58 protein-coding genes and 2 tRNA genes (1 of these 60 only partly in view) are annotated in these 55260 nt (G+C 66.0%); 31 read left to right on the plus strand and 29 right to left on the minus strand.

Annotated elements, in window-relative coordinates; all coding sequences use genetic code 11:
• Positions 1 to 113: 113 nt before the first annotated feature.
• From ACTJKY_RS17045 to ACTJKY_RS17080, 8 genes are all read left to right on the plus strand, one after another.
• Positions 114 to 482, plus strand: coding sequence for a response regulator (locus ACTJKY_RS17045; protein WP_440845190.1), 369 nt, complete (start codon positions 114 to 116; stop codon positions 480 to 482).
• Complete coding sequence (locus ACTJKY_RS17050; protein ID WP_440845191.1) at positions 479 to 2440, plus strand: chemotaxis protein CheA; 1962 nt, start codon at positions 479 to 481, stop codon at positions 2438 to 2440. The genes ACTJKY_RS17045 and ACTJKY_RS17050 overlap by 4 nt, the downstream gene beginning before the upstream one ends.
• Positions 2441 to 2444: 4 nt before the next feature.
• Positions 2445 to 2954: a chemotaxis protein CheW gene (locus ACTJKY_RS17055; protein ID WP_440847470.1), complete on the plus strand. Its 510-nt coding sequence runs from the start codon at positions 2445 to 2447 to the stop codon at positions 2952 to 2954.
• A gap of 154 nt (positions 2955 to 3108) precedes the next feature.
• Entirely contained in the window at positions 3109 to 5148 is a 2040-nt protein-coding gene (locus ACTJKY_RS17060) for a methyl-accepting chemotaxis protein (RefSeq protein WP_440847303.1), read from the plus strand.
• A complete protein-coding gene (locus tag ACTJKY_RS17065) occupies positions 5145 to 5627 on the plus strand; it encodes a chemotaxis protein CheW (protein WP_440847304.1) in 483 nt (160 codons plus the stop codon). Before ACTJKY_RS17060 ends, ACTJKY_RS17065 begins: the two co-directional genes overlap by 4 nt.
• 22 nt (positions 5628 to 5649) lie before the next feature.
• Complete coding sequence (locus tag ACTJKY_RS17070; RefSeq protein WP_440847305.1) at positions 5650 to 6510, plus strand: CheR family methyltransferase; 861 nt, start codon at positions 5650 to 5652, stop codon at positions 6508 to 6510.
• Positions 6507 to 7592, plus strand: coding sequence for a protein-glutamate methylesterase/protein-glutamine glutaminase (locus ACTJKY_RS17075; RefSeq protein WP_440847306.1), 1086 nt, complete (start codon positions 6507 to 6509; stop codon positions 7590 to 7592). Before ACTJKY_RS17070 ends, ACTJKY_RS17075 begins: the two co-directional genes overlap by 4 nt.
• Before the next feature lie 163 nt (positions 7593 to 7755).
• Positions 7756 to 7920: a hypothetical protein gene (locus tag ACTJKY_RS17080; protein WP_440847307.1), complete on the plus strand. Its 165-nt coding sequence runs from the start codon at positions 7756 to 7758 to the stop codon at positions 7918 to 7920.
• Positions 7921 to 8152: 232 nt separating this feature from the next.
• Here ACTJKY_RS17080 and ACTJKY_RS17085 read toward each other — a convergent pair whose 3' ends face one another.
• Positions 8153 to 9490: an MFS transporter gene (locus ACTJKY_RS17085; protein ID WP_440847308.1), complete on the minus strand. Its 1338-nt coding sequence runs from the start codon at positions 9488 to 9490 to the stop codon at positions 8153 to 8155.
• An 11-nt stretch (positions 9491 to 9501) separates the two neighbouring features.
• Positions 9502 to 10032: a hypothetical protein gene (locus ACTJKY_RS17090; protein WP_440847309.1), complete on the minus strand. Its 531-nt coding sequence runs from the start codon at positions 10030 to 10032 to the stop codon at positions 9502 to 9504.
• A gap of 131 nt (positions 10033 to 10163) precedes the next feature.
• On the opposite strand from ACTJKY_RS17090, the gene ACTJKY_RS17095 reads away from it, so the two are divergent.
• The 5 genes from ACTJKY_RS17095 (at position 10164) to ACTJKY_RS17115 (ending at position 16256) form a co-directional block, all read left to right on the plus strand.
• Entirely contained in the window at positions 10164 to 11078 is a 915-nt protein-coding gene (locus ACTJKY_RS17095; protein ID WP_440847311.1) for a LysR family transcriptional regulator, read from the plus strand.
• Positions 11079 to 11478: 400 nt separating this feature from the next.
• Positions 11479 to 12963: an ATPase domain-containing protein gene (locus ACTJKY_RS17100; RefSeq protein ID WP_440847312.1), complete on the plus strand. Its 1485-nt coding sequence runs from the start codon at positions 11479 to 11481 to the stop codon at positions 12961 to 12963.
• On the plus strand, positions 12960 to 14963 hold the full coding sequence (locus ACTJKY_RS17105) for a response regulator (protein WP_440847313.1): 2004 nt from the start codon (positions 12960 to 12962) through the stop codon (positions 14961 to 14963). Before ACTJKY_RS17100 ends, ACTJKY_RS17105 begins: the two co-directional genes overlap by 4 nt.
• 491 nt (positions 14964 to 15454) lie before the next feature.
• A complete protein-coding gene (locus ACTJKY_RS17110; protein ID WP_440847314.1) occupies positions 15455 to 15769 on the plus strand; it encodes a DUF2274 domain-containing protein in 315 nt (104 codons plus the stop codon).
• A 160-nt stretch (positions 15770 to 15929) separates the two neighbouring features.
• Complete coding sequence (locus ACTJKY_RS17115; RefSeq protein ID WP_440847315.1) at positions 15930 to 16256, plus strand: hypothetical protein; 327 nt, start codon at positions 15930 to 15932, stop codon at positions 16254 to 16256.
• A gap of 46 nt (positions 16257 to 16302) precedes the next feature.
• Here ACTJKY_RS17115 and ACTJKY_RS17120 read toward each other — a convergent pair whose 3' ends face one another.
• Complete coding sequence (locus tag ACTJKY_RS17120; protein ID WP_440847316.1) at positions 16303 to 16488, minus strand: hypothetical protein; 186 nt, start codon at positions 16486 to 16488, stop codon at positions 16303 to 16305.
• A gap of 145 nt (positions 16489 to 16633) precedes the next feature.
• Here ACTJKY_RS17120 and ACTJKY_RS17125 point away from each other — a divergent pair, with 145 nt between their 5' ends.
• A complete protein-coding gene (locus tag ACTJKY_RS17125; protein WP_440847317.1) occupies positions 16634 to 17329 on the plus strand; it encodes a hypothetical protein in 696 nt (231 codons plus the stop codon).
• A 21-nt stretch (positions 17330 to 17350) separates the two neighbouring features.
• On the opposite strand, the gene ACTJKY_RS17130 is transcribed toward ACTJKY_RS17125, so the two are convergent.
• Both ACTJKY_RS17130 and ACTJKY_RS17135 read right to left on the minus strand, forming a co-directional pair.
• Entirely contained in the window at positions 17351 to 17659 is a 309-nt protein-coding gene (locus ACTJKY_RS17130; RefSeq protein ID WP_440847318.1) for an endonuclease NucS domain-containing protein, read from the minus strand.
• A 148-nt stretch (positions 17660 to 17807) separates the two neighbouring features.
• Positions 17808 to 18077: a hypothetical protein gene (locus tag ACTJKY_RS17135; protein WP_440847319.1), complete on the minus strand. Its 270-nt coding sequence runs from the start codon at positions 18075 to 18077 to the stop codon at positions 17808 to 17810.
• Between the two features lie 483 nt (positions 18078 to 18560).
• Here ACTJKY_RS17135 and ACTJKY_RS17140 point away from each other — a divergent pair, with 483 nt between their 5' ends.
• Positions 18561 to 19367 (plus strand): GNAT family N-acetyltransferase, encoded by an 807-nt coding sequence (locus ACTJKY_RS17140; protein WP_440847320.1) that lies wholly within the window; start codon positions 18561 to 18563, stop codon positions 19365 to 19367.
• A 346-nt stretch (positions 19368 to 19713) separates the two neighbouring features.
• On the opposite strand, the gene ACTJKY_RS17145 is transcribed toward ACTJKY_RS17140, so the two are convergent.
• Positions 19714 to 20946 (minus strand): tyrosine-type recombinase/integrase, encoded by a 1233-nt coding sequence (locus ACTJKY_RS17145; protein ID WP_440847321.1) that lies wholly within the window; start codon positions 20944 to 20946, stop codon positions 19714 to 19716.
• 197 nt (positions 20947 to 21143) lie between these two features.
• Positions 21144 to 21217: transfer RNA gene (locus tag ACTJKY_RS17150), tRNA-Gly, on the minus strand.
• A 284-nt stretch (positions 21218 to 21501) separates the two neighbouring features.
• On the opposite strand from ACTJKY_RS17150, the gene ACTJKY_RS17155 reads away from it, so the two are divergent.
• Genes ACTJKY_RS17155 through ACTJKY_RS17165 form a run of 3 tightly spaced genes read left to right on the plus strand, consistent with a single transcriptional unit; the run spans position 21502 to position 23901 of the window.
• On the plus strand, positions 21502 to 22275 hold the full coding sequence (locus ACTJKY_RS17155; protein WP_440847322.1) for an enoyl-CoA hydratase-related protein: 774 nt from the start codon (positions 21502 to 21504) through the stop codon (positions 22273 to 22275).
• A gap of 40 nt (positions 22276 to 22315) precedes the next feature.
• On the plus strand, positions 22316 to 23158 hold the full coding sequence (locus ACTJKY_RS17160; protein WP_440847323.1) for a diacylglycerol/lipid kinase family protein: 843 nt from the start codon (positions 22316 to 22318) through the stop codon (positions 23156 to 23158).
• Positions 23155 to 23901, plus strand: coding sequence for a metallophosphoesterase family protein (locus ACTJKY_RS17165; protein ID WP_440847325.1), 747 nt, complete (start codon positions 23155 to 23157; stop codon positions 23899 to 23901). Before ACTJKY_RS17160 ends, ACTJKY_RS17165 begins: the two co-directional genes overlap by 4 nt.
• Here ACTJKY_RS17165 and ACTJKY_RS17170 read toward each other — a convergent pair.
• The 12 genes from ACTJKY_RS17170 to ACTJKY_RS17225 all read right to left on the minus strand — a co-directional run bounded on the left by ACTJKY_RS17170 (position 23898) and on the right by ACTJKY_RS17225 (position 34517).
• The gene (locus ACTJKY_RS17170) at positions 23898 to 25253 is read right to left on the minus strand and encodes a DUF1501 domain-containing protein (protein ID WP_440847326.1); all 1356 of its coding nucleotides are present in this window, start codon (positions 25251 to 25253) and stop codon (positions 23898 to 23900) included. The two genes, ACTJKY_RS17165 and ACTJKY_RS17170, sit on opposite strands and share 4 nt — an antisense overlap.
• A 12-nt stretch (positions 25254 to 25265) precedes the next feature.
• A complete protein-coding gene (locus ACTJKY_RS17175; RefSeq protein WP_440847328.1) occupies positions 25266 to 26954 on the minus strand; it encodes a DUF1800 domain-containing protein in 1689 nt (562 codons plus the stop codon).
• Positions 26955 to 27370: 416 nt separating this feature from the next.
• Entirely contained in the window at positions 27371 to 27937 is a 567-nt protein-coding gene (rpsI, locus tag ACTJKY_RS17180; protein WP_440847329.1) for a 30S ribosomal protein S9, read from the minus strand.
• Positions 27937 to 28416, minus strand: coding sequence for a 50S ribosomal protein L13 (gene rplM / locus ACTJKY_RS17185; protein WP_084253420.1), 480 nt, complete (start codon positions 28414 to 28416; stop codon positions 27937 to 27939). The genes rpsI and rplM overlap by 1 nt, the downstream gene beginning before the upstream one ends.
• 136 nt (positions 28417 to 28552) lie before the next feature.
• Positions 28553 to 28867: a divalent-cation tolerance protein CutA gene (cutA, locus tag ACTJKY_RS17190; RefSeq protein WP_440847330.1), complete on the minus strand. Its 315-nt coding sequence runs from the start codon at positions 28865 to 28867 to the stop codon at positions 28553 to 28555.
• Positions 28864 to 29892, minus strand: a complete 1029-nt coding sequence (locus tag ACTJKY_RS17195) for a COX15/CtaA family protein (RefSeq protein ID WP_440847331.1) — start codon at positions 29890 to 29892, stop codon at positions 28864 to 28866. The genes cutA and ACTJKY_RS17195 overlap by 4 nt, the downstream gene beginning before the upstream one ends.
• Before the next feature lie 42 nt (positions 29893 to 29934).
• The gene (locus ACTJKY_RS17200) at positions 29935 to 30159 is read right to left on the minus strand and encodes a hypothetical protein (protein WP_141986209.1); all 225 of its coding nucleotides are present in this window, start codon (positions 30157 to 30159) and stop codon (positions 29935 to 29937) included.
• Complete coding sequence (locus tag ACTJKY_RS17205; RefSeq protein ID WP_440847332.1) at positions 30156 to 30527, minus strand: plasmid mobilization protein; 372 nt, start codon at positions 30525 to 30527, stop codon at positions 30156 to 30158. Before ACTJKY_RS17205 ends, ACTJKY_RS17200 begins: the two co-directional genes overlap by 4 nt.
• Before the next feature lie 86 nt (positions 30528 to 30613).
• The gene (dxs, locus tag ACTJKY_RS17210) at positions 30614 to 32539 is read right to left on the minus strand and encodes a 1-deoxy-D-xylulose-5-phosphate synthase (RefSeq protein ID WP_440847334.1); all 1926 of its coding nucleotides are present in this window, start codon (positions 32537 to 32539) and stop codon (positions 30614 to 30616) included.
• 51 nt (positions 32540 to 32590) lie between these two features.
• On the minus strand, positions 32591 to 33049 hold the full coding sequence (locus tag ACTJKY_RS17215) for a Fur family transcriptional regulator (protein ID WP_440847335.1): 459 nt from the start codon (positions 33047 to 33049) through the stop codon (positions 32591 to 32593).
• A gap of 53 nt (positions 33050 to 33102) precedes the next feature.
• Positions 33103 to 33498, minus strand: coding sequence for a MerC domain-containing protein (locus tag ACTJKY_RS17220; protein WP_440847336.1), 396 nt, complete (start codon positions 33496 to 33498; stop codon positions 33103 to 33105).
• A gap of 296 nt (positions 33499 to 33794) precedes the next feature.
• On the minus strand, positions 33795 to 34517 hold the full coding sequence (locus ACTJKY_RS17225; protein WP_440847338.1) for an RBBP9/YdeN family alpha/beta hydrolase: 723 nt from the start codon (positions 34515 to 34517) through the stop codon (positions 33795 to 33797).
• Between the two features lie 136 nt (positions 34518 to 34653).
• On the opposite strand from ACTJKY_RS17225, the gene ACTJKY_RS17230 reads away from it, so the two are divergent.
• The 7 genes from ACTJKY_RS17230 to ACTJKY_RS17260 all read left to right on the plus strand — a co-directional run bounded on the left by ACTJKY_RS17230 (position 34654) and on the right by ACTJKY_RS17260 (position 39699).
• The gene (locus ACTJKY_RS17230; protein WP_440847339.1) at positions 34654 to 35403 is read left to right on the plus strand and encodes a TlyA family RNA methyltransferase; all 750 of its coding nucleotides are present in this window, start codon (positions 34654 to 34656) and stop codon (positions 35401 to 35403) included.
• 1041 nt (positions 35404 to 36444) lie between these two features.
• Positions 36445 to 36582 (plus strand): hypothetical protein, encoded by a 138-nt coding sequence (locus ACTJKY_RS17235; protein WP_440847340.1) that lies wholly within the window; start codon positions 36445 to 36447, stop codon positions 36580 to 36582.
• A 160-nt stretch (positions 36583 to 36742) separates the two neighbouring features.
• Positions 36743 to 37306: a TspO/MBR family protein gene (locus ACTJKY_RS17240; protein ID WP_440847341.1), complete on the plus strand. Its 564-nt coding sequence runs from the start codon at positions 36743 to 36745 to the stop codon at positions 37304 to 37306.
• A gap of 15 nt (positions 37307 to 37321) precedes the next feature.
• A complete protein-coding gene (locus ACTJKY_RS17245; protein WP_440847342.1) occupies positions 37322 to 37582 on the plus strand; it encodes an accessory factor UbiK family protein in 261 nt (86 codons plus the stop codon).
• A gap of 112 nt (positions 37583 to 37694) precedes the next feature.
• The gene (locus ACTJKY_RS17250) at positions 37695 to 38204 is read left to right on the plus strand and encodes a YbjN domain-containing protein (RefSeq protein ID WP_064310045.1); all 510 of its coding nucleotides are present in this window, start codon (positions 37695 to 37697) and stop codon (positions 38202 to 38204) included.
• A 1-nt stretch (position 38205) separates the two neighbouring features.
• A complete protein-coding gene (gene proC, locus ACTJKY_RS17255; RefSeq protein WP_440847343.1) occupies positions 38206 to 39012 on the plus strand; it encodes a pyrroline-5-carboxylate reductase in 807 nt (268 codons plus the stop codon).
• A 72-nt stretch (positions 39013 to 39084) separates the two neighbouring features.
• Complete coding sequence (locus ACTJKY_RS17260; protein WP_121075255.1) at positions 39085 to 39699, plus strand: hemerythrin domain-containing protein; 615 nt, start codon at positions 39085 to 39087, stop codon at positions 39697 to 39699.
• A 24-nt stretch (positions 39700 to 39723) separates the two neighbouring features.
• On the opposite strand, the gene ACTJKY_RS17265 is transcribed toward ACTJKY_RS17260, so the two are convergent.
• Positions 39724 to 40209: a MarR family transcriptional regulator gene (locus tag ACTJKY_RS17265; protein ID WP_440847344.1), complete on the minus strand. Its 486-nt coding sequence runs from the start codon at positions 40207 to 40209 to the stop codon at positions 39724 to 39726.
• Positions 40210 to 40278: 69 nt separating this feature from the next.
• Between ACTJKY_RS17265 and ACTJKY_RS17270 the strand changes: the two genes are divergently transcribed.
• A complete protein-coding gene (locus tag ACTJKY_RS17270; RefSeq protein ID WP_440847345.1) occupies positions 40279 to 41376 on the plus strand; it encodes a branched-chain amino acid aminotransferase in 1098 nt (365 codons plus the stop codon).
• 23 nt (positions 41377 to 41399) lie between these two features.
• A tRNA-Gln gene (locus tag ACTJKY_RS17275) sits at positions 41400 to 41474 on the plus strand.
• Between the two features lie 143 nt (positions 41475 to 41617).
• Here the strand turns inward: ACTJKY_RS17275 and ACTJKY_RS17280 are convergent.
• The 9 genes from ACTJKY_RS17280 to ACTJKY_RS17320 form a co-directional block, all read right to left on the minus strand.
• Positions 41618 to 42574 (minus strand): hypothetical protein, encoded by a 957-nt coding sequence (locus ACTJKY_RS17280; protein ID WP_440847346.1) that lies wholly within the window; start codon positions 42572 to 42574, stop codon positions 41618 to 41620.
• A gap of 411 nt (positions 42575 to 42985) precedes the next feature.
• Positions 42986 to 44659, minus strand: a complete 1674-nt coding sequence (locus ACTJKY_RS17285) for a GMC family oxidoreductase (RefSeq protein WP_440847347.1) — start codon at positions 44657 to 44659, stop codon at positions 42986 to 42988.
• Between the two features lie 32 nt (positions 44660 to 44691).
• Complete coding sequence (locus ACTJKY_RS17290) at positions 44692 to 45537, minus strand: sugar phosphate isomerase/epimerase family protein (protein ID WP_440847348.1); 846 nt, start codon at positions 45535 to 45537, stop codon at positions 44692 to 44694.
• The gene (locus ACTJKY_RS17295) at positions 45534 to 46097 is read right to left on the minus strand and encodes a gluconate 2-dehydrogenase subunit 3 family protein (protein WP_440847349.1); all 564 of its coding nucleotides are present in this window, start codon (positions 46095 to 46097) and stop codon (positions 45534 to 45536) included. The genes ACTJKY_RS17290 and ACTJKY_RS17295 overlap by 4 nt, the downstream gene beginning before the upstream one ends.
• A complete protein-coding gene (locus ACTJKY_RS17300) occupies positions 46094 to 46924 on the minus strand; it encodes a 3-keto-disaccharide hydrolase (protein WP_440847350.1) in 831 nt (276 codons plus the stop codon). The genes ACTJKY_RS17295 and ACTJKY_RS17300 overlap by 4 nt, the downstream gene beginning before the upstream one ends.
• 145 nt (positions 46925 to 47069) lie before the next feature.
• A complete protein-coding gene (locus ACTJKY_RS17305) occupies positions 47070 to 47432 on the minus strand; it encodes a c-type cytochrome (protein ID WP_440847351.1) in 363 nt (120 codons plus the stop codon).
• A complete protein-coding gene (locus tag ACTJKY_RS17310) occupies positions 47429 to 48574 on the minus strand; it encodes a Gfo/Idh/MocA family protein (RefSeq protein ID WP_440847352.1) in 1146 nt (381 codons plus the stop codon). Before ACTJKY_RS17310 ends, ACTJKY_RS17305 begins: the two co-directional genes overlap by 4 nt.
• Positions 48571 to 49635: a sugar phosphate isomerase/epimerase family protein gene (locus tag ACTJKY_RS17315; RefSeq protein ID WP_440847353.1), complete on the minus strand. Its 1065-nt coding sequence runs from the start codon at positions 49633 to 49635 to the stop codon at positions 48571 to 48573. Before ACTJKY_RS17315 ends, ACTJKY_RS17310 begins: the two co-directional genes overlap by 4 nt.
• A complete protein-coding gene (locus ACTJKY_RS17320) occupies positions 49632 to 50855 on the minus strand; it encodes an MFS transporter (protein WP_440847355.1) in 1224 nt (407 codons plus the stop codon). Before ACTJKY_RS17320 ends, ACTJKY_RS17315 begins: the two co-directional genes overlap by 4 nt.
• 150 nt (positions 50856 to 51005) lie before the next feature.
• Between ACTJKY_RS17320 and ACTJKY_RS17325 the strand changes: the two genes are divergently transcribed.
• The 4 genes from ACTJKY_RS17325 to ACTJKY_RS17340 all read left to right on the plus strand — a co-directional run.
• Positions 51006 to 52013, plus strand: coding sequence for a LacI family DNA-binding transcriptional regulator (locus ACTJKY_RS17325; protein ID WP_440847356.1), 1008 nt, complete (start codon positions 51006 to 51008; stop codon positions 52011 to 52013).
• A 67-nt stretch (positions 52014 to 52080) separates the two neighbouring features.
• A complete protein-coding gene (locus ACTJKY_RS17330; protein WP_440847357.1) occupies positions 52081 to 53007 on the plus strand; it encodes a VOC family protein in 927 nt (308 codons plus the stop codon).
• A gap of 70 nt (positions 53008 to 53077) precedes the next feature.
• Positions 53078 to 54157, plus strand: a complete 1080-nt coding sequence (locus ACTJKY_RS17335; protein WP_440847358.1) for a helix-turn-helix domain-containing protein — start codon at positions 53078 to 53080, stop codon at positions 54155 to 54157.
• 167 nt (positions 54158 to 54324) lie between these two features.
• Positions 54325 to 55260, plus strand: the 5' portion of a protein-coding gene (locus ACTJKY_RS17340) for a carbohydrate porin (RefSeq protein ID WP_440847359.1). Its footprint extends 522 nt past the window's final position; 936 of the gene's 1458 nt are visible here — the first part of the coding sequence; it begins with the start codon at positions 54325 to 54327; the stop codon falls past the right edge of the window.

Below are 55260 nucleotides of genomic sequence, written 5' to 3' on the forward strand. Positions count from 1 at the left end.
CGGCTGCGCAGTCCTGCGCCAGCGCCGGTTGCGGCGCTGCTCGAGCGTGCGGGCTTTCTGGCCGCGCCGAGCGCCCAAGATCTCGACTTCTGGTTTCACGGAGAACGTGCCCAATGACCGCCTCGATCCTCACCGTCGATGATTCGCCCAGCTTGCGCATGGCGATCAAGATCGCGCTGACCGGCGCGGGCTATGCCGTCACGGAGGCCGGGGACGGCGTGGAGGGCCTGAGCAAGGCCAAGGGCGCGAAGTTCGACCTGATCATCACCGACCTGAACATGCCCAACATGGACGGGCTGACGATGATCCGCGAGCTGCGCAAGGATCCCGCCCAGTGCGGGACGCCGATCCTGTTCCTCACCACCGAGAGCGACGATGCGATGAAGCAGCAGGCCAAGGCCGCCGGTGCCACCGGCTGGCTGGTTAAGCCCTTCGTCCCCGAACAGCTGCTCAAGGTGTCGCGCAAGGTGCTCGGCCGGTGAGCGGCAGCGATCCGATCGCGGCCTTCCGGGTCGAGGCGGGCGACCTGCTCGACCAGGTCGAACAGGGCCTGCTCGACCTGATCCACCGGCTCGACGATCGCGACCTGATCGACGCGGTGTTCCGGGGCTTGCACACGCTCAAGGGCTCGGGCGCGATGTTCGGCTTCGACGCGCTGGCCAGCTTCACCCATCACTGCGAGACCGCCTTCGACCGCGTGCGCAAGGGCCTGGCCCCCGCCACGCAGGGGCTGGTCGCGGTGATCCTGTCCGCCAAGGACCATATGCGCGCGCTGGTCGACGGCGACGGCACCGGGCTCGAAGCCACGGGCGCCGCGATCCTCGCCGAACTGCAGCGCGAGGTCGATGCCGCCGCCGGCGCGCCGCCCGCGGCACCTGCCGCACCCGTCCGCAAGGGCTGGCGCCTGACCTTCTATCTGCCGCCGGAATCGATGGCGAACGGCACCAACCCGCTGATGCTGCTCGACGAGCTGCGCGAGCTGGGCGAATGCACCATCGCCGCGCGCACCGACCGGCTGCCGCCGTTCGCCGAGCTCAACCCGGTCGAATGCCATATCGGGTGGGACGTCACGCTGTTCGGCGACGTGTCGCGCGACGATATCGACGACGTGTTCCTGTTCGTGATGGACGACATGGACCTGACGATTGAGGAACTGGGCGGCGAGGCCGAAGCCCCTGCCGAGATCGTCGAGGCGCCGGTCGCAACCGCAACCGCCGTCGCCACGCCCGAAGCCACCGGTCCGGCCAAAGCCGCGACCAAAACCGGCGAGAGCGTCCGCGTCCCCGCCGAGCGGCTCGACGAGCTGATGGACCGGGTGGGCGAGCTGGTCATCGTCCATAGCCGCTTGTCGCAGCTCGCCAACGGCCAGGGCGGCGACATGGTGCTGCGCTCGATCTCCGAGGAAATCGAGCGGCTGGTCAGCGAGCTGCGCGACACGATGATGGTGCTGCGCATGGTGCCGGTCGCCACGCTGTTCGGCCGCTTCCGCCGCCTGATCCACGATCTCGCCCGCGAAACCGGCAAGGCGATCGAGCTCTCCACCGAAGGCGAGGCGACCGAAGTCGACAAGACCGTGATCGAGCGATTGGCCGATCCGATGGTCCACCTGATCCGCAATGCCTGCGACCATGGCCTCGAGCCCGAGGACGAGCGCGTGGCCGCAGGCAAGCCCGCCACCGGCCATGTCCGCTTGTCCGCCCACCAGGCCGGCGGCGAAGTGCTGATCACCATCCAGGACGACGGCCGCGGCATCAACCGCGAGCGCGTCCGCGCCAAGGCGGAATCGCAGGGGCTGATCCAGCCTGGGCAGGTGTTCAGCGACAGCGAGCTGCTCCACCTGATCTTCCACCCCGGCTTCTCGACCGCGGCGGCGGTGACCAACCTGTCCGGCCGCGGCGTCGGCATGGACGTGGTCAAGCGCACGATCGAGAGCCTGCGCGGCGCGATCGACATCACCTCCAATCCCGGTGAGGGATCGAAGGTGGTGCTGCGCATCCCGCTGACCCTCGCGATCATCGACGGGCTGCTCGTCCGCGTCGGCGAGGGCCGCTACGTCATCCCGCTGGCGGCGGTGGAAGAGTGCCTCGAGCTGAGTCTGGAGGAGGATCTGCGCTCGCGCGGCCGCAGCTTCATCACGCTGCGCGACCGGCTGGTGCCGTTCCTGCGCCTGCGCGAGATGTTCGAGACCGGCACGCGGCCCGATCCGCACCAGAAGATCGTCGTCATCGCCACCGGCGCCGAGCGCGTCGGGCTGGTCGTCGACCAGATCATCGGCAGCCACCAGACCGTGATCAAGTCGATGTCGCCCTTGCACCAGGACGTCGCCGCCTTTGCCGGCGCGACGATCCTGGGTGACGGCGGCGTCGCGCTGATCCTCGACGTCGTCCAGCTCGTGCTGGCCGGCCAGCAGCAGGAGGAGCGGCTGCGTGCCGCCGGTTGAGCCCATGCAGGAAGCCCATATCCAAACCGTCCCCTGGGACGAGACCGGCCATCTCGAGGTCCTCACCTTCGATCTCGGCGACGAGACCTTCGCGCTGGAGGCCGTGCTGGTCCGCGAGATCCTCGACCTGCTGCCCGAAACCCGGGTGCCGGGCGCGGCACCCTTGGTCCACAGCGTGGTCAATTTCCGCGGCAAGATCATCCCGATCGCCGATCTGCGCCAGGCCTTCTCGATGGCGCCGGCAGAAAGCGCGACGCTCGACAGCCGCATCGTCGTGATCGAGATCGCGCTCGGCGACGAGCCGCTCCAGATCGGCATCCGCACCGACAAGGTCCACGAGGTGGCGACGCTTGCCGAGACGGCGAGCGAGGAGCCCCCCGCGGTCGGCATGCGCTGGCGCCGCCAGTTCGTCCGCACCCTGGTGCGCCGCGACGACGGTGTCGTCGTCCTGCCGGACCTCCACGCCATCTTTGCCGAGCTGATCGGAAAAGCGTCCGTCGGGGCCGGCGCATGAACCGTCGCCGCGCTCCGCGCCCAAGGCGGTTGCCAATCTACGGCGTCGACGCGGTGGCAAGCGCGGCCGCGCGTCTGAGAATCCACGCCGAAGCCGGATAATTCTCCGAAAATATCCGGAATGACCTTCGAACAGCAGTGACGAGAGGATGTTTATGTCGATCAATATTCTGGGCGGCGTGGCGGGCAGTACCGTTCTGGCGGAGCTCGCGCGGGTGGAAAGGGCGATGGCACGCGGTGACATCGGCGAGCGGGCCGACGCAACGCTTGCGAAAGGGCAGACGCGCGAAATCCTTCTCGCGATCAACAGCCTGCTGGACAAGGCCGCGCGCCCGGTAAGTGCGTTCAACGAGCGCGTTGCCGAAATGCAGGCCGAACACGACCGCGGCGATATCGACGCGGTGCTGCCGGTTGACGAATTCCATGGCAGCTTGGCCACCGTCGCCAAGCGCGTGAATGCGTTGGTTGCCAGTCACATCGCCGTGAAGAAGAAGGCGATGGCGTGCATCGAGGCGTTCGGGGAGGGCGACTTCGAGGCGAAGATGGAGCAGCTGCCCGGCAAGAAGGCGTTCATCAACGATACCATCGAAACGCTGCGGACCAACCTCAAGGGCATCCTCAGCGAGATGCGCCAGATGTACTCGGAGCATGAGAAGGGCGATATCGACGTCTTCCTTGCCGTGAACAAGTTCCCGGGCGACTTCGCCGTCATGGCCAAGGGCGTCAACGAGATGGTTGCCGCCCATATCGCCGTGAAGAAGAAGGCGATGGCGTGCATCAAGCAGTTCGGCGAGGGCAATTTCGACGCGCCGCTCGAGCAGTTTCCGGGCAAGAAGGCGTTCATCAACGACACGATCGAGACGCTGCGCAAGAATCTGCGTGACATCATCGAGGAAGTGCAGCGGTTGATCGCCGCCTCTACCGCCGGGCAGCTGAACGAGCGCGGCAACGAGAAGCGCTTCGTCGGCGATTTCGCGGCGCTGATCTCCGGCATCAACGGCATGCTGGACGCGATCATGGTGCCGATCACCGAAGGCAACCGCGTTCTGAGTCTGGTCAGCGCGGGCGATCTGCGCGAGCGGGTCGAGCTGGCCTGCGAGGGCGATCACCGCCGCATGCGCGACGCGGTCAATCTGCTGATCGACAATCTCCGCGTCACCGCCGATCTGGCCAACAAGATCGCCGAGGGCAACCTGACGGTCACGCACAAGCCCATGTCCGACAACGACACGTTGGGTACGGCGCTCGTCCGCATGGTCGATCGGCTGCGCGTGATCATCGCCGATACCCGCGGCTCGGCCGAACAGGTCGCCTCGGGCAGCCAGGAACTCTCGGCCAGCTCCGAGCAGCTGTCGCAGGGCGCAACCGAACAGGCCGCCGCGACCGAGGAAGTCTCCGCCTCGATGGAGGAAATGGCGGCCAATGTCCGCCAGAATACCGAAAATGCCGTGCAGACCGAGAAAATGGCGCGCCAGTCCGCCCAGGACGCTGAGAGCAGCGGCGTCGCGGTCGATCGTGCGGTGGGTGCGATGCGGACGATCGCCGAGAAGATCGGCATCGTCCAGGAAATCGCCCGCCAGACCGACCTGCTCGCGCTCAACGCTGCCGTCGAGGCAGCACGCGCCGGCGAGCATGGCCGCGGCTTCGCGGTAGTCGCCTCCGAAGTGCGCAAGCTCGCCGAGCGCAGCCAGGGTGCGGCCGCCGAGATCAGCTCGGTATCGTCGGAGACGGTCAAGGCTGCCGTCGAGGCCGGCGAAATGCTGCGCAAGCTGGTGCCGGACATCCGCCGTACCGCCGAACTGGTCAGCGAAATCAGCGCCGCCTGCCGCGAGCAGGACATCGGCGCGGTACAGATCAACAAGGCGATCCAGCAGCTCGACCAGGTGACCCAGCAGAATGCCGGCGCCTCCGAAGAGATCTCGGCAACCTCGGTCGAACTCGCTGCCCAGGCCGAGGAGCTCCAGGCCAGTATCGACTATTTCCAGCTACAGGGCGGCCAGCGCGACCTGCCCAAGGGCACGCGCACCCGCGGCGCGGAGGCATCGCGCAGCCGGCAGCCTGCGAAGGCGGCGCGGCCCGCGTCGCGCGGCCCGTCGGTCGCCGAGCAGCAGGCGCGCGCGCATGGCTTCGCGCTCGATCTCCACAGCGGCGGCCCCGATGCCGACGATGTCGATTTCGGAGTGCATGCGGCGTGAGCGGCGCGGCCGAGCTGCAGATCGTCACCTTCGGCCTGGGTGCGGAAGTGTTCGCGGTGCCGGTCTCGCTCGTCCGCGAGATCCTCGATTATCGCGAGACCTTCCGGCTGCCCAACGGCCCCGACTATCTGCTGGGCCTCACCGACATGCGGGGGCAGGGGGTGACGACCGTGGACCTGCGCCTCCGGCTCGGCCTGCCCGCCACCGCGCCGACGCCGAGCACGCGGATCCTCGTCGTCGACGTGCCGGTCGGCGGTCGGCTGCTGATGCTGGGGCTGGTGGTCGATCGCGTGCTCGAAGTGTGCAGCGTCGCCGCCGCGCAGCTTGAGGCGGCGCCCGATATCGGAGTCCGCTGGCCCTCCGACTATATCGGCGGCGTCTTCCGGCGCGCCGAGGGCTTCGTGGTGCTGGTCGAGATGGGCCGGATCTTCTCGCCCGGGGAGGTCGGCGCGCTCGACCGCCCCGCCGCGGCAGCCTGATCTCGCCCCCGGTGCTTGCCCCATGACCGCCGCCCAGGCCCTTGCCGCGACCCGTGCCGACACGCTGAGCGCGCGCAACTTCGCGCGGCTGGCCAGCTATGTCTACGAGGCTGCCGGGATCAAGCTGCCCGACCCCAAGAAGATGATGGTGGAGGGCCGGCTGCGGCGGCGGCTGCAGGCGGTGGGGATCGATACGCTCGACGCCTATTGCGACGCCCTGTTCGCGGGAACGCTCGCTGCAGCGGAAATCCCGCTGCTGATCAACGCCGTCACCACCAACAAGACCGACTTCTTCCGCGAGCCCGGCCATTTCGATTTTATGGTCGAGACGGCGCTGCCGGCCTTGATCGGGCAGGGCGCGCGCACGCTGCGGGTATGGAGCGCCGCCTGCTCGACCGGCCCCGAGCCCTATACGCTGGCGATGGTGCTGGACGATCATGCCGCGCGCCGTGGCGGCTTCACCTTCGGCATCCTGGCGACGGACATCGACACCGACGTGCTCGCCACCGCCCGCAAGGGCATCTATCCGGCCGAGATGCTGGCACCAGTGCCGGCGGCGCTGCACCGGGCCTATGTCCGCCTGCCCACGGATCCTTGTCGCCGCGAGGTGCGGATCGCCCCGGCGCTGCGCAGCACGATCGACTTCGCCCGCCTGAACCTGATGGACGACAGCTATCCGGTCGGCGCGCCGATGCACCTGATCTTCTGTCGCAACGTATTGATCTACTTCGACAAGCCAACGCAGCGCGCCGTCCTGACCCGGCTGCTCGATTGCCTGGCGCCGAACGGATACCTGTTCCTCGGCCATTCGGAATCAATCCACGGCATGGGCCTGCCGCTCAGGCCGGTGGGCAACACCGTGTTTCAGAGGAGCGAAGCATGACCGGCGGCAAGATCCGCGTGCTGATTGTCGACGATTCGGCCAGCGTACGTCAGACCATGGCCTCGATCCTGGGCGAGGACCCGGAGATCGAGGTGATCGGCACCGCTGCCGATCCGTTCAGCGCGGCGCGGCGCATTCAGGAAAGGGTGCCCGACGTCATCACCCTCGACGTCGAAATGCCGCGGATGGACGGCATCACCTTCCTCAAGAAGCTGATGTCGCAATGCCCCGTCCCGGTGGTGATGTGCTCGTCGCTGACCGAAGACGGGTCGGACACGCTGCTCCAGGCGATGGAGGCGGGTGCGGTCGATGTGATTCTCAAGCCGCGCTATGGCGTCGCCGATCATCTCGCCGAGCATCACCTCCAGATCCGCGACGTGGTGAAGGCCGCGGCGCGTGCCAAGGTGCGCGGCCGCGCCACAGCGCCGGCCTTCCGCAGCGAGGGGCCGCCCAAGAAGCTCACCGCCGACGTCATGCTGCCGCCCCCCGACGGCAAGCCGATGAGCCGCACGACCGAGATGGTGGTCTGTTTGGGCGCGTCGACCGGCGGCACCGAGGCGCTGCGCGAAGTGCTGGAGGCGCTTCCTGCCAATGCGCCCGGCATCGTCATCGTCCAGCACATGCCGGAACATTTCACCCGCGCCTTCTCCCAGCGGCTGGACACCCTGTGCGAGGTAGACGTCAAGGAGGCCGCGGACGGCGATCCGGTGTTGCGCGGCCAGGTGCTGATCGCGCCCGGCGGCAAGCATCTGATGCTCGAGCGGCAGGGCGCACGCTACTATGTCTCGGTCCGTGACGGGCCGCTGGTGTCGCGCCACCGCCCCTCGGTGGACGTGCTGTTTCGATCGGCAGCGCGTGCGGCGGGATCGAACGCGGTCGGCATCATCATGACCGGCATGGGCGACGACGGCGCCCGCGGGCTGCTGGAAATGCGCCAGGCGGGCGCCCGCACCTTCGCGCAGGATGAAGCCACCTCGGTCGTGTTCGGGATGCCCAAGGAAGCGATCACCCGCGATGCCGCGGAACGGGTGATCCCGCTCGGCAATATCGCCAGCGAACTCCTGGCCGCCGCCCATCGGTGAGGGCAGGGGCGGGTGCGTCGGCGAAGCCCCGGGGCCGATGGGGTCGATCCCCGCTTCGTCGCGGCGGGCGAGGCGGCGGCCTCGGTGCACGTCATCGTCGAGCTGTTGGTAGGGGCAGCTTGATAGCGTGGTCAACCCACTGGGACGCGACACCGCAGAGGCCGTGATCGGGAACATGCAGGCCACCGGCGACCGGCTGGCGCGGCTGCTGCAGGCACAAGTGGGGCGACTCGACAGGCCGGGGCAAACCGGTCTGCCGCCAGCGCGTGACGCCGTGATCGTCTGCAACGTCGAGCCGATCGTCTTGTCGCTGGCGACGATCGCGTAGCAGGTCGAGCCGGCCTTAAGGCGTGCACCATACATTTTCGGGGTCGCCGCGCCGGTGGCGGCGACAACCGCAACCGTGACCAACGCTTTGATCAAACCTCCTCGAAGTAAGGTGTATTGGACGCGCCTTCTGCCACGTTGCCGGTCTTGGTAGAATGGCCGGCTCTATCGCCATCGCTGCGAACCATATCGCGCTGCGGCCAGCGTTCAGGGTAACGGTGCTGCCTTCCATTCTACCGGTTCATTCCGCTGACCGCTGCAGACGCGATAGCAGCGACGGCGGCGATCCCGAAGGCGAGCGATCCGCCTGTTCCAACGCTCGGCACAGCGAGCAAGATCGACGCGATTAGCGCCCCCGTCACCTGCCCCGTCAGCCGCGCTGTCCCCTGTATGCCGCCGACCGAAGCGGCACGATTGATCGGTGCAGCCAGGAACATCGTGCGATTGTTCGGGGTCTGGAAAAGTCCAAATCCGATTCCACAAAGGATGACACCGACTACGTGCACCGGCACACCCGCGATCTGCGAACCGAGAGCCAACAGCACCAAGCCGAACGCCAAAAGGGTGCCCCCGATCGAGCATAGCCGTTGGGGAAGATGATGATCCAGGAGGCGTGCGGTAACGGGTGTGGTGAGGAGCACGGCGAGCGGCCACGGCGTCATCATCAGCGCGACCTCCGGCGGGGAGAGACCCAAGCGACCCTGCAAGGCGAAGGGTAATATGATCAGCGCCATGCTGATCGCAGTGAAGCAGGCGATCGATGCCAAAACCGACCGCCTGAAATCTGGTGCGCGAAGGAGCGATAGCGGAAGAAAGGGAGAAGCCCGCCGAAGATCACGCTGGAGGAGCAATAGAAGGCTGGCCACACCCCCCGCCACGAGCAGGCCGCTGAGGGAGGCCCAAATGCGAGCCAGCCCAACCGCGACGACGAATGCAGGCGCGATCGAGAGATAAAGCAACAGGCCGACGGGATCGAGTGCCCTGCGCTCGCCGCCTTGGGACGGAAGCAAGCGACTTGCCACCAGCGCCATGGCAGCCAGAGCGCCGCTCCCCAGGAAAACGAACCGCCAACTTCCCAGGCCAAGCAGTACCGCGCCGATGGCTGGCCCTGCGGCCGACATGAGCGCCACGGTCATCGCGTGCCAGCCGATCGCCTTGCCAAGTTCATCCTCCGCCACGGTTTGGCGGAGAAGCGCCACCCCCAATGCCATGATAGCAGCAGCACCAACGCCTTGCAGGGCGCGGAAGGCGACCAGCGTTGCAAACCCGGAAGCCGATCCGGAAGCCGCAGCGCAGAACCCGAACAGGGCGGTGCCGACGACAAAGGTACGACGGTAACCGAAGCGCTCGCCGATCACGGCGAGCGGCAACAGGCTCGCAACCAGCGTGCCCTGGTACGCGATTACCAGCCAGGCAGCGATCGAAGGACGGACATGGAGCGCCCCGGCGATCGAAGGAAGCGCCATGTTGACGCTAGATGCGTCGAGCACCGCTGCCGCCATCGCGGCGAGCACGCTGGCGATGGCGGCACGGCGCGGCGCACCTTGAGGCAGGGCGAAGGCTGCCGGCACAGCGACCGCCTTCACGATGCCGGGAGCCACACACCGCCCGCATCGGAGTACCGAACCATTGTCGTCTCACGTCGGAGATCGCGAGACGTAAAGCGAAACTGGATGGCTGGTCCGTCTATGCAGAGGGTGTCGTGGATGTCACCCGGGAGATAAGCCTGCACGTGCCCGGGCCGAACGATCATCGATCCGCGCTTGACGAGGCGTGGGCCTTCGCCCGCGTTATCGACGCGTGCGTAGCTGCCCATCTCCATCTCGCCTTGCAGAACGCCATAGAGAACCCAGCTCGTTCCATGGTCGTGCGGCGCCCGATATCTGCCTTCGGCCTCGGTATGGGCGAGCAGCACGAAGCCATGGACAGGATCGCGATAGAGTTCACGGCTCTCCGGACGTTCCCGGCAGAGCGCCGCGAGCCAGTCCTCGTTTCGGGGCGCCTGAATCAACGCCGCAAGCTGCGCGCTGCAATCGGCAAGCAGCGCTGGCGTTAACGTCCCCCAGCCGGCGCTGACGCGCCGGGCGAAGCGGTCGAGTGCTGTTTCGGTCATGCCAAGCTCCTGTCTCCATGATTTCATCACGGAGATAAGCCATAGGTTGGATGCCGGAAGACGCAGCATTTGCATGCTATCATTGCGTCTGACGCTATACGTCTCAAACGCCCTATGATACAGGTTCGCGGATGAGCGGGCCTGATCTCAATCTACTGGTTACCCTCGACGCCCTCCTCCAACAGGGCAGCGTCGCCGGCGCAGGACGCAAGCTGGGGCTCAGCCCGTCGGCGATGAGCCGGGCCCTCGCGCGCCTTCGGACGGTGACCGGCGACCCTCTTCTCGTGCGTGCGGGTCGCGGCCTTGTTGCCACGCGCCGTGCCGATGCACTGCGCGAGGAGGTCCACCGGCTTCTTGAGGACGCCCGTGCCATCCTGCGGCCGGCCGAAACCGTTGATCTCTACTGCCTCGACCGTACTTTCGTGCTGCGGACGAGCGACGGGTTCGCCGAAACGATCGGTCCCGCCCTCATCCAGCGGGTCGCCGAAGAGGCGCCACATGTCCGCATTCGCTTCATCCGAAAGCTTGATAAGGACAGCGCCGGGCTGCGCGCCGGAGACATAGATTTGGAGACAGGTGTCGTCGGAGGCACGATTAGTCCTGAGGTCCGCGCCCAGGCGCTGTTCGAAGATCGATATGTCGGCGTCGTGCGGCCGGATCACCCGCTCTCGAAAGGGGCGCTAACCGCCGCGCGCTATGCAGACGGCCGTCATGTGCTGGTGACGCGCCAGGGTCTTGGCCTGGGGACGATCGACGAGACGTTGAAGGCGCTCGGCCTCACTCGGGCGATCGTGACCACCGTCGACGGGTTCGCCGCCGCACTCGCGCTCACTAGAGGATCTGACCTGATATCCACGGTCCCGGAACGGCATACGCTCGGTCTGCGCGACGGGTTCGTCACGTTCGCGCTGCCTGTTCATACGGAAGCGTTCACGGTTTCCTTGCTCTGGCATCCGAGAATGGAGGGCGACCCCGCGCACCGCTGGCTGCGCACCCTTGTCCGACACACGTGCGATACCGTCCTCCGTGAGGCCCTCCGTGTGTAGCTATCGACGCGACGCACCCGCATCTTCCAAGCCGGGCGGAACGCTGTGCGACGAGGCACGACGACTTCCTCGGGCCTTCGGTGCACAACCGATCTGCTATTCTCTATCCGAACCGCCTCGATAACCATGCGTACGACCACTCGTTGAACCATCCACGCCCAGCCCGGCGGTTGCCGACCAAAATTCGCCATTCCGATCGCCACCAACGGTCATCGGGTCTAGCCAAAGGCGGCCGTTGCGACGGAGAGGACCTCGTCGAGAGACATTCGAGCTGTCGGGGGCTATCACGATCGCCATCTACTTGCTAACGACCCGGAACAAAACGCAATTTCGCGGTTGTAGGGTCAGAGTTGGGCTCGCCTGCAAGGCACCCGGTACCGGACGCTAGGCAGGAGACCATATGCCCGTAGCCAACCCGCAAGCGACCATGGGAATTGTTGGTCTCGACGACGTGCTGAACGGCGGCCTCGAACGGGGGCGCGTTTTTCTGCTCGAAGGCAGTCCCGGGACGGGCAAGACGACGATCGCGCTGCAGTTCCTGCGGTCAGGCGCCGCATCGGACGAGCGTTGCCTGTACATTACCCTTTCCGAGACCGAGGAAGAGTTGCGCGCCACCGCCACGGCGCATGGCTGGGACCTGCAGGGACTCGAGCTGTTCGAACTGGTGCCGCCGGAAAACCTGCTCGACGAGGAGCAGCAGCAGAGCCTGCTCTACTCCTCGGACCTGGAACTCGGCGAGACCACCCGGCGCATCTTCGACGTTTTCGAGCGCGTCCGACCCGATCGCGTGGTGCTGGACAGCCTGTCCGAAATCCGGTTGCTCGCGCAAAGCTCGCTCCGCTATCGCCGCCAGATCCTGGCGCTGAAGCATTATTTCGCGCGGCAGAACGCCACCGTGCTGATGCTCGACGATCTGACCACCGAAGCGAACGACAAGACCGTCCACTCGGTCGCGCACGGCGTCGTTCGGCTGGAGGAACTCGCGCCCGAATATGGGCCGGAGCGCCGGCGGCTGCGGGTGATCAAATATCGCGGTCGACGGTTCCGGGGCGGCTTCCACGATTTCGCGATCGAGACCGGCGGCGTGCGCGTCTTTCCCCGGCTTGTATCGGCCGAACACAAGCGGCCCGTCGATCGCACCGTGCTGGGCACGGGCATGCCCGAGTTCGATGCGCTGCTGGGTGGCGGCGTCGAGCGCGGCTCGAGTGTGCTGGTGCTGGGCCCCGCAGGCACCGGCAAGTCGATCATGACGCTCACCTTCGTGCGCAATGCCATCGCGCGGGGCGAGCGGGCGGCAATGTTCGTGTTCGACGAGGAACGCGGGCTGCTGATCGAGCGGGCCAAGGGCTTGGGTATCGACCTGCAGGCGATGATCGACGCCGAGGCGCTGGTGCTGGAACAGGTGGACGCCGCCGAGCTCACGCCCGGCGAGTTCTCCGAACGGGTGCGCGTCTGCGTCGAGACGCACGGCGCGCGCACCGTCGTGCTGGACAGCCTCAACGGCTATCAGGCGGCGATGCCGGGGGAGAATGCGCTGGTGCTCCATGTGCACGAGCTGCTCCAGTATCTGAACCGCCGCGGCGCCACGACCTTCCTCACGGTGGCGCAGCATGGCCTGGTCGGCGACATGAAGTCGCCGGTGGACGTCACCTATCTGGCCGATACCGTCATCCTGCTGCGCTATTTCGAGGCGCTGGGCCGGGTGCGGCGCGCGGTTTCCGTCGTCAAGAAGCGCACGGGTCCGCACGAGGATACGATCCGCGAATACCGTATTGGCGAGCGCGGGCTCACCCTCGGGCCGCCCCTGGCCAATTTCCAGGGTGTGCTCCGCGGGGTGCCGGTCATGGTCGGCGAGACGACCGTGCTCGACGATCCCGAAACGTGAAGCACAGCACCTTTTCGGAACGGGCATTGGTGCTCGCCCCGCGCGGCCGGGACGCCACGATCGCCGCGGCGATGCTCAACGAAGGCGGTATCGAAGCGACCGCCTGCGCGTCGCTGCTCGCGCTGATCACGGAACTGAATGCCGGTGCGGCCTTCGTGCTGGTGACCGAGGAGGCGATCACCAGCGCCGACCTCCATCCGCTCGCCGACTGGCTGTCGCACCAGGAGGAATGGTCGGACCTGCCCTTCGTACTGCTCACCACCCGGGGCGGTGGTCTCGAGCGCAATCCGGCTGCGGTGCGCTATCTGGAGGTCCTCGGCAACGTCACCTTTCTCGAGCGCCCCTTCCATCCGACGACGCTGATCAGCCTCGCGCGGTCGGCGCTGCGGGCGCGCAAGCGGCAATATGAGGCGCGCAGCCGCCTCACCGAACTGCGCGAAGGCGAGGCTCGCTACCGCACGCTGTTCGACACGATGGACGAGGGCTTCGCGGTCATCGAATTCCTCGACGGCCCCGATGGCCCGCTTTTCGACTATGTCCATGTCCAGGCCAACGCTGCGTATGAGCGGCACACCGGCATCGCCAACGTCATCGGTCAGAAGGTGCGAGAGATGGTGCCCGATGAGGCCGAAGGCTGGGTTGCCCTGTATCGTCAGGTGCTCGTCTCCGGAGAACCGATCCGGTTCGAGCGCGAACTGGTCGCCACCCGGCGTCAGTTGGAACTCTCCGCATTCCGCATCGAACCCTCCAGCCGCAAGGCCGTTGCGGTCATCTTCCAGGACGTGACCGAGCGGAAGCGCGCCGAGCAGGAGTTGCGCGAGCTGAACGAGGGGCTGGAAGCCCGCGTCACCGCGACCGTCGCCGAGCGCGAGACGGTCATCGCCCAGCTGCACGAGGCGCAGAAGCTGGAGACGATCGGCCAGCTGACCGGGGGCGTCGCCCACGATATCAACAATCTGCTGACCCCGATCACGGGCGCGCTCGATCTGCTGAACCGGCGCTACGGTGCCGACGATCCCCGGTCGGCGCGCTTGCTGGACGGCGCGCTGCAATCGGCGGAACGCGCAAAAATCCTGGTCAGCCGCCTGCTGGGCTTCGCCCGGCGGCAGGCGCTGGAAACCCGCGCGGTCGACATCGCCCAGCTCTTCGAGGGGATGCGTGACCTCATCGCCAGTTCGATCGGCCCGGCCATCGAGCTGCGCATGCTTGCCGTGCATGATCTTCCCGCGGGCATCGCCGATCCAAACCAGCTTGAACTCGCCATCCTCAATCTGTGCGTCAATGCCCGAGATGCGATGGAGGGCGGCGGCGTGCTGACCATCGCCGCGGATCGCGTGGTGCTTGGCCCCGACAGGGCGAGCAAGCTCAACCCCGGCGCCTATATCCGCATCTCGGTGATCGATACCGGTGCCGGGATGGACGACGTCACGCTCGGCAAGGCGGTCGAGCCGTTCTTTTCGACCAAGGATGTCGGCAAAGGGACCGGCCTCGGTCTGTCGATGGTGCACGGGCTGGCGGCGCAGCTCGGCGGCGCGTTCGAGTTGCAGAGCAATGTCGGCCAGGGCACCCGTGCGGACCTGTATCTGCCCGTCGCCACGGGAGGGACCGCTCTTGCGGTGGCGCGGCTCCCCATCGCCAGCAAGCCGGTGCGCCCGCTACGGCTCCTCCTGATCGACGACGAGGAGTTGGTCCGCCGCGGCACGGCGGAGATGCTGCGCGAACTGGGCCATGCGGTGCACGAGGCCGCCGGAGGTGCGCAAGCGCTGGCGAAGCTGCGGACCGGCATCCAGATCGATGCGGTGGTATCCGACTATATGATGCCGCGGATGAACGGCATCGAAGTGGCGGAGCGTATCCGCGAAACGCACCCGCGCATGCCGATCCTCATCGTCACGGGCTACGCTGGCGGAGACCTCGACCTGCCGCTCCCGCAACTCGCCAAGCCGTTCCGGCAAGTCGATATTGCAAGGGCCATCGATCAACTGATCGCCACGCCCTAAACCGGCATCTTCCGGCGTCCGCATCGTCGTCGAGCGTGTTCGTCGTACAGGCTGTTGGGGCATCTGCGGCGGCACCACCCAGCATTCCAGACCGGGCGCTTGGTGGCGGTGAGCTCGGTCTCAGACATCTCCATGGCGTTCTCCTCTGGCCACATTGGCCACCTACAGAATGCTCGCCGACGGGGTCGCGGACGAATGGCTTTAGGGCTTACGCCGACCAAGAAGCGCCGTTTGGCTCATCGCTAGGAACCGTCCGAAGCCGCCATTGTTGGAGACTCTCGATCAGGCGCGCGATCGGACTTCCAGACACTTGAACGGATCCGATTGGAACAATCGCCTCAACCGTCGTCACCACCGAGATTATCGCGCGCTTTATGCAGTCTGCGTAATGCCGGTTAGTGCCTGCACGAGCGCGTCGAAGGTGAACCTGTAGCGACTGCCGTTGCTCAGATCCTCATGCATGACGATCCACACCGGTAGTCGCAGATCGAATGCATCTGCCAGGACGCGGCAAAGATCCGGGTCGCGCCTGGCGACGGCGGTCTGGCAGATACCGATGCCGAAGCCCGCACGGATCGCTTCGAACTGGGGAACTGAAACTCGCCAAGCTGCCGGATCGAAAGCTCGTCAAGCTCGCGATCCTCATCACGCCCGCCCTGCGCCAGCGGCTGCAGGACTATGCTGCGCTATATGCTGAAACCTATGGACAGAAAGAGTCGGTGACCGATCTGATCCCGGCGATGCTGACATCCTTCCTTGAGAGCGATTGGGGGGGGGGCGTGCGGGGGCGGGGAGCCAGCCGGTGACATCCGGTCCAGCCAGTGGGCGGCTCGCGGCTGGCACCTTGCGATTTTCGGCGCTGCCCGAAGCAGAGCCGATTTCGCGAAAGCGTCCGGTCACATTAGAATGTTCGGCGAAAGGAGCGGAGGGGCGCGTATGGGCGCCCCCGTCCGCTTCGAGCGGCCTATGACTGCCAGCTTGGCGGCTCCGTACGGGTTCGCCGTCATCGCCGCCACCGCCCTGCCGTGCGGCGTCTCCGGCGGTCCCCGCGCTTATCGGGTCCGGGTCCCCATCATCCCGCTACTCCGCGGCCTCGGCTACGGTAGCGATCGTCTCGATTTCCGCGATCGTTTGCCCCAGGGCAATCACCTCGTGTCGCTGGTAAGGCACTCCGATCAGGTGCTTGGCGCCATTCTAACGGCGGCCGGTCGAGGAGATCTGCGGATTTCGCTGGAGTTGAACTTGGTGCGGACCAAGCTTCTGGAACTTGCCGCGCTGCTTGAATGCGCTTGAAACAGCGTCGGTTCCTTTGGTCAGGAAGTCGAGGATCAAATGCGTATCAGGCAACGGAAAGTAAGAGAATGGTTCGGCGGGCGAGGTGTACCTCCGGACGCACCACGGCTTCGGACACGCTGGGATCGCTCATTGTCGGCGGGTGTCCCTGCAGGAGGTGAGCGGCGGTTCCCTGGTGTTCCTGTGCGCGGAGAAGGGCCACGATGGAGTCGTACGCCAGCACATTGATCATGCCATTGTGTGACGGACGCAAGACGCGGTGCCGAGATCCTATTCCTTACCTTCCGTTAACGCGATCGGCGGCAGGGGAGCTGTGATCAAGACGGCATCTCGGGAATCGTATGAAACAGCGTCAGTTCGTTGCTATTGCTTGTGGAATGCTCCTTGCCTTGGCTGCAGCGCGTGCCGAGGCTCAGGTAAAGCAGGCTGCGATCGACGCGGATGGGCGTTCCAAACTTGCGGGTTGGCCTTTGACGAAGGGCGTGCCGTCCAGCTTCGATGTGGGCGGCGTCAAGCTCGGCATGACGCCATCGGAAGCGGTGGAGGTTGCCCGAGCGCGGGGCCTGAAGATCGAGGGGCATCGGACTGACAACCCTTCCTTCGAAGAACGGGTCGTCCAGCAGATGGACCTGCTCCGGGGGAAGACCGTGCCCATGGCCCCATCTTATACGCACACACGTGGCCTGTATTTTGCTGACAACAGCGGTAGCACGTGGTCGATTGAATTCGAGCCTACGCCAACTGGCCAGGAGGCGGTGCAGATAAAATATCGTAGCCCGCTGGCTGGTCGCACCTCGCAGCAGATCGTGGACGCCTTGGAAGCAAAGTTTGGGCTGGCCTCGAACAAGAGCAAGGTCGAGCCGGCTTTCTTTTCCTTCAGCTGGTGCAAAGACGCCCGTGGAGTGGATTGCAGCCTATACGCACCGGAAACGACGCTGACGGCCATGGGTGAGGCCAATCAGATCGTGTTGATCCTCAAACGAGGCGCACCTGAGGTGCGGAAGTTCGAAAGCCTCGCACGCACGACGGCCGAAAAGCGAATGGCAGCGTCACCGGCAGCGAACAGCTTTTGATGCCCTACGGGCACGGGCTCCCTATGCAGGAATGAGCTGAAACGAGACCCGGTACCGATTGAACCGGACCGCTGGCACCATGGCGAGGGCACGGCGGATGCGCTGGTCATCATCCAACGCGATTACTGCACCCTCCATCATTTGCCCCGCTTCGGCCAGCTCCTCCTGCACATAGCCCATGTAGCGGAGGATCTGGCCGACAACGGCATCGCTGGCGCGGCCCTTTTTCAGCTCCACCGCTAGCAGCCGCTTGCGATCCTTGCTCATCGCCAGAATGTCGAGCGCGCCGGTGCTGGTGGGAACTTGCTGGCCGACATATTTCCCGTTCAACAGCGACCGATCGACCGGGGCGCATTTTTCAATAATCGACCTCTCGCCTTCCCCCGAGAGCTGTTATAAGATGACTGAATTCTCAGGCCAAAGTGCAAGCAGGTGCTCTCAGCCTTATAGAGATTAGCGCGCGCTTTCAGCTACTGTCTTAGCTGATGTCGCTGGGGCTTTCCCCAGAGCTCCATCGGAACCACGAGTTCTTAGCAAATTCAGGGATGCCCTTAGCAAGGCCTTTAGAGACTCCTACGCTGACCACGACAGTGGCGATGGCGGCGCTGGCCGCGAGAATGATCACCGCTGCGGGGTGCTCCTCGATAATCTTTTCTGCGAGACGAATAAGGGCAGCGCCTGCATCCGCAGTGGCTTCAGCTGCCTCAGCGATAATTTCGGTGCCACCCATTGGCGTCAGTTGACCCATTTGCTCCTCCATTCGTTCAAGCTTGTTTCTCTATCTGAGGCTGATATTTCGGCGAAGTGAGCAGAACCCGCAAGAGCTTTGTCAAACCATCCCGAGTACTAAAAAGCTGAGCATCGAGAGGCTTTGATCTGGACGGACGGCGACGATCTTCGGAACGATGTTGGTCGACGGTGCTGTTCCAGCAAGGCAGAAAGGATAAATGGCTTTCGAATCTTCTGGTCCCGATGCGCCTACCGCGTCCGGCGAGACAGGAGGGGCGCGCTCCCCGTAAAAGCCAGCTAGCCCGTTCAGATACTTGCAATCGTCGCGTCAGATGATCGGGATCGTGTTTTTGATGCACGTGCGATTGCCGCTTTCGTTACGTGATTTCGCTGCGCGACGACAATTTCATGCTCTTGGTATGCCGCGCTTTCGGCCGACAGGTTGAACACCGCACCGCAATGCTATTGAAAGGCTCGCATCGACGCTGGGATGTTTTGTTCAATGACAATCGAGATACTGCCGGCCACCGAAGAGACCATGATCGCCATCGAGGCGTGGCTAGATGTGGAGGAAGCGGCCTATCAGCACGCAGAAATCACTTGGGAGCGAAGCGGCTACGAGGGCGAAATGCCGGTGCGCGGCTTTCGATGCAACTGGAACAGTGTGAGGCGGACCTGGTCGGGCGGCAATGCCGCGGTCCACGTCCTCATGGTCGACGGTGAGCCGGTAGGCTTCCTGGATGGCAAGGACATACTGGAGATCCGGCCTGACCTGCGGAAGCAAGGCTACGGTCGTCTGCTGGCGCAATTCATGCTTGACCGGTTCGCAGACGAGAGGCGCTCCCTACTGGAGATCGAGATCGCGCCCCGCTCAGCGGAGCCGTTCTGGCGGCAGATGGGCTTTAGCGTTGTTCCCGATCGAAGAGGGCCAGGCGGCGGCCTCTACGCGTATCGAATCTTCGATCGCACGTGCGAGCTCTCGGACGCCGCCGACGTCGACTTCTCGATCGATTTCTTCACGGAAAGTCAGCGATATGACGGCGAACCAGCCCCGTTCGCCAGCATGGCGGGCCGCGGCGAGCGCCTTCCCGACGGGTCGGTTCAGCTGCCCCGCAGAGCCATCTGCTTCGATCCCAAGCATAAGGGACATCAGGATTATTACGTTCGCATTCGCGTGGACGGGCGACAGCTTTTGTTCGATAAGGTAAAGCGCGACGACAGCCGCAAGTTGGGCGTCCACCGTGATGCCGGCTATACCTACTTCGTCGATAGGATTCTGGTGCCGAACGGCGTCTCGGACGGGGAGTGAGATTTAGGCGAGCGAATTCGGCCCGATTGCCCTTGGCGGATGGGCCAGACGCAAGGATCGAACAAATGTGCCTCTCGTACCCCGTCTCACTTAGCGGCTTCGATAGCTGCGCGCCCAGGCCGAACAGCTTCAGGAGCCCACGCAACTGATTGGCCATGGACGTTCGCGCGGGGATGAGCTGCGCGCGAATACGCAGGGCTGCCCTGTCGATAGGCACGGGCTAGTGCCCCAGCTTCGGACCAGACTTTTTTGGTGGGCCACGAAGGGGCCACGGATTTCCTACCGCGTTAGAACCCACGCTTTTTTGAGGGCTACAGCGGCCGATGTGAATCCTGTAAGCGAGCGTCTAAGAGGCCAAAGCTTCCGGAAAAGGGAGGATAGTTGCTCCGCATCGTAAGCTGTCCAGCAGGTTCGACCACCACTGTGCCATAGCCACGCGCTCCTTCCAGTGGGTACCGCGATGATAGGCCGCACGCACCTTGTCGGTATCGCCATGCGCCAGCGCGCGTTCGATCGCGTCGTAGGACCACTTGCCGGACTCGTTCAGCAGGGTGCTGGCCATCGCCCTGAAGCCGTGTGCCGTCATTTCGCTGCTGGCGTAGCCGAGGCGGCGGAGCGCCGCATTGAGGGTGTTGTCCGACATCGGCCGCGTGCGCGACCGCATGGACGGGAATACATAGCCGTTTGACCCGGTGATCGACCGGATCTCCAGCAGGATGGCGATCGACTGGGTCGAGAGCGGGACGTGATGCGGCTTGCGCATCTTCATCTTCTCGGCCGGGATGGTCCACACTGCGGCATCGAAGTCGATCTCGTCCCATCGTGCGTGACGTAGTTCGCCGGGGCGCACGAACACATGCGGCGCCAGTTGCAGCGCCCATTTGGTCATGCCCTGGCCCTCATATGCGTCGATTGCACGAAGCAGGTCGCCAACGTCCTTCGCCTCGGTGACCGCGCCGTAGTGCTTGACGGTTGGTGTCAGCAGCGCGCCGCGCAGGTCCCTCGTCGGGTCTGACTTCAATCGCGCGGTGGCGACGGCATAGCGAAATACGGCGCCGGCCAACTGCAGGGTACGCCGCGCGCTTTCCAGCTTGCCACGCTTCTCGATCTTTCGAATCGCGGTCAGCGCATCGATGGGCTCTATCTCATGAATCGGCATTGTGCCGATGGAGGTGTCGAGCAGGCTGAGGAGATATTCGCACCGTGCAGCGGTCGAGGGCGCCCAGGCCCGGTCGCCGTCGCGCCGCCGCTTCGAGCAATATTCCTGGGCGACTCGGGTAAAGGTGTTTTCCGCCAGTGCTTCGGCCCGAATTCTCTCGAGCTGCTTCTCCAGAACGGGGTCCTTCCCCTCGGCAAGGACCTCGCGCGCGTCATCGCGCAGTTTACGCGCGTCGCGCAGGCTGACCTCCGGGTAGGAGCCGAAGCTGAGCTTCTTCTCGACGCCACGGTGTTTGAACTTCATCCGCCACAGGCGGGAGCCAGACGGCGACACGATGACGTAGAGGCCCAACTCGTCATAAAGCTTGTAGGCCTTTTCGCGGGTTTTGGCCTTGCGGATCGCCATATCACTCAACGGCATGGTTCGGACCTCTCATCCCGAGGCCCCACCACCTTGGGGCCTCGTGCAAAAAAGTGGGGCCCGCGATTTTTGAGAAGGCCCCATCTCCAGTTGCGATTTGATGAGATGAGACGAGCGATCACGAACCGGACAGCCCGAAAAATACCGCAGATTTCCGTGGTTTACAAAGCGGTATGGGATCTAGTGAGATCGGAAATTGGAGCGGGTGAAGGGAATCGAACCCTCGTCGTAAGCTTGGGAAGCTTCTGCTCTACCATTGAGCTACACCCGCGTACTCACCGCAAGTTTGCGACTTTGCAGCGACGCTGGTCGGCGGAATAGCGTCGCCGCGTCGCAGAGGCAATGGGATAGTTGAGGGTGTTGATGCAACTGCCGCCCGGTGCGTGGGCGGCTCTTGGTGCGCAATGTGCGGTGCCCTGGTTTCGGCCGAACCGGTAGGAGACCGCACGCTTCGGCGTGTGGATCGACCAAGATGCGGCGGTCCGCAAGGAGCTTTGAGTTGCGCAGGGCCGCGCGCGCGGGCATCCCTTCTTCCAACCAGAAGGAGAAGTGAGGATGTCCGACGCGCCGGTGCTGCTTGCGATGGAAGGCGATGTCGCGGTGGTGCATCTGAACCGCCCCGATCGGCTCAATGCGCTCACGCCCGACATGCTCGATCTGCTCGCGGCGACGCTACGGCGCGCGGGCGAAGACGGCGCGCGGGCGGTGCTGCTCACCGGTGAGGGGCGGGCCTTCTGTGCGGGAGCGGACCTCACCGCCAGCGTCGGCATGCGCGATTCGGGCGAGGCGCTGCGGCGGCACTATAATCCGGTGATCGCGACCATGGCGGAGCTGCCGATCCCGATCGTCGCCGCGGTCAACGGCGCGGCGGCGGGGGCAGGGGCCTCGATCGCGCTCGCCGCGGACATCGTGGTGATGGCGCAGTCCGCCTATCTGCTGCTCGCCTTCGCCAATATCGGGCTGGTGCCCGACGCCGGGGCGACCTGGCTGATCGGCAAGGCGGCGGGCCGGGCGCGGCTGCTCGAGATGGCGCTGCTCGGCGAGCGGATGCTGGCCGAGGAGGCGCTGGCCAATGGCCTCGTCACCCGCGTGGTGGAGGATGGCGGGCTGATGCAGATATCGCTCGGACTGGCGACCAAGCTCGCGGGCATGCCCACCGTCGCGCTGGGGTTGATCCGCAAGCAGGTGAGCGCGGCGCTTTCCGGCACGCTCGCCGAGACGATGGAGATCGAGGCCGATCACCAGAGCATTGCCGCCAAGACCGAGGATTGCCGCGAGGCGATCGCCGCCTTCCTCGAAAAGCGGGAGCCGCATTTCACCGGCCGCTGAGCCAGCGCCACGAAATCGGTTCTCGGGCGTTACGAGGGCCATGCAGACGCTCTGGTTCATCACCAATCCCAATTCCGGCACCACTTCGCAGGCGAAATGCGATGCGATGGAAGCGGTGTTCGAGGAACGCGGGCTGACGCTCGCCGGCCGCACCAATTTCCCGCGGGACGCGCTGCCGGAAGGCGCGGCGCTCGATGCGGCGGGTGTGGATACGGTGGTGCTATTCGCCGGCGACGGGACGATCAACGCCGCCCTGCGCGCACTGGCCGAATGGGACGGCGCCTTCCTGATCCTGCCGGGCGGGACGATGAACCTGCTCGCCAAGGCGCTGCATGACGAGACCGATCCGCACAAGATCCTCCACGCCGCGCATGGCTGCGATCGGCGCGTCGCGCTGCCATACATCGTCGCGGGCGAGCACCGCGCGTTCGTCGGCCTGATCCTCGGCCCGGCGGCGAGCTGGTTTCGTGCCCGGGAAGTGGTGCGCAAGGGGCGATTCGGCCGGCTGCTGGCGGCGGTGCGCGGCGCGTGGCGGAGCACCTTCCACCGCCGCGGCGTGCGGGTGCACGGTGCGCGCGCGCTCGGCGACAGCTATCAGGCGGTGTTCGTCACCCCTACGCTCGACGGGCTGGAGGTTGCCGCGGTCGATGCGCGTGACTGGGGCGCGATCGCGCAGCTCGGCTGGGAGTGGGTGACCGGCGACTGGGTGGCGGCGCGCGCGGTGACCGAAAGCCGCACCGAGCAGCTCAAGCTGGCCGAACGCAAGCCGGTGCTGGCACTATTCGACGGCGAGCCGGAAACGCTCGATCCCGCCACCATCATCCGTGCCGGGCGCAGCCTGGAGACGTTCATCGCGACACGCGCGGAGGTGAAGCCCGCATGACCCGTTTCTTCCATGTCAGCGACGTGCATTTCGGCCGCGAGAATCGCGAGGCGGTCGACTGGTTCAACGCCAAGGTGCGCGACGAGAAGCCCGCGGCCGTGATCATGACCGGCGATCTGACCATGCGCGCCCGCGCCAAGGAGTTCGCTGCCGCCGCCGAATGGCTGGAAAGGCTGGGGGTGCCGATCACGGTGGAGGTGGGCAATCACGACCTGCCCTATTTCAATCCCTTCGCGCGGCTGGCGATGCCGTATCGGCGCTACCGCGCGCTGGAGCGGATGATCGAGCGCCCGCTCGATATACGCGGCGTCTCGATCGTGCCGCTCAAGACCACGGCGCGCTTCCAGTTCCGCACCAACTGGTCGAAGGGCCATGTCAGTCACCACGCGCTGCAGAAGTCGCTGGCGCTGGCCGAAGCGGTGCCGGCGGGCGGGCTGGTGTTCGTCGCCGCGCACCATCCGCTGATCGAGGCGGGCACCCGCGCCACGTCGCGTACTCGGGGTGGGCGGCGGGCGCTGGAGGCACTGGTGCAGGCGGGCGCGAACGCGGTGTTGAGCGGCCATGTCCACGACCCGTTCGATATCGAGCACTGCGTCGGCGACCGCGCGGTGCGGCTGATCGGGGCGGGTACGCTTTCCGAGCGCACCCGCGACCAGCCGCCCTCGTTCAACGAGATCACCGTCGACGGCACCAGCTTCTCCACCCGCGCCCGCTTCCTCGGCGAGCCGAGCGTCGCGCTCTAGCGGAACAGCGACAGCGGGCCGCGCCCGCCGGTCGACCAGGTCTGCCAGTTGGGGAAGACATAGGGCAGGTCGGCATCGCTCACGCCGTGCCAGCGGGCGATCGCGCCGAGATATTCTTCCTGCGCGATGCCGGGGATGAAGCGGCCTTCGTTGGTGATGTCGTCGGCCCCGCCCAGCACCGGATCGGGATAGGTGCCGAAGATGCCGCCCTTCGCGACGTCGCCGCCCATCACCAGATGGTTGTTCCCCCAGGCGTGATCGGTGCCGTTCTGCGCATTGCTGGCATAGGTGCGGCCGAAATCGCTCATTGTGAAGGTGGTGACGTTGGCGCCGACGCCCAGCGCCTTCATCGCGCGGTGGAACGCGGCCATCGCATCGGCGAGGGCGCGCAGCTGATCCGCATGGTCGCCCGCAACCGGGCTTCCCTGGAACTGATTGGCGTGGTTGTCGAAGGTCGCCATGCTCAGCAGGAAGCTCTGCCGGCTGTGCCCCAGCGTGCCGCGCGCCTCGATCATCTTTGCGGTGCCGAGCAGCTGCGCGGCGATGTCGGTGGTCAGCGGCTGGCCGTTCGAATCGACGAAATAGCGCGCGACGCTGCTCGCGCCCGCCAACAGGCTGTTGGCAAGATCGGCCTCGGCGAACGTGTCGCGCAGGGTCGACTCCACATCCGCCATGATCGGGCCGCCATCGCTCGTGGCCAGCATGGAGGTGGCGAGGTTCTTCGCCGTATCGCGTGCGCTATAGCCTGCGCGGGGCGGCAGGCCCGAGGGGGGCAAGACCAGCGGCACCGCCGACTTGCCGATCAGGGCCAGCGTCGATCCGCTGAGCGAGATCAGCGGCGGCAGGCGGCCGCCCGGCATGCGATCGGCAATCCGCCCGAGGAAACCGTCGGTCGCGGCATCGCGGGCGCGCAAACCCTGCCAGTGCGCCTGCTCGTCTGAATGGCTCATCAGGTTGCTCGGCCGCAGATCGGGCCGCGACAAATAGGTCGCCTTGGTCAGCGGTGCGAACAGCGTGCCGGTGTTGAGCACGAGCGAGAGGGAGCCCTCGTCCCAGATCGGGCGGAGCGCTGCCATCGCCGGGTGCAGCGCGTAGCTGGCGTTGGTCAGCGGCGTCAGCGTATTGCGCGGCAGGGCCACCGCCCCGCGGGCGGCTTGATAGGCGGCGTGCCGATCGTCGGTGGGCACCACCATGTTCCAGCCGTCATTGCCGCCGTAGAGGAAGATGCCCACCATCGCTCGGTAGCTGCCGCTGGGAGCGGCGACCGCGGCGGTACGGCCGAGCTGGCCGATCGCGGCAAGGGCACCCGTGCCGGCGGTGAGGCGCACGAAATCGCGTCGAGAAAGCGTCATCGGATCGGTTCCTTACCGGTCGACCAGGAATTGCGGGCTGTTGGCGGCGATATAGAGCAGCATCTGCGCACGCTTGCGGGTTCGTACTCGCGAATTCTTATCATTAATCGCCAGCGCCGCGGTGCGGAGCGCCACGCGCTGCGCAGGCGTAATGCTATTGCCTAGCAATAACACGTCAACCGCGGCGATCATGGCATCGATATTGTCGCCGAACGTCTGCCAGGTAGCCCAGGCGAATTTGGTGCCGGAGGCGGTGCCATAGCCGGTGGGCGCCTTGAACTCCGCGGTCGAAACCTCGGTGCGCACGGTCCATTCGTACATCAGGTTGTGCAGCCGCAGCACCGTGCTGCTGTTGAACAGCTTCGACGCCGGGTTGAACAAGGTGGCGCTGCCCTGCAGCGGATAGTCGATCGGGTAGAAGTTGAACACCGACGGCGCGTGCATCACCGGCTGGCCCAGCCCGGTATCGCGCATCACGAAGGCATAGCCGTCGGTCGTCATGCCGGCAGCGCGGGCCAGCGACACCATGGCCAGTACCGGCTCCTTCAGCTTGCCGCGATCCTCGCGGGGGGCGGCACGGGCTTCGGGGTCGGTGAGGATCGCATGGACCACCGCCTTCAGGTCGCCGCGGACGCCCTGACCATTGTCGGCGAACACCGCCGCTACCCGGCCGATATAGCCGGGGCTCGGATTGGCGGTGACCAGATGGACGATCAGGTGGCGCGATACGAAGGGGGCGGTGGAGGGGTGGTTGAACGCGGCATCGACCACCGCGTCGACGCTTGCCTGCTGGCTTGCGCCGGCCGGCACGCGGGTGCCGAGGAACTGCTTCTCCCCGTTATCGTAGCGGTCGGGCACCGGGATCATCGGCTTCACATCGTCCCCGGCCAGCTGGTTGGTGATCGCGGCATTGCCGATCCGCGCGCGATCCCAGCCGGTGAGCGCGCGGGCGACGCCGCGGATGTCGTCGGGGCCGTAATTGGGCACGGTCCCACCGGTCGCATCGCGGCGCGGCGTGCCATTCTGGTTGAGCATGTTCGGGCCCATCGAGAAAAGCTGGAGCAGCTCGCGCGCGTAATTCTCGGAAGGGGCTGCCTTGCTGCTCCCCGCCATGTTCAGATAGCGGCCCATATAGGGGCTGAGCGTCACCGCCTTGAGCAGGGTACGGTAATTGCCGAAGGCATTGTCGAGAAACAGCTGGTTGAAGGAGGCGATCCCGGCGGCGGAGCGCACTTCCTGTTCGGAGGCGACGATCATCTGCGACAGCGCGAAGGCTACCCGCTGGCGAAGCTGGTCCGGCGCGGTGACGGCGTTCGCATAGAAGCGCATCGCCACCGGCGCACGGCTGAAATAGCGGCGATTGCAGGCAACGTCCTTGCAGAAATCGATCCGCCGCGCCACCGCGAGATCGGCATAGGTGCTGCCTTGCGCGGCGAACTGCTGGTTGAGCCAGCCTTCCGTACCGAGCTTGGAGATCTGCTCCAGCACCTGCGGCGTCGGCCCGAAGGTCGTCTGTCGCGCCAGGCGAATGCCGTCGGTCACCTTCGATTGGGCCGGCGACAGGCCGGCATTGGCGGCGGACAGATCGACCAGTCCGCTGGTCATCCGGGTGTCTGCCAGGTTGAGGTTGTCGCTACTGCCGTCGCAAGCCGACAGCAGGCCCGCCGCGCCTAGCGCAGCCGCCGTCCATATCCGTCGCATGTTTGAAATTCCCCGCCCGCAGGATTTTGCCGCGTTGCAACCAAGCCTTACGTCCGGAGAACTTTTTTAGGAAGACCTGTCCCAGAGTGGGATATCTGCGGCAATGTGAACAAAGTCAGTTTTTCAAGCATTGATACGATATCGTATCGAAAATCTGTGCGGCCGGCCGTTGCGCGGTCGCGGTGATTTTGCGGGAACAAGTGCATCCAAAGGACGTCTCACGACGTAGTCGTGCGGCATGGCGTCCAAGCCGGGCCGGGGATTCCGCGCAACGTGTGTACGTGGTATGGGTGCGGCGCACCATTTCGGGTAGGGGCGCCCCTGATCCCGCTGCCGTTGGGCCTCGCGGTGGCAGAAACGAAAAAGGGCGGCCCGTTGCCGGACCGCCCCATTTTCCTTGGCCGAAGCCGAGACGCTTAGCGCTTCGAGAACTGGAAGCTACGACGGGCCTTCGCCTTGCCGTACTTCTTACGCTCGACGGCGCGGCTGTCGCGGGTCAGGAAGCCGGCCTTCTTCACAGCGGCGCGCAGCACCGGCTCATACTTGGTCAGCGCCTGCGAGATGCCGTGCTTGACGGCACCGGCCTGGCCCGAGAGACCGCCGCCCTTGACGGTGCAGATCACGTCATACTGACCTTCACGCTCGGCGACACCGAACACCTGGTTGATGACGAGACGCAGCGTCGGACGCGCGAAATAGACTTCCTGGTCACGACCGTTGATCGTGATCTTGCCGGTGCCGGGCTTCAGCCAGACACGTGCAACGGCGTCCTTACGACGGCCGGTGGCATAGGCGCGGCCATACTGGTCCAGCTCCTGCGCGCGCAGCGGCATGGTCGGGGCGGCCGGCTCGGCGATTTCGCCGGCCAGATAGGCCTCTGCAGCGGCGGCAGCCGGAGCGGCGGCCTGGCCTTCGGTCGGCGCGGCGGCCGGCTGGCCGAGCGCTGCACCCAGGTCGGAAAGCGACTGGCGGTTGTCAGACATTATGCACCCACCTTGTTCTTGCGGCTCATGCCGGCGATGTCGAGAACCTCGGGGTTCTGGGCTTCATGCGGATGCTCCGAACCGGCGAAGATGCGCAGGTTGCGCATCTGCTGGCGACCGAGCGGGCCGCGCGGGATCATGCGCTCCACGGCCTTCTCCAGAACGCGCTCCGGGAAGCGGCCTTCGAGAACCTTGGCGGCGGTGACGCCCTTGATGCCGCCTGCATAGCCGGTGTGCTTGTAGTACACCTTCTGGCCGAGCTTCTTGCCGGTGAAACGGATCTTGTCCGCGTTGATGACGATGACATTGTCACCGCAGTCGACGTGCGGGGTGAAGCTGGTCTTGTGCTTGCCGCGCAGGACGTTAGCGATCACCACCGCGGCGCGACCGACGACGAGCCCTTCGGCATCGACGATGTGCCACTTCTTCTCCACCTCGGCCGGCTTCGCCGACTTGGTGGTCTTCATCAGCGCCTTCATGGCCTGTGACCTTTCGCGTAGGAAATGCATTCGCGCCACCGTTGCCGGCAGCGCGATCCACGCCCCAATGCCGATAGGGGGCCTGAAAGTCAAGAAATGCGTGGGTTTGCTGACGGGTAAAATGATACCTGCCGGTTCAGCGGGTCTCTTCGGCCATCCAGCGCGCCACGGCGGCGCCGGCTTCGACGGGCCATTGTTCGATCACCGGCAGGTCGTAGCCATGGAGCGCGGCAATCCGCTCGCGCAGGCGCAGTGCCAGGGCGGGGCGGGTCTTGAACAGCGCCGGGATTTCCTCGCCGCGCTCGATGCCGCCCTGCCAGCGATAGATCGAGGTGCAGGGTGCGAGGAGGTTGACGCAGGCTGCGAGCCGCTCCGCGAGCACCGTCTCCGCCACCCGCTCGGCATCGGCGCGGCTGGCGAAGGTGACGTAGAGCAGCGCGGTGTCGCTCACCGCGAGCGGCCGACGGCGTGGACGCCCCAGACGGTGGCACAGACCAGCAGCGCGCCGACCAGCTGGTGGGTCGCGGCGAGGTGAAGGTTCACGCCGGTCATCACCGTCGCGATGCCGAGGAGGATCTGGGTGCCGAAGGCCGAATGGATCGCGATCGAGGCGCGACGATCGCCGGATGCCTTGGCCTTGCGGGCGAGCACGACCAGCCCGGCGACGACGACCCACGCCCACCAGCGATGGATGAAGTGGACGATCGCCGGATCGTAGAGTGCGGCATGGAGCGGGCTCTCGCCGACCTGGCTGACGCCGGGGAAGAAGCGGTCGTTCATCAACGGCCACTGGTCGGTGACCAGTCCGGCATCGAGCCCCGCCACCAGCGCGCCGTAGAAGAGCTGGATCGCCAGCAGCACCAGCACGCCCGCGCCGAGGCCGGTCAGCCGGGCAGGGCGCTCAGCATGGTTGGCGGCGAGTGCGCGCAGGTCGAGCATCGTCCAGACGATGCCGCCCAGCGTGAACAGCGCCGTCATCAGGTGCGTCGCCAGCCAGAAATGGCTCACCGAGGTGCGGGTGTGGTTGAGTCCGGATTTGACCATCCACCAGCCGAACGCGCCCTGCAGCCCGCCCAGCGCGAGCAGCGCAACCAGCCGCCAGCCATAGCCCTGCGGGATCTGCTTGCGGACCCAGAACCACAGCAGCGGCAGCGCGAACACCATGCCGATCAGCCGGCCGAGCAGGCGGTGGATATATTCCCAGAAGAAGATGCTCTTGAATCCGGCGAGCGTCATGCCCTGGTTGAGCTGCTCATACTGGCCGATCTGCTTGTAATGGTCGAACTCGGCCTGCCACTGCGCGTCGTTGAGCGGCGGGATGATCCCCGAGATCGGCTTCCATTCGGTGATCGACAGGCCGGATTCGGTCAGGCGGGTGATGCCCCCGACCACGACCATCGCGACGATCATCGCGGCGACGACGAACAGCCAGTGCGCGAGCGCGCGGGGGCGGGCGGTGAGGGGGAGAATGGTCATTTTCAGCACGTACCGCGATGTACGCGCTCGGGGAAGCGGGTGCTAGCTGCCGGCTTGTGGACTTTCGGGAAGTGCAGGCGGTGCCGGCGGTGGCGCGCTCTGGCGCTTCATCGCGATGTCGATCAGCGTCTCCAGGCGGATCACCCGCTCGCGCGTCTCGATCGAATGGCGGCGCGCTTCCTCGGCGGTGGTCAGCGCCTGATCGACCTTGTGCTGGAGCAGCGCGACCTGCTGGAGGGCGCGCAACGCATCGGTCCAGAAGCTCACTGGCGCGCCCAGCCGGACAGGGCGGTGGAGAGTGCGTCCCAATCGATCGACGAATCGGCCAGCAACTGCTCGCGGACCTGGGTACGATAGGCGTCTTCGTCGAACTGCGCGGCGGCGGTGCGCGCGGTTTCGAGCTGCGCGAATGCCTCGTCCGTACGGGCATTGGCCTGTTCGAGCTGGGCGAGCAGGTCGCGCATCAGGGCCATTTCGGCATCGGTGGGCTCGGTATAGCGTTCGGCGGCGGTGCGCATGAAATCGCTGACCGTCATGTCGGCCGCTTCCGCATTGGCGGAAATACGCCGTTTCTCCTCCGGCGATACCAGCACGACGACACGGCTGGAGCGAGTCTGGGAAAGCTGCGTTGCCATGTGCATGTACATGGCATGTGCGTGTTGGAGATTCAAGCGTTGGTGCGGCTGCATCCTCCCCCTGGCGGGGGAGGATGCGAAATTGCTTACGCCCGCACGCCGTCGGCCAGCTCGGCCTCGTTGTAGCGCAGCGCCTTCAGCACCGTGTCGACGATGTTCGCGGCGTTGAGGCCGGCTTCGTCATACTGCTTCTCCGGCTTGTCCTGGTCCTGGAATATGTCCGGGAGGCGCATGGTGCGCAGCTTGAGGCCGGCGTCGATCAGGCCGGTGTCGCTGGCCAGCGTCAGCACATGTGCGCCGAGGCCGCCGATCGAGCCTTCCTCGATCGTCACCGCCACTTCGTGGGTGGTGAGCAGGCGGCGGATCAGATCCTCGTCGAGCGGCTTGGCGAAGCGCAGATCGGCGACGGTGGTCGAGAGACCCTTTGCCTCAAGGGTGTCCGCGGCCTTGAGCGCCTCGGCGAGACGCGTGCCGAGCGACAGGATCGCCACTTTCTTGCCCTCGCGAACGACACGGCCCTTGCCGATCTCCAGCCGTTCCGGAACCTTGGGAAGCTCCAGCCCGATGCCGTTACCGCGCGGATAGCGCAGCGCGATCGGGCCGCTGTCGTGCATCGCGGCGGTGTGGGTCATGTGGACGAGTTCGACCTCGTCCGCCGCCGCCATCACCACGAAGTTGGGCAGGCTGGCGAGATAGGTCACGTCGAAGCTGCCGGCATGCGTCGCGCCGTCGGCGCCGACCAGGCCGGCGCGGTCGATCGCGAAGCGGACCGGCAGGTTCTGGATCGCGACATCGTGGACCACCTGGTCGTACGCACGCTGCAGGAAGGTCGAGTAGATCGCGCAGAACGGCCGCATGCCCTGTGCGGCAAGGCCTGCCGCGAAGGTCACGGCGTGCTGCTCGGCAATGCCGACGTCAAAGGTACGATCCGGGAACGTCGCCTGGAACTTGTCGAGACCGGTGCCCGACGGCATCGCCGCAGTGATCGCGCAGACCGACGCATCGCGCTCCGCTTCGGCGAGCAGCGCGTCGGCGAACACCTTGGTGTACGCCGGCGGCCCCGGAGGCGCCTTGGCCTGCGCGCCGGTGATCACGTCGAACTTCTGCACGCCGTGATACTTGTCCGCTGCCGCTTCGGCCGGGGCATAGCCCTTGCCCTTCTTGGTCACGACATGGATCAGGATCGGGCCCTGCTCGCTGTCGCGGACATTCTCCAGCACCGGGATCAGATGCTCGAGATTATGGCCGTCGATCGGGCCGACATAATAGAAGCCCAGTTCCTCGAACAGCGTGCCGCCGGTCGCCATGCCGCGGGCGAATTCCTCCGCCTTGCCGGCAGCCACGGTGAGGCGGCGCGAGAGCTTGCGGGTGAAGCGCTTGGCCAGCTCGCGCAGGCCGAGATATTCGGACGAGGAGATCAGCCGCGCCAGATAGGCCGAAAGCCCGCCCACCGGCGGCGCGATCGACATGTCGTTGTCGTTGAGGATCACGATCAGCCGGTTGCCGGCGGCCTCGGCGTTGTTCATCGCCTCATAGGCCATGCCGGCGCTCATCGCACCGTCGCCGATCACCGCGATCGCCTTGCCCGGCGCCTCGTTGAGCTTGTTGGCGATCGCGAAACCGAGCGCCGCCGAGATCGAGGTCGACGAGTGCGCGGCGCCGAACGGATCATACTCGCTCTCGCTGCGCTTGGTGAAGCCGGACAGGCCGCCGCCCTGGCGGATCGTGCGGATCCGGTCGCGTCGGCCGGTGAGGATCTTGTGCGGATAGCATTGGTGCCCGACGTCCCAGATCAGCCGGTCGTCGGGGGTGTTGAACACATAGTGGATCGCCACCGTCAGCTCGACGACGCCGAGGCCGGAGCCGAGATGTCCGCCGGTGGAGCCCACCGCACTGATGGTTTCGGCGCGAAGCTCGTCGGCCAGCTGGCGCAGCTGGGCGGGGGCGAGCTTCCGGAGGTCCTGCGGCGTGTCGACCGTGTCGAGCAGCGGCGTCTTGGGTAGGTCAGCCATGGGCTTTGTTAGCGCAACGTTAGTCTCAAGTCGAACGGTCTGTTGGTCAGGTCAGTCGCACTTGCCGCACTTGCCGCGCACCTCGATCACCGGACGAACCGGCGAAAAACCGGCGTGTCGCGCGGCAGAACGCACGTTTTTGGTGATCGAATCGTCATCGATATGGGTGGTCTGGCCGCAGCTGTCGCACACCAGGAAGATGCAGTCGTGCAGGCATTCCGGATGGGCATTGGCGACATAGGCGTTCGCGCTTTCCACGCGGCGTGCCAGATTGGAGCCGACGAACAGATCGAGGATGCGATAGACGCTGTTGGCAGCGACCCGGCGGCCCTCGGCCTTCGATACCGCTTCGGCGATGTCATAGGCCGATGCCGGCTTGTCGAACCCGGCCAGCGCCTCGAACACGCGCTCGCGCATCGCCGTCCACTGCTCGCCGGCCTCTTCCAGCCGGGTGCGGGCCGCCTTGGTGAGGTCGGCCCCGTGGTGCTCGTGATGATGATGCGCGGACATGCAGGGGATTTAGGGGGTGCGACCGGTTCCGGCAAGCAGCGCACTGCCCGCCATCAGTGGCTGGCGCGGTGGTTAAGGTCGTGGCCGAGTGCTACCAGCGACACGCCCACCAGCGTCCAGAGGGTCTCGAACCCGCCATGCGGCAGCGACAGCGCGCCGCTCATGATCCCGAGGCCGAACGCTCCCACCACGGCCGGGGCCATATAGCCATGATGCAGGATGCCGCGTCCCAACGCGAACACGCCGAACCCGATCGCGAGGAAGAGGCCTACTTCGTGGATGTGCGGGTTAAGCAGCCCGCCCGCGGTCGACACGAGTGTCAGCAGCACGGTCGTCGCGATGCAATGAATCAGGCACAAGCCACTGATCCCGATCGCGATACGGTCCCAGGCGCCATCCAGGCCTGCCCACCAGCGAGATAAAGGGGTACTCAGCGACATGGGCGGCATATAGACCTGGACGGGGTGCGGTACAACATATCATCGCGCAAATTCATGGTGAATGGCGAGGGGAGGGGTGCCGGCCCGCAGAACGGTCTAGGATGCGGCCAAGCTTTTCCGCGCGGTATCCATGGAGGGTAGCAAGATGACGCGACTGATTGCGTCACGTGCAAGCGCGCTCTGCCAAAGTGTATGACACTTTGAAGAAAGTGTATCGGCGCCAGCGAAGGGTAGGCCGGATGACGCTCTAGGGTACGTCACCCGACCATGCCCATGAAGATTATTATAGGTCGTCCTCCTTCTCTTTACCAGTGTGCTTGCGTCGATTTGATCGTGTTTTGTGGAGGCTCGGCGCGGCGGATCCCGAGATAATGGGCCTGCGCCGCATCGGTGGCGTTGATCGCCAGCAGCGATCGGGCCTCGGCGGTGGTCCGCACCGATCCGCTGCGCTCGGCGGCGGTGTCCAGCAGGCGGTCGAGCAGTGCCTGGCCCTCCTCCCACCAGCCGATGCCGCTGGCCGCGTTCAGATGACCCTGCGGCCCGGCATCGACGAACAGGCTGCCCCAGCCACGCGCGAGATCCTCGGACCGTTCGATCGACATCCAGGGATCGTCGCTGCTCGCCACCACCACGCTGGGGAAGGGGAGCACGGTCGCCGGCGTCGGACGGAAGGCGTGGAGTTCGGCGGGGGCCGAGTCGCGGTCCACGTCGGCGGGGGCGACCAGCAGCGCGCCGGCCACCGGGGTGCCGAAGGTCTGCCCGGCGAGCGTCGCCCACCAGGCCACCGCCAGACAGCCCAGGCTGTGCGCGGCGAGTACCACCGGCGCCTGTGCCTCGCGGATCGCCTGGTCGAGCTTGGTCACCCAGGCGTTGCGGTGCGGCGTATCCCACATGCCGAGCTCGACTCGGTGGGTGTCGGGGCGGGACTGTTCCCACAGCGTCTGCCAGTGCGACGGCCCGGAGCCGCCGAGGCCGGGGACGGTGAGGATGATCGGCGAGCGATCATCGATCGGCGAAAAGATCGTCATTGCGTTCCTCTCCTTGTGTCCTGGGAGGGACTGGCCGGACTTCTTCTATAATCCCCACTGGATTAGTGGACAATAAGCTCTGCGCCCAATGGAGGAGCGGTTGCGCCAAGGCGTTGGCCGCGCCTAAAGGGCGGGCATGGCAAAGCTTCGCGCCGATCAACTGCTCGTCGACCGCGGGCTCGCCGAGAGCCGCACGCGGGCGCAGGCGCTCATCATGGCGGGCCTCGCCTTCACCGGCGAACGCAAGATCGAGAAGGCGGGCCAGATGCTCGCCGAGGACGCGGCGCTGGAAGTGCGCGGCCGCGACCATCCGTGGGTGTCGCGCGGCGGCATCAAGCTGGCCCATGCGCTGGAGCATTTCGGCTGGGACGTGACCGGCGCCGTGGCGATCGACGTCGGCTCCTCGACCGGCGGCTTCACCGATGTGCTGCTGACCAATGGCGCAGTGTGCGTCTATGCGGTGGACAGCGGCACCAACCAGCTCGCCTGGAAGCTGCGCCAGGACGAGCGCGTCGTGGTCCACGAACAGACCAGCGCGCGCATCCTGACACCCGCGCACATCCCCGAGCCGATCGACCTGGTGGTGTGCGATGCGAGCTTCATCGGGCTGGCCAAGGTGCTGGACGTGCCGCTGGGCTTCACCCGCCCCGGCGCGCGGCTGGCGGCGCTGATCAAGCCGCAGTTCGAGGCCGGGCGCGAGGAAGTCGGCAAGGGCGGGGTGGTGCGCGATCCCGCGGTGCACGAGCGGGTGTGCGCCGAAGTGGCGGCCTGGCTCGAAGGCAACGGCTGGCAGGTGCTGGGCGTGACGCGCAGCCCGATCACCGGGCCCGAGGGCAATGTCGAGTTCCTGATCGGGGCGGTGCGGCCGGACGGCGGACAAGGCTGAACTCGCCGGTCCGGTCTCGTGCCGTCCGGCCTTCTATGTCCGTGGGGGAACTGCGGCACCGGGCGTTGGCCGCCGATCGAAGTTTAGGAAGTTTAGGCACGCGCGCGTTTTCGGCGGGCCTGCGGGGCGCGCAAAGTTTAGGCGCGCGCGAAGTTTACGAAGTTTAGGCTCATGCCGATTTCGCGCGGGAGCGCCCGGCAACAGGCCGACGCCGCGAAGCGCGTCGCTCCCAAGGCGGGAGGAGAGAACTGGACGGGATCAAAGAGCGGGCGCCCGAAGGTGGCAATTCTGGTACATATGGTGAACATCGGCCCTGGCACAAGATGGCTGCTGCGCTCGACGGCGCGAGAGAAGATCGCCGCGACGGCCGGAATTGGGCGGAAAGCGGACCGGCAGCTTACGGCAATATCTGGTTTGATCATAAACGTTTGGAGCGGTAAGTCATAGCTAAGTTACGACTTCGAAGGATCAGCACGTTGAAGCGAAATATCCTTCTCCTCACCTTGGCTTTCCTCTTCATACAGTCAGCGGGTGCAGCATACTCCCAAAGGACGGATGCGCGGGCAGCTTTCCGCGAGGCCGTTGAGCGATATCAAGGATTTGTGGTCCCGCACTGCGCTCCGGAGGACGTCAAAGCATATGTCAGCGCCAGAGCGGAGCGCGACCGATTGTTCATCCAATCGTTACGCAATACACAGCTGCTTAGCGACTATAAAATCGCGGTCGCACATCGCGCTAAACAAGATGCGGACACTAGGTACGAATGCATGCAGCCTGTGCCATCCCTTCCACAGGAAAATTTGGAAGATCCTCGGACAAGGCACTTCGTGGAAGGGGACCGACAATTTGCGGTGATGTTGCGTCTTCGCGACGCCGCGCTTGGCAGTTGACGTCTGCTTTTGAGCATCTCTCGCAAGCGAACAACGTCAGCTTTTGGGGCGATAGCGGACATTGCGGCGCTACGAGCGCTAAAAAATAAGGCGGGATTCGGACGCCATAGTTGCACGTTCATGCGTTCCAACATGGCAAGGAAGGAAACCCATGAACCCGACACTCATTCCCGGCAACGAGCCCGACCCCGGTGATATGTCCACCGAGCCAGGCCCGGCAACCCGAAACCACAACCCGGCGGAAGATCTTCCGGACGAGGATGCGGAGTCGCTTGGCGACTTCGCTTAGCGCACACGCAAGCGAGCGGTTTGGGTCCCTTCCGCGCGATGGCCGCCGGACTGGCGGAATATGGGCGGACGCAGCCGCCATGGGGCGGCGGGTCCTTTGCACCGCGGTTGCGATCGCTTAGGCGTGGGGCGAACGAGGGATCGCAGAGGGGAAACGGCACGTGAACGCACTGGCATCGAAGGCGCAACTGCGTCGTGGCTTCTGGCGGCGCGCGCTGGTGACGGTGCCGATCGTGGTGCTGCTCGGCTTCGGATCGGCGATGGTCGCGCCCGCCGGCGACCAGAACCCGTGGTTCACCGCGCTCGCCAAGCCGGCGATCCAGCCGCCCAACATCGCCTTTCCGGTCGTCTGGACGATCCTCTATGTGCTGATGGGTCTGGCGCTCGCGCTGGTGCTCAGCGCGCGGGGCGCGCGGGGGCGGACGGCGGCGGTGGTGCTGTTCGTCCTGCAACTTGCGGTGAACCTCGCCTGGTCGCCGATCTTCTTCCGCTTCCACCTGCTCGATCTCGCGCTGATCGTGATCGTGGCGCTGGCGGTGCTCGTCGCGGTGACGATGGTTGCCTTCTGGCGCATCCGCACGCTCGCCGGGCTGATGCTGCTGCCCTATCTGGCGTGGGTGTGCTTCGCGAGCGTGCTGTTTTCGCAGGTCCGCGATCTCAATCCGGATGCGGAAAAGATTGCGTCGGCGGCGCCGAACGCCCACATCCACCTCGAAACGCTTTGACTGGGATTCTTTGACATGCAGACCGACAACCGCCTGTTCGACGATCTGGTGAAGATGGTGAACGGCGCCGCCGGCACCTTCGCCGGGGTGGCGCGCGAAGCCGAGTCCGGTGCCCGCGAGCGCGCGCGCGAATGGATCGGCGGGCTCGATTTCGTTTCCCGCGATGAGTTCGAAGCGGTGAAGGCGATGGCCGCGGCCGCGCGCGACGAGGCCGATGCGCTGAAGGCGCGCCTCGATGCGCTCGAGGCGAAGCTGAACCCGCAAGGGAATGCGTGACGCTGGCTAGGCCTTCCTTGTCCACAGTTTTGAGCGGCGGGGCGCAGGCGCAAGCTTGTGCCCCGTCCGCGTGCTTGGCACTAGCGGGCATGGCTACACGACCGGGGGCAACATGGGCATGCTAGACGAAGCGGAATTCGACCGCGACGCCGCGGCGCCCATCGACATGCTCGAAACCTATTTCGCCGCGCATGGCTGGACCCATGAGCGCGAGGACGACGAGATCGTTGCCAAGGTGAAGGGCAGCTGGACCCAGTATGAACTCCGCGCGATCTGGCGCGAGGACGACGGCGTGCTGCAGTTCATGGGCTTCCCCGACGTGCGGGTCCCCGAGGAGCGGCGCGGGCTGGTCTATGAGACCATCGGTCTGGTCAACGAGCAATTGTGGATCGGCCATTTCGAGCTCTGGTCGTCGACCGGCATCCTGCTGTTCCGCCACGCCGCGCTGATCGACGGCGACGAGGGCGCGTCGCTGACGCTCGCCCAGGCTGAACTGCTGGTGGAAAGCGCGATCGACGAGTGCGAGCGCTTCTACCCCGTCTTCCAGTTCGTCCTGTGGGGCGGCAAGACGCCCACCGAGGCGATCGCCGCGGCGCTGATCGAGACCCAGGGCGAGGCCTGAGATGACGGCGCTGCTCGAACGGATCTGGCTGGTCGGTGCCGGCAATATGGGCGGGGCGATGCTCCGTCGCTGGGCAGGGGCGGGGATCGACGCGTCCGCGATCACCGTCATCGATCCGGGCAACCCGTCGGTTCCCGAGGGCGTACGGCATGTGACCACACCGCCCGAGGGCGAGCGGCCGACCGCGCTGGTGCTGGCGGTGAAGCCGCAGCAGCTCCACGCTGTCGCACCGGTGCTCGCGCCGTTCGTTAGCGGCGTGCCGCTGCTCGTGTCGATCCTCGCGGGGGTGGAAGTCGCCACACTCGCGGAGGCGCTGGGCGCGCAGACCGTGGTGCGCGCGATGCCCAACCTGCCGGTGGCGATCGGCAAGGGTGTCGTCGGCCTCACCACGCCGAGCGACGATGCCGAGGCGCGCGCCGCCGCCGAGACGCTGATGGCGCCGCTCGGGCTGGTTGAATGGGTGCCGAGCGAGCCGATGCTTGATGCGCTGACCGCGCTCGCCGGCTGCGGTCCGGGCTTCGTCTTCCGCTTCGTCGATGCGCTGGCCGAAGCGGGTGCGGCGCTGGGCCTGCCGGCCGACCAGGCGCAGCGGCTTGCGCTCGCCACCGTCGAAGGCTCGGGGCTGATGGCCGCCGCTGCCAGCGAAAGCCCGGCAGTGCTTGCCGACCGCGTCGCGAGCCCCGGCGGCTCGACCCGCGAGGGCCTGAACGTGCTCGATCGCGACGCCGCGCTGAAGACCTTGCTGCGCGAGACGCTCGCGGCGTCCGCACGTCGCAACGCCGAAATGGCCGCCGAAGCGCGCAAATAGCGCGGTATTCTACGGAACGCCTAGTATTCCCAACGGTTAAGCCTCCGATCCCACGTATCGACGGAGGCTTTCATGGCTACCACGACCGAATCGAAGCGGAACACCAAGACCAACGCGAATAACACCGCCAAGACGAGCGGCAACGGCGCCAGCCTGGGCGTGATCGCCGGCGCGGCGGCCGGCGGCGCGGCGCTGGGTCTGCTCGCCATGCTCGGCCGCAAGGCGGCGGTGCAGGCGCCGAGCGCGCTCGCCGGCAATTGGGACGATGCGCTCAAGGCCGAGCACAAGGCGGTACTCAAGGTGTTCGACACGCTCGAAGCGACCGACGACAAGGCGACGATCCGTCGCAACATGCTCCTCGCGCACATCAAGCACGCGCTGGTGAAGCATGCGATCGAGGAAGAGAATGTCATCTACCCGGCGCTCCGCGAAGCGGGGAAGACCGAGCAGGCCGACGAGCTCAACGCCGAGCATGGTTATGTGAAGCAGTTCCTCTACGAGCTCGAGAACATGCCGAGCACCTCGCCCAAGTGGCTGGAGAAGGTGAAGGAGTTCCGCGCCGCGCTGGAAAAGCACATCCGCGAGGAAGAAGACACGCTGTTCCCCGAGCTCCGCGCCCAGCTGAGCGAGGAAAAGAACAAGGCACTTACCCTTGCGATGAACAAGGAAGGCTTCAAGGTCGCCTGAACCAGGCGGCGGCGTTGGGCGCGCTCAGCGCCCCAGCGTCGCCACCCGGCCGCGCTCGTCCTCGGGCATCAGCCCTTCGAGCACGGCCCAGAATCCCCCGACGGCTCCCTGGCCGGCGCTCGAATAGGCGCCGGCCATTTTTTCGCGCAGCGCCTCGAACAATTCGGATTCGAGGCTGGCGCCCGCTTGCGTTAGCCGCAGCAGCCGCTGCCGGCGGTCGCGCGTGCCCGCCCGCGTCTCGACCAGCCCGCGCTCGGCCAGCTCGCCCAGTACCCGGCCCAGCGACTGTTTGGTGATCGCCAGCAGCGAGAGCAGCTCGCTCACCGTCAGGTCGGGCTTGCGGGCGATGAAATAGAGCGCGCGGTGGTGCGCCCGGCCCAGCCCCTGGCGCGCCAGCCCGTCGTCGATCGAGCGGGTGAGGTGCGAATAGCCGAAATAGAGCAGCTCGATGCCGCGCCGGATTTCGGGTTCGCGCAGGAAGAGGGGAGAGGCAGGAATTGGGGCAGCCATGTTGACCGTTTCTGCCACCGCGCCTAGTCCTGCGCAACCCGAGGCTCTGGGGACGAGAAAGACCGAGTGATGGAAGACGCGACGATCCTGGATTTCGAATCCGAAGCCCACACCAACCCGCGCAGCGGCGACTCGCGCGCGACCATCCTCGCGAACCCCGGCTTCGGCAAGGTATTCACCGATCACATGGCGGTGATCCGCTATTCGGCCGACAAGGGCTGGCACGATGCCCGTATCCAGCCCTATGCGCCGCTCCAGATCGATCCGGCCTGCGCCGTGCTCCACTATGCGCAGGAGATTTTCGAAGGCCTCAAGGCCTATCGCCTGCCCGATGGCGGCGCGGGGCTGTTCCGCCCGGCCGAGAATGCCCGCCGCTTCCGCGAATCAGCCGAGCGCATGGCAATGACGCCGCTGCCCGAGGACCTGTTCCTCGCCTCGATCCGCGCGCTGGTGAAGGCCGATCGCGACTGGATCCCGGAAGGCGAGGGCGCTTCGCTGTATCTCCGCCCCTTCATGTTCGCGAGCGAGACCTTCCTCGGCGTGAAGCCGGCGAGCGAGTATCTGTACCTCGTCATTGCCTCGCCGGCGGGGGCCTATTTCAAGGGCGGCGCGCCGTCGGTGACGCTGTGGGTGTCCGATCACTATACCCGCGCCGCGCCGGGCGGCACCGGGGCTGCCAAGTGCGGCGGCAACTATGCCGCCAGCCTGGTCGCCCAGGCCGAGGCGATCCGCCAGGGCTGCGACCAGGTCGTGTTCCTCGATGCGGTTGAGAACCGCTATGTCGAGGAACTGGGCGGCATGAACGTGTTCTTCGTCTTCGACGACGGCACCATCGCAACCCCGCCGCTTTCGGGCACGATCCTGCCGGGCATCACCCGCGAATCGCTGATCACGCTGGCGCGCGGTTCGGGCGTCGAGGTGCGCGAGGAGCGCTATTCGATCGACCAGTGGCGCGAGGACGCCAAGAGCGGTCGCCTGCGCGAAGCCTTCGCCTGCGGCACCGCCGCAGTGGTGACGCCGATCGGCGCGGTGCGCGGGTCGGGCTTCGAGTTCCAGATCGGCAATGGCGGCCCGGGGATGCTCACCGAGAAGCTGCGGGAGCAGCTTGTGGGAATCCAGCGCGGCGTGGCACCGGATCCGCATGGGTGGCTTGAACGTCTGTTCTGAGGCTCTATAAGCCCGCTTCCCGTTGGGGCGTCGCCAAGTGGTAAGGCAACGGTTTTTGGTACCGTCATTCGGAGGTTCGAATCCTCCCGCCCCAGCCAGCTTTCTTCTAAGCGATCAATTTCGCCGCTAAATGCGGTGGCTCTAACCGGATAGGGCGGGTGTGGCGAATCCTGTACGGAAGCGGTTCCGAAAGGAACATGGTCGGCGAGCGGCGACCATGTTCGGAATACTAGTCGCGGTTCTATGTGGCCTCTGGGCGCGCGATGCGGCGCTGGTGGCGTTCCATCGCAATCAGTAGGAACAAGAACATCAGGACGACGAACGCGCCGACGATACGGACTGCTGTCCATAGCCTTTCGGATCCGTTGACGTTGTCCTGCTGGATGTCCGCACGTGCTTTCTGCGCCAGGTTAGCATTGGTTTCGCGGCGCTCGACCAACGTATCAATGAACTTCTGATGGTAGGCGCGGAAAAGGTCCGCCGGGTATATGACGCCGTCCGGCAGCCGGGTCTCGGTAACGGTGCGGCTTACCGGAACCTCGCGCGTCGCCCAGCTGATGCAGCTGTCGATGTAGTAGCCGTAATAGCTGCAGTAGCGTTCGGTCTTCATCTCGGTGACGGTGCGGGCGACCTGAACCTTCTTCGCCCGACGATAGGCCTGCAGGCGATCCTTGGTGATTTTTAGGTCGGCAGCGCCCGTCACCGCCTTCAGCAGCGCCTCAAGATCCCCCTTGTCCTTTACGAAATCTAGATCGCCACGCTCGATTGCGCTCAGTCGCGCATCTGAGTCTAGGAACAGCGACGTGAAGTCCTGATCCGTCAGTTTCGCGTCGTCTGGCTGCTGAAAGGGCTCAAATTTGCCGCGGTAGAGCGCCAGATAGCGTTTGGCGAAGCCTTGGTAGAAGGTCCTCTGCTGGCGCATCGGATCTGCCGCCTGATTTGCCTTTGCCTGTTGCGCTTTCAGATCGACGTTGGCGACGTCTTCCGCGCTTACGCTAGCAACCGCCTCCTTCACCGATTTCACGTCGCGCGAGGCCTTGTAGAGCCCGCTAAGTCCCAGCCATGCCGCATAGCCCAACAGCAACGTCGCGATGAGAAGCGCGCCTGCCCGCAACGCCGCCAAGTACACGTTTTCTAATCGATCGACTAACGCAGCAAAGCTTCTCTGCCCCGCGGGCTTCGCTTCAACTCGGTTCATTGTTTCCCCCTGCTCGTATGTACCAGCGCAGAGCATTGCGGTCGGCCTCGACCAAGCTGCGCCGAGACCCCTGCGCCGCGTGGCTAAATTGCCGCCCCTCAATGCTTCCCCCCGGTTTGCGGGCTTAACACGGATAATTCGTATTTTAACAGAGGGTTCAATTATACCGGATCACTCCAGTATCGCTTATAAGGTGGCCCGTTGACCGGTAAGTGTCGGGGGCAATGTTCGCGCTAAACCTTCTTGGGGTAGTCGCAACTGCTATGCACTTGGCTCTTTTTGGCGCGGCGACAAGTTTCAACCATCTATTCAAGGCTGTAGAACGTTAGCTGGAGGCGTGAGCATACTCACGCCTCCAGCTAACTTCTTGAACTCCACGCGAGGGGGCGCCCACTAGGGCGCCCCCTCGCGTTACCCCCGCAGCTGCTTCACTGCATGGTCCGCGGCGCGCATGGTCAGCGCCATGAAGGTCAGCGACGGGTTGACGCAGGAAGCCGAGGCCATCTGGGCACCATCGGTGACGTAGAGGTTCGGCGCGTCATGTGCCTGGCTGAAGCCGCCCAGCACCGAGTTGCGCGGATCGGTGCCCATGCGCGCGCCGCCCATTTCGTGGATGGCATCGCCGGGGACGTGCTCGCCCTCGTTGCTCGTCACGTTTTGCAGGCCGGCGGCGCGCAGCATCGCCTCGCCCTGCACCTTGGCGTCGGCGATCAGCTTCAGTTCGTTTTCGCGGAAGGTCACGTCGAAGCGCATCAGCGGCACCCCGAAGCGATCGACCTTGCTCGGGTGGAGCGAGACGCGATTGTCCTTGTACGGCAGGCACTCGCCGAATGCGCCCATGCTGAACCGCCACGGGCCGTAGCGGCGCATGCCGTGCTTCATCTCGGCACCGAAGCCCACCGGTCCCGCGGGCTGGCGCCAGGCGCTGCCCTGATAGCCATAGCCGCGCTTGAAGCCGACGCCTTCCTCGCCGCCGATGTTGCGGAAGCGGGGGATGTAGACCCCGCCCGGGCGCCGGCCATATTCGATCAGATCGGTCATGCCCGGGATCTCCCCGTCGATGCCGACGCGGAAGATATGGTCCATGACATAGCGGCCCAGCGTGCCGCTGCTGTCGAAATGGCTGCGCTCGCTGCCCGGCGCGCGCGAGTTGAGCAGGATCTGGTTCGATCCCATTGCGGAGGCGCAGAGGAAGACGAGGTCGGCATTCACCACCTGCGCCTGGCCGGTCTTGGCATCGACATAGCGCACGCCGGTGACGCGCTTCTTGGCCGCGTCATATTCGATGTTGGTCACCACGGCGTCCGACTGGAGCGTCAGCTTGCCGGTCGCGCGCGCGGCGGGGAGGGTGACCGCCTGGGTCGAGAAATAGGCGCCGAACGAGCAGCCATTGCCGCACTGGTTGCGGAACTGGCACTTGGTGCGGCCCTGATCGGGCTTGTCCTCGGTCATGTTGGACAGGCGGGTGTTGATCAGCTTGCGGCCGGGGAACTTGGATTCCAGCCGCTCCTTCAGCCACTTCTCGGCGACGTTCATCGGCATCGGCGGCTGGAAGTTGCTGTCGGGCAGATAGGGCAGGTTCTCGCGCGAGCCCGAGACGCCGATATAATCCTCGACCTTGGCGTACCACGGCGCGATGTCGTCATAGCCGATCGGCCAGGCGCCATCGACACCCTCGCGCTTGTTGGCGTCGAAATCCTCGGGCGCCCAGCGGAAGCTCCAGCGGCCCCAGATCAGCGACTTGCCGCCGACCGCGCCGGGGCGGATCCAGTAGAATTTGCTGCCCTCGTCGAAGGCATAGGGGTTCATGCGGTCGTTATTGTAGAAGCCCATGTTGCTGGGCTGCACATAGCCGCGCTTCGCGATGAAATAATCGCGTTCCTGCAGCGGCTTGGGCATGATGTTGTGCGCCGGCACCTCATAGGCAGGCTTGCCGTCATACGGATAGTCCTCGCCATGCTCGACCATGCGGCCACGATCGAGCATCAGCACGCGTAGGCCCTTTTGAGTCAGTTCCTTGGCGGCAAAGCCGCCGCTCACGCCCGAGCCGATGACGATTGCATCGAACCTGTTGGTTGCAGCCATTGTATGTCCCTCTCCCAGGGCGTGTGGTTTGGTTAGAAGCGCAGCGCTTGTAGCGTCTTGAAGCTGGTGGTGATGTCCGGAAGATAAGGCGCGGGCGCCTCGTCATTCTCGACATAGAAGTGGCGGACATGGGCGCTCGACGGACGCTTGAACAGCGCCGCGAAGTCGATCGTGCCGGTGCCCACCGCGGTCATCTTGCCATCGGGACGCATGTCCTTGACGTGGTAGGAATACAGCCGGTTGCTGAGCCGGTCGATTAGCGCGCCCAGATCCTGGCCTGCATGCTTGGCCCAGTAGAGATCGAGTTCGACCTTCACCAGCGCGGGATCGGTCGCCTTGAGGAACCGGTCGTAGAGGCTGACGCCGCCGGGCTTGTTGGTGAACTCGAAATCATGGTTGTGGTAGGCGAAGTCGAAGCCTGCCTTCTTGAGCTCGGCCGCGAACTTGTTGAAGTTCGGCAGCGCCGCGTTCCAGCCCGCCTCGGTGCGGTGTTCGTCGGTCATGTAGGGCAGCACCACGGTCTTGGCGCCCAGGGTGCGGGCCATCGCCACCGACTTGTCGAACTGGCCGAGCAGCGCGTCATAGCCGATGTGGAGCGAGGGGCAGTGCAGGCCGGCCTTGTCCATCGTGGCGCGGAGCATCGCCGGGTCCATGCTGTCATAGCCGCCACCGCCGAACTCGATCTCGCGATAGCCGATCTTGGCGATCGCCTGGAGCGTGCCGACCGGATCCTTCTGGAAGATGTCGCGCACGGTGTAGAGCTGGATGCCGACCGCGGGGATCTGCGCGGCAAAGGCCTGCGGGATCAGGCGATCCATCAGCGCGAGGGCGGTGACGCCGCCGGCACCGGCGAGCAGGGTACGACGGGTGATCATCATGCGCTGTACACCTTGTTGACCTGGGAATAGGGGAAGGCACCGTTATATTCGCCCGGCACCGGCAGATATTCGCGCTCCTGAGTGATGCCGATTTCCGAGGTGTAATACCCCGTGATCACCAGCTGGCGGAACGCCTCGAAGAAGGTCTTGCCGCCCGGGATCTGGCCGTTCATCGCCAGGGTGAGCAGTGCGTCCTGCTGCGCGGGCGTCGCCTTGGCGGCGGCGACCTTATAGTCCTGCTGCGAACGCGCCTCGATCGCGTCGAGCCCGGCGACGATCGGTACGCGGTCGTCCGGCATCGCCCAGTCGGCGAGCAGCTTTTCGATGAAGGCGGGCACGCCCGCGGCGATCGCGCCGGGCGTATCGGTGGTGGGGATCACGCGTTCGCTGAGCGCGGTCATCAGCGCGCGCTGGGCGGGGGTGAACACGGCAACGCTGGGCGGACCCTCCGGGATCATCTGCGTCGCGGTCATCTGGGCGGCGCGGGCGATGGGGGCGAACACGCCCGCCCCGAACAGGGCGAGTACGCCGGTGAGCGCGGCGCGACGGTCAATGTTCATTTGCGGTCTCCCGGAAGGTCCTGCGCGATCGCCGCTTCGGGCAGCGGGCGCACCCAGATGTTGCGGAACGACACCGGCGAGTCATGGTCCTGCAGCTGGATCGGCAGGGCATCGGCATGCGCGGTATATTCGGCGACGTGCCGCCAGTTGGTGGTGCCGAGCATCGCCTGGTGGTTCTGCACCAGCACGCCGTTCAGGAACGCCGTGATATAGGCCGGGCGCAGCAGCTTGCCGTCGGCGGCGAAGCGCGGGCGCTCGAACACGATATCGTAGCTCTGCCACTCGCCGGGCTTGCGCGACGGGTTCACCAGCGGCGGCTTCCAGCCATAGATGCCGCCCACCGTGCCATCGGCATAAGTGGGGTTCTGATAGCCGTCGAGGATTTGGATCTCGTAGCGCTGCATGAACCAGATGCCGCTGTTGCCGCGATCCTGCGAGCTCTTGGTCGGCGGATTGGGCGAGCGGAATTCGAGGTGGAGCTGGACGTCGCCGAAGCTCTGCTTGGAGATCAGCGCATTCTCGCCGCCGCTGCTCGCGCGAGTCGGCACGGTGAGCACGCCGTTCGCCACCGGCCACAGCTTGCGCTGCGCGGTCCAGGCATCGAGCGAACGGCCGTCGAACAGGACGATCGCGTCCGAGGGCGCACCGCCGGGCTGTGCGGCGGGGGTGACGACCGCCGGGTAAGGGCGGTCCGAGTCATGGACGTGCCAGTTGCCGCCACCCGGCAGGATCGGGGTGTCCTTGAACCCCGGCTTTTCCTGTGCCGCGGCGGGCGTGGCGGCAAGCACCGCCAGACCCGCGATCAGCACGCTTGTGCGTCTCGACATGCTTCTCTCTCCCCTCAGACGGCGTCGATCGTGCGATAGACGGCGACCCGCCGCGCCTCGCCCGCGCGCCTTTTTGACTGCATCGCCCTGCGCGCCACGCGTGGCATCGCCGCCACCCCGTTCCCTCGGTGGCGGCGCGTGACGCTCATTTGCCGCTCATCGCCTTCAGATAGGCGATGATCTGCTGGCGCTTGGCGGGATCCGCCATGCCGATCGGCATGCGGGTGCCCGGCACCTTCTTCATCGGCGCGGCGATAAACTGGTCGAGCGTCGCCGGATCCCAGGTCAGTTTCGAGTTCTTGAGCGCCGTCGAATAGTTGAAGCCGGGTGCCGAACCCGCCGGGCGGCCGACTACGCCGTTGAGATTGGGGCCGACACCGTTCTTGCCGCCCTTCTCCACGGTGTGGCACGCCTTGCACGCGGCAAAGGCGGGCGGGGCGGTCTGCGCCCAGGCGGGCGCGCTCGCCGTCAGCGCCGCGGTTGCGGCAAGGGCCATCCAGAACTTCATTCACGCTCTCCGGTTACGATCTCGGTCCATTTGGTGTCGGCCTTCGCATTGGCGATCATCGCCTCGACGAAGGCCATCGTCCGCAGCCCGTCCGCGACGCCCGGCACTTGCGCCGAATCGCCGCGAACAATGCTCGCGAACCCACGATAAAGGTTTGCAAACGCTTCGATATACCCTTCCGGGTGTCCGGCGGGTGTACGAAGCAACGGCATCGTGCTGTCGCCCAGTCTGGGCCCGCCCGCGCGCAGCGTTTCCGTGGGACGATCGAGCCAGCGCAGGGTAAGCGTGTTCGGCTCCATCTGCGCCCATTCCAGCCCGCCGCGCTCGCCATGGATGCGCAGGCGCAGGCCGTTTTCCTCGCCCGCGGCGACCTGGGTCGCCTTGAGCGTCCCGCGCGCGCCGCCCTCGAAGCGGAGCAGCGCGCTGACATCGTCGTCCAGTCGCCGGCCGGGGACATGCGTCGCGAGTTCGGCGGAGAGGGTTTCGACGCGCAGGCCCGAGACCAGCTCGGCCAGATGGAAGGCATGCGTGCCGATGTCGCCGAGGCAGCCGCCGAGACCGGCACGGGCCGGATCGGTGCGCCATTCGGCCTGCTTGTTGCCCTGGGTGTCGAGCGAACCGCTCAGCCAGCCCTGGATATATTCCACCTGCACCAGCCGGATCGCGCCGAAATCGCCGCGGGCGACGCGGGCGCGGGCCTCCTCGACCAGTGGATAGCCGCTATAGGTGAAGGCGAGGGCGAATTGCTTGCCGCTCGCCTGCGCAGCAGTGGCGATGGCGCGGGCCTCGTCGCTGTTCATCGCCATCGGCTTTTCGCAGAAGACGTGGAAGCCGGCGTTCAGCGCGGCGATGGCGACCGGCGCGTGGAGATGGTTCGGGGTGACGATCGCCACCGCGTCGATCCGCTCGCTTTCCGGCAGCGCCGCTTCGCCCGCGAGCAGCGCGTCATAGGTCGCATAGACCCGCGCCGGATCGAGCCCGAGCAGGTCGCCGGTCCGCGCATTCTTGCCCGCATCGGTGCTGAACGCCCCGGCGGCCAGCCGCCAGTCGCCGTCCAGCGCCGCCGCCATGCGGTGCACGGCGCCGATGAACGCGCCTTCGCCGCCGCCGACCATGCCGAGTTTCAGGGGATGCCGGATCATGCGTCGCGGCTTCCCAACCCCAGCAAATTGCGGATCGCCGCCTTGTCGACGCCGCTGGAAGCAAAGTCGTCGAACGCGCGCTCGGTGACGCGGATGATATGGTCGCGGATGAACGGCGCACCTTCGCGGGCGCCGTCCTCGCTGTTCTTCAGCGCGCATTCCCACTCGATCACGGCCCAGCCGCGATAGCCATATTGGGCGAGCTTGCTGAAGATGCCGACGAAGTCGACCTGACCGTCGCCGGTCGAGCGGAAGCGACCGGCGCGGTTCACCCAGCTCTCATAGCCGCCATAGACGCCGCTGCGCCCGGTCGGGTTGAACTCGGCGTCCTTCACATGGAAGCACGAGATCCGGTCGTGATAGCGATCGATGAAGTCGAGATAGTCGAGCTGCTGCAGCACATAGTGCGACGGATCGAACAGGATGCGCGCGCGGGGGTGGTGGCCCACCGCTTCGAGGAAACGCTCCCAGCTAGCGCCGTCATGGATGTCCTCGCCGGGATGGATCTCATAGGCGCAGTCGACACCGGCTTCCTCGAACACGTCGAGGATCGGCAACCAGCGGCGGGCGAGTTCGGCGAAGGCCTCTTCGACGAGGCCCGCGGGGCGCTGCGGCCAGGGGTAGACATAGGGCCAGGCAAGCGCGCCCGAAAAGGTGGCGTGCGCCTTCAATCCCAGCTGACCGCTGGCGCGGGCGGCGAGCTTGACCTGCTCGACCGCCCAGGCCTGGCGCTCGGCGGGTTTGCCGTGGAGCTCCGCCGGCGCGAAGCCGTCGAACAGCGTGTCATAGGCGGGATGCACCGCGACGAGCTGGCCTTGGAGGTGCGTCGAAAGCTCGGTCGGCTGGATGCCGAACTTGTCGAGCCGCGCGCGGAGATCGTCGCAATAGGCCTGGCTCTCGGCAGCCTGTTTGAGGTCGATCAGCCGCGGATCGCACGGGATCTGCACGCCGACATAGCCGAGGCCCGCGGCCCATTCGGCCATATGGTCGAGCGTGTCGAACGGCGCAGTGTCGCCGAGAAACTGGGCGAGGAAGATGCCCGGACCCTGCATCGCGGTCATGCCTGCACCTCGCTACGGTTGTTCTTGAAGGTGAACTGGAAGAGCAACGCGATCACCGCGGCGGCGATCGCCGGATACCACCAGAGATGGTGCCAGTCGGCCACGGTCGCGTTGGCCGGCAGCTGCGCATAGAGCAGCCCGCCGATCTGCGAGCCGAGCAGCATGCCCACGCCGTAGGTGAACAGCGTCAGCATGCCCTGCGCCTGGGCGTTGACGCCCTTGGGGGTAGCGATGGTGCCGGTGTAGATGGCGCCGGCGACGAAGAAGAAGTCGTAGCACACGCCGTGCAGCGCGACGCCGAGATAGATCGCCCAGATCCCCGCGCCGCCGTCACCGATCGCGAACATCGCATAGCGCAGCGCCCAGGCGACCATGCCGACGAGCAGCAGCGGCTTCACCCCGAAGCGGCGATAGAGGAACGGCATCGAGAACATGAAGACGAGTTCGGACATCTGCCCGATCGCCAGCGTGCCGCCGACATTCTCGATCCCCGTCGCGCCCACGTACGGCGAGGCATAGGCATAATACATCGCCAGCGGGATCGAGATCAGCGTCGCGCAGAGGATGAAGATCAGGAAGGAGCGGTTGCGCATCAGCCCGAAGGCTTCGGTGCAGAACACTTCGGCGACCAGGCTCTTGCCCTGCGGCGCATCGGGCTGAACGTTCGGCAGCGTGATGCTGTACAGGCCCAGCGCGAGCGACACGACGCCCGCCACCTCGAAGATGTGCGGGCTGGCAGAGAGGCCGGCCCAGCCGATGATCAGCCCCGCTACGATCCAGCCCAGCGTGCCGAAGGCGCGGACGAAGGGGAAGCGATCGACCCGCTCGCCGAAGCTCTTGAGCGCGATCGTGTTCGCCAGGCCCACGGTCGGCATGTAGAGGATCATGTAGCCGAGCAGCAGCCAGACGAAGCTGGCGCCATGCTCCGGCGTGAGCAGCCTGGGCAGAACGAAGAGCAGCACGCCGCCGATCAGGTGGAGCACCACCATCAGCATCTTGGGGCTGAGGAACCGCGCCGCCGCCATGCCGAGCAGGAACGAGCCGACGATCGAGGCGATCGGGCCGACCGAAAAGGCATTGGCGATCAGGCTGCCGACGCCGACGGTCTGCATCACCAGGCCGAGCGTGACGTTCCATGCACCCCAGACGAAGAACTGCATGAACATCAAGGCGCTGAGCCGCCCCGTGAGCACTCCCGATACGGGCTGCGTGCTGTTCATGGTGATCCCTCCAGCAGCGACCATGCGCTTCCTCTCCCCCGCGCGGCTGTGCCGCTGTTCGACTCGCAGCCTATGCAGAGCCGAATACGATGTAAAGGATTACATTAGCGGGGCTCGACACGGCCCGCCGCACGCTACAAAGATATCTGCATGGCTACGATTATCGAAGTCGCCGCGGCCGCAGGCGTTTCCACCGCCACGGTGTCGCGCGTGCTCAGCCAGCCGGGGCGGGTGGCGGAAGCGACGCGGGCGCGGGTGATGGAGGTTGTCGAGGCGCTCGACTATCGGCCGAATGTCGCGGCGCGGACGCTGCGCACGCTGCGCGCCGCCAAGATCCTGTTGACCGTGCCGGATATCTCCAACCCGTTCTTCGCCAGCGTCATCCGCGGCGCCGAGGAAGCGGCGCGCGATGCAGGCTATGCAGTGGTGCTGGGTGATACGCGGCACGATCCCGAGGTCGAGGACCAATATGCCGAGATGCTGTCGCGCCGCGAGGTCGACGGGCTGGTCTTCCTCGGCCACCGGCTGCCGGCGAGCCTGGAAGCGCTGGTCGCGCGGCAGGGCACCTCGGCGCCGGTCGTCAACGGCTGCGAGTACAGCCCCGAGATCGGGGTGCCGAGCGTGCATATCGACAATGCCGCCGGCAGCGCCGACGCTATCGAGCATCTGGTCGCGCTCGGTCACCGCGACATCGGCATCATCACCGGCCCGCCGATCAGCCCGATCAGCCGCGACCGCCTGGCGGGCGTGCTGCGCGCGGCGGATCGGCACGGGCTCGAGGACCGGCTGCACCTGCGGGAGGGCGATTACGGGGCCGACTCCGCCCACCGCGCCGCGCGCGCGCTGCTTGCGGAAGGGGTGACCGCCTTGTTCTGCTTCAGCGACGAGATGGCGCTGGGGGCGATCAGCGCGGTGGGGGCGGCGGGGCTGTCCTGCCCCGGCGACGTCTCGGTGATCGGCTTCGACGATCTGCCGCTCGCGCGCTTCTTCCATCCGGCGCTCACCACCATCGCCCAGCCCAAGGGCATGATCGGGCGGCGCGCGGTAGAGCTGCTGGTCGGCATCCTGCGCGGTATCGAGCCCGCCGAGCGGCAGCTGACGCTCGCCCATGAACTGATCCGCCGCGCCAGCACGGGCCCCGCGCCGAACCCCCGGTGACACGCGGCCTGCGCGTGCTATGCTCCTGGAAAGGCGACCGAAAGCGACGCCTCCCGGGAGAGACACGATGCCGATGTTCCGCAAGCTTGCCGCGCTCGGCCTGATCGCCGCGACGATGATCGGCGCCGCGCCGCCGAACGCGGGGCGACCGCCGATTACCGGCATCTCGCACCTCGCCGTCTATGCGACGGACATGGCGGCGACTGACCATTTCTACCGGGTGGTGCTCGGCGCGCGGAAGGGTACCGATCCCGAAGATCCGGCGGGTGCCCGCTATTATTTCAGCCCGCGCCAGTTCGTCGAGGTGCTGCCCGCACCCAAGGACCATGGCCCGAGCATGCTCGCCCATGTCGGCTATGTCACCGCCGATGCCGCCAAGCTGCGGAGCTGGCTCGCCGCGCGCGGTGTCCGCGACCTCACCCCGGTGCAGCGCGGGGAGGGCGGCGACCAATGGTTCGGCGGACGCGACCCCGAGGGCAACCAGATCCAGTTCGTCCAGCCCGGCAGCAGCGCCACCGCAGCGGAGAAGGGCGCGATCAGCGGCCGGATCATCCATGTCGGCCATGCGGTGCACAATCGCGCGAAGCAGGACGGCTTCTACCGGACGCTGCTCGGCTTCCGCCCCTATTGGTTTGGCGCCTTCCACGAAGACAAGGTCGACTGGGTCTCGCAGCAGCTTCCCGACGGGCGCGACTGGCTTGAATATATGATGGTGGGCGAAGGCTCGGACGTGACCGTCGACAAGGTCAATGCGCGGCAGCTCGGCGTGCTCAACCATCTGTCGCTGGGCGTGGTCAACATGCAGGCGGCGGTGACCACGCTCTACCGCGAGAATCGGCTGAGCCCGCGCCATGACGGCCCGCAGATGGGGCTGGACGGCAAGTGGCAGGCCAATTTCTACGATCCTGACGGCACGCGGGTGGAACTGATGGAGTTCAAGCCCGCGAGTACGCCATGCTGTTCGCCCTTCACCGCAGAAAGCCCGGACCCGTAAGGCAGCGTGTCCCCAGCCGGGACGGCAATCCTGTGCAAAACGCAACGCATGCGTTACAAATGTAATGTAGATGAAGCAGGTGCAGGAACAGCGGAATCTGCGGGTGCGGGCGGAGACGCCCGGCGTGCCCTATTTCACCCTCTCGAACGCGCCGCCCGAGCTGCGCTTCGACGCCTATGCGGAGTCGGTCGATCCGATCTTCGATACGCGGCGCGAGGCGGTGGGGGGCGATTTCAGCGTCGGGCTCGACGGGTTCAACGCCGGCCCGGTATTGATCGGCCGCTCGCGCATGTGGGGCGCGGATTTCCACTATGACCGCGATATCCGCAAGGTCGCCCAGACCGGGGTCGAGGCGGTGCTGGTCCAGATCATCACCCGCGGCGGCGACGTGCGGCTGCACGACGGCGAGGCTACGGTAACCCGCCCCGGCGACATCTGCATTGCCGACATGACCCGCCCCTTCGCCACCCGCACCGATGGCTGCGAGAATATCAGCATGGTGGTGCACCATGGCGCGCTAGGGCTCGACGAGCCGCGGCTGGACGGGCTGCACGGGCTGGTGCTCCGCCGCGAGACGCTGGCCGCGCAGCTGCTGGGCGAACATGCCCGCATGCTGGTCGAGCGGCTGCCGCAGGCGGGCGCGGACGATGCGCTGGCGGTGGCCCGCGCGACGGGCCTGATGATGGGCGGGCTGATCGCGCCCAGCCTGCAGGAAAGCGGCGCGCGCGCTTCGGTCGCGGTGGCGGCGCTGTTCCGGATCAAGCGGTTCATCCGCGCCAATCTCGCGCATCCGGAGCTGGGGCCGGACATGGTCGCCCGCGCGATGGGCATGTCGCGCGCCTCGCTCTACCGCGCCTTCGCGCCGCTGGGCAGCATCGGCGACTTCATCCGGCGCCAGCGGCTGGAGCGGGTGCTGAGCGACCTGGGCGCTCCGGCGCAGCGCGGCAAGTCGATCGCCGAGATCGCCTATGGCTGGGGCTTTGCCGACTGGTCGACCTTCTCGCGCGCCTTCAAGGCGGCGTTCGGCATCACCCCCAGCGAGGCACGCGCCGGGGCCGGGCTGGTGCTGCACCAGCCCCAAGGCGGTGCGGGCGACGTGCTGCTGCCGCACTGGATCCGCACGATGGAGACGCTCCGCCTCCCGGCCTGAGCCCTGCCGCTTAGCCGTTGGTATAGGTTTGCACTGCGGGCCTATGCGCTAGGGCGCTTCATCCCCTATGCGGCATGGATTGCGAGTCCCGGGGTTCGGGCTTGCATCGCCACGCAACCAAATGGCCGTTCGGCTCTTTGGTGCGCCGCGAGATAAAAGGATATGCAATGAAGCGTGGGAGTTGGCGCGCGGGGCAGGGGGCTCTGCTCGCGATCATGGCGTTCGGAACGGCGATACCCGCCCTGGCACAGCAGGTGGACGTGGGCGCACCGCCGCCGCCGGCAGACGAGCTGAACAAGCCCAAGCCCGATGCGACGCAGGCGGATGCCGGCTCCGGGCCGCGCGCGGATACCCAGCGCCGTGCGCGGAGCCACATGCTCCACCCGCGCGATCCATCGCCCTCGTCGCTGGCCGGTGACACGCAGAGCGCGCCGCCCCCCGGCCTCATCGGGGACTGGCAGGATATCCGCACCCGCATGGGCGAGCGCGGTATCGGCCTCTCCGCCCGCTATGCCTCGGAAACGGCGTACAACTTCACCGGCGGGGATCGCAACCTGGTGGCGGAGACCGGCCAGTTCGATTTCGGCGCGTTGCTCGATCTAGGCAAGTTGGTCGGTTGGAGCGGGGCGGCGCTGCAGGGCACCGTCACGTGGCGCAGGGGCATCGACCTGACCACCACCGCCGGCCTCGGCGCGCTGCAGCAGGTGCAGGAAGTCTATGGCCGCGGCCAGACGGTGCGCGTGACGCAGCTCTGGCTCCAGCAGAAGCTGGGCGACAAGGTGGAAGTGAAGCTGGGCCGCACCAATCCCGGCGAGGATTTCGCGGTCTTCTCCTGCCACTTCCAGAATCTGAGCTTCTGCGGCGCGCAGCCGGGCAACCTCGTCGGCGACTATTGGTACAACTGGCCGGTCAGCCAATGGGGCGCCAACGTCCATGTCGACGTGGCGCCCGGCGTCTATGTCCAGGGCGGCGCCTATGAGGTGAACCCGCGCAACCTGGAGAGCACCTTCTTCATCGGCCATTTCAAGGGCGCGACCGGCGTGCTGCTCCCCGCCGAGATCGGCTGGACGCGCGGCGGCGACAAGGGGCATGTCGGTTCGTAC

This window comes from Sphingomonas sp. 22176, assembly GCF_052045505.1.
Lineage (GTDB): Bacteria > Pseudomonadota > Alphaproteobacteria > Sphingomonadales > Sphingomonadaceae > Sphingomonas.

Coding starts and splice junctions, on each gene's coding strand:
- ACTJKY_RS17045 (WP_440845190.1), top strand. CDS start 114: ATGACCGCCTCGATCCTCACCGTCGATGATTCGCCCAGCTTGCGCATG.
- ACTJKY_RS17055 (WP_440847470.1), top strand. CDS start 2,445: ATGCAGGAAGCCCATATCCAAACCGTCCCCTGGGACGAGACCGGCCAT.
- ACTJKY_RS17060 (WP_440847303.1), top strand. CDS start 3,109: ATGTCGATCAATATTCTGGGCGGCGTGGCGGGCAGTACCGTTCTGGCG.
- ACTJKY_RS17070 (WP_440847305.1), top strand. CDS start 5,650: ATGACCGCCGCCCAGGCCCTTGCCGCGACCCGTGCCGACACGCTGAGC.
- ACTJKY_RS17075 (WP_440847306.1), top strand. CDS start 6,507: ATGACCGGCGGCAAGATCCGCGTGCTGATTGTCGACGATTCGGCCAGC.
- ACTJKY_RS17090 (WP_440847309.1), bottom strand. CDS start 10,032: ATGACCGAAACAGCACTCGACCGCTTCGCCCGGCGCGTCAGCGCCGGC.
- ACTJKY_RS17095 (WP_440847311.1), top strand. CDS start 10,164: ATGAGCGGGCCTGATCTCAATCTACTGGTTACCCTCGACGCCCTCCTC.
- ACTJKY_RS17100 (WP_440847312.1), top strand. CDS start 11,479: ATGCCCGTAGCCAACCCGCAAGCGACCATGGGAATTGTTGGTCTCGAC.
- ACTJKY_RS17110 (WP_440847314.1), top strand. CDS start 15,455: ATGCATCTGCCAGGACGCGGCAAAGATCCGGGTCGCGCCTGGCGACGG.
- ACTJKY_RS17115 (WP_440847315.1), top strand. CDS start 15,930: ATGACTGCCAGCTTGGCGGCTCCGTACGGGTTCGCCGTCATCGCCGCC.
- ACTJKY_RS17120 (WP_440847316.1), bottom strand. CDS start 16,488: ATGATCAATGTGCTGGCGTACGACTCCATCGTGGCCCTTCTCCGCGCA.
- ACTJKY_RS17125 (WP_440847317.1), top strand. CDS start 16,634: ATGCTCCTTGCCTTGGCTGCAGCGCGTGCCGAGGCTCAGGTAAAGCAG.
- ACTJKY_RS17135 (WP_440847319.1), bottom strand. CDS start 18,077: ATGGGTCAACTGACGCCAATGGGTGGCACCGAAATTATCGCTGAGGCA.
- ACTJKY_RS17140 (WP_440847320.1), top strand. CDS start 18,561: ATGACAATCGAGATACTGCCGGCCACCGAAGAGACCATGATCGCCATC.
- ACTJKY_RS17145 (WP_440847321.1), bottom strand. CDS start 20,946: ATGCCGTTGAGTGATATGGCGATCCGCAAGGCCAAAACCCGCGAAAAG.
- ACTJKY_RS17155 (WP_440847322.1), top strand. CDS start 21,502: ATGTCCGACGCGCCGGTGCTGCTTGCGATGGAAGGCGATGTCGCGGTG.
- ACTJKY_RS17160 (WP_440847323.1), top strand. CDS start 22,316: ATGCAGACGCTCTGGTTCATCACCAATCCCAATTCCGGCACCACTTCG.
- ACTJKY_RS17165 (WP_440847325.1), top strand. CDS start 23,155: ATGACCCGTTTCTTCCATGTCAGCGACGTGCATTTCGGCCGCGAGAAT.
- ACTJKY_RS17170 (WP_440847326.1), bottom strand. CDS start 25,253: ATGACGCTTTCTCGACGCGATTTCGTGCGCCTCACCGCCGGCACGGGT.
- ACTJKY_RS17175 (WP_440847328.1), bottom strand. CDS start 26,954: ATGCGACGGATATGGACGGCGGCTGCGCTAGGCGCGGCGGGCCTGCTG.
- rpsI (WP_440847329.1), bottom strand. CDS start 27,937: ATGTCTGACAACCGCCAGTCGCTTTCCGACCTGGGTGCAGCGCTCGGC.
- rplM (WP_084253420.1), bottom strand. CDS start 28,416: ATGAAGGCGCTGATGAAGACCACCAAGTCGGCGAAGCCGGCCGAGGTG.
- ACTJKY_RS17195 (WP_440847331.1), bottom strand. CDS start 29,892: ATGACCATTCTCCCCCTCACCGCCCGCCCCCGCGCGCTCGCGCACTGG.
- ACTJKY_RS17205 (WP_440847332.1), bottom strand. CDS start 30,527: ATGGCAACGCAGCTTTCCCAGACTCGCTCCAGCCGTGTCGTCGTGCTG.
- dxs (WP_440847334.1), bottom strand. CDS start 32,539: ATGGCTGACCTACCCAAGACGCCGCTGCTCGACACGGTCGACACGCCG.
- ACTJKY_RS17215 (WP_440847335.1), bottom strand. CDS start 33,049: ATGTCCGCGCATCATCATCACGAGCACCACGGGGCCGACCTCACCAAG.
- ACTJKY_RS17220 (WP_440847336.1), bottom strand. CDS start 33,498: ATGCCGCCCATGTCGCTGAGTACCCCTTTATCTCGCTGGTGGGCAGGC.
- ACTJKY_RS17225 (WP_440847338.1), bottom strand. CDS start 34,517: ATGACGATCTTTTCGCCGATCGATGATCGCTCGCCGATCATCCTCACC.
- ACTJKY_RS17230 (WP_440847339.1), top strand. CDS start 34,654: ATGGCAAAGCTTCGCGCCGATCAACTGCTCGTCGACCGCGGGCTCGCC.
- ACTJKY_RS17235 (WP_440847340.1), top strand. CDS start 36,445: ATGAACCCGACACTCATTCCCGGCAACGAGCCCGACCCCGGTGATATG.
- ACTJKY_RS17245 (WP_440847342.1), top strand. CDS start 37,322: ATGCAGACCGACAACCGCCTGTTCGACGATCTGGTGAAGATGGTGAAC.
- ACTJKY_RS17250 (WP_064310045.1), top strand. CDS start 37,695: ATGGGCATGCTAGACGAAGCGGAATTCGACCGCGACGCCGCGGCGCCC.
- proC (WP_440847343.1), top strand. CDS start 38,206: ATGACGGCGCTGCTCGAACGGATCTGGCTGGTCGGTGCCGGCAATATG.
- ACTJKY_RS17260 (WP_121075255.1), top strand. CDS start 39,085: ATGGCTACCACGACCGAATCGAAGCGGAACACCAAGACCAACGCGAAT.
- ACTJKY_RS17265 (WP_440847344.1), bottom strand. CDS start 40,209: ATGGCTGCCCCAATTCCTGCCTCTCCCCTCTTCCTGCGCGAACCCGAA.
- ACTJKY_RS17270 (WP_440847345.1), top strand. CDS start 40,279: ATGGAAGACGCGACGATCCTGGATTTCGAATCCGAAGCCCACACCAAC.
- ACTJKY_RS17280 (WP_440847346.1), bottom strand. CDS start 42,574: ATGAACCGAGTTGAAGCGAAGCCCGCGGGGCAGAGAAGCTTTGCTGCG.
- ACTJKY_RS17285 (WP_440847347.1), bottom strand. CDS start 44,659: ATGGCTGCAACCAACAGGTTCGATGCAATCGTCATCGGCTCGGGCGTG.
- ACTJKY_RS17290 (WP_440847348.1), bottom strand. CDS start 45,537: ATGATGATCACCCGTCGTACCCTGCTCGCCGGTGCCGGCGGCGTCACC.
- ACTJKY_RS17295 (WP_440847349.1), bottom strand. CDS start 46,097: ATGAACATTGACCGTCGCGCCGCGCTCACCGGCGTACTCGCCCTGTTC.
- ACTJKY_RS17300 (WP_440847350.1), bottom strand. CDS start 46,924: ATGTCGAGACGCACAAGCGTGCTGATCGCGGGTCTGGCGGTGCTTGCC.
- ACTJKY_RS17305 (WP_440847351.1), bottom strand. CDS start 47,432: ATGAAGTTCTGGATGGCCCTTGCCGCAACCGCGGCGCTGACGGCGAGC.
- ACTJKY_RS17310 (WP_440847352.1), bottom strand. CDS start 48,574: ATGATCCGGCATCCCCTGAAACTCGGCATGGTCGGCGGCGGCGAAGGC.
- ACTJKY_RS17315 (WP_440847353.1), bottom strand. CDS start 49,635: ATGACCGCGATGCAGGGTCCGGGCATCTTCCTCGCCCAGTTTCTCGGC.
- ACTJKY_RS17320 (WP_440847355.1), bottom strand. CDS start 50,855: ATGAACAGCACGCAGCCCGTATCGGGAGTGCTCACGGGGCGGCTCAGC.
- ACTJKY_RS17325 (WP_440847356.1), top strand. CDS start 51,006: ATGGCTACGATTATCGAAGTCGCCGCGGCCGCAGGCGTTTCCACCGCC.
- ACTJKY_RS17330 (WP_440847357.1), top strand. CDS start 52,081: ATGCCGATGTTCCGCAAGCTTGCCGCGCTCGGCCTGATCGCCGCGACG.
- ACTJKY_RS17335 (WP_440847358.1), top strand. CDS start 53,078: ATGAAGCAGGTGCAGGAACAGCGGAATCTGCGGGTGCGGGCGGAGACG.